This is a genomic window from Pseudoflavonifractor capillosus (assembly GCF_016902575.1).
Classification (GTDB): Bacteria; Bacillota; Clostridia; order Oscillospirales; family Oscillospiraceae; genus Enterenecus; species Enterenecus capillosus_A.
Genome location: NZ_JACSNZ010000001.1, coordinates 1 through 56,179, shown reverse-complemented (window position 1 = coordinate 56,179; position 56,179 = coordinate 1). Strand labels below are relative to the sequence as shown.

The 56,179-nt window shown below is 58.0% G+C and carries 58 protein-coding genes and 1 other annotated feature (1 of these 59 cut by a window edge); of the genes, 10 read left to right on the top strand and 48 right to left on the bottom strand.

Annotated elements, in window-relative coordinates; all coding sequences use genetic code 11:
• The 5 genes from H9X86_RS00290 to H9X86_RS00270 form a co-directional block, all read right to left on the bottom strand.
• On the bottom strand, window positions 1-1,630 hold the 5' portion of the coding sequence (locus H9X86_RS00290) for a YodL domain-containing protein (RefSeq protein WP_204899619.1). The gene continues 149 nt to the left of window position 1, outside the view; 1,630 of the gene's 1,779 nt are visible here — the first part of the coding sequence; it begins with the start codon at window positions 1,628-1,630; its stop codon lies beyond the left edge, outside the window.
• Window positions 1,631-1,668: 38 nt separating this feature from the next.
• The gene (locus H9X86_RS00285; protein ID WP_204899618.1) at window positions 1,669-2,757 is read right to left on the bottom strand and encodes a hypothetical protein; all 1,089 of its coding nucleotides are present in this window, start codon (window positions 2,755-2,757) and stop codon (window positions 1,669-1,671) included.
• Between the two features lie 68 nt (window positions 2,758-2,825).
• A complete protein-coding gene (gene recD2, locus H9X86_RS00280; RefSeq protein ID WP_204899617.1) occupies window positions 2,826-5,099 on the bottom strand; it encodes an SF1B family DNA helicase RecD2 in 2,274 nt (757 codons plus the stop codon).
• 16 nt (window positions 5,100-5,115) lie between these two features.
• Window positions 5,116-6,180, bottom strand: coding sequence for a YqaJ viral recombinase family nuclease (locus H9X86_RS00275; RefSeq protein ID WP_204899616.1), 1,065 nt, complete (start codon window positions 6,178-6,180; stop codon window positions 5,116-5,118).
• A 775-nt stretch (window positions 6,181-6,955) separates the two neighbouring features.
• Window positions 6,956-7,570 carry a methyltransferase family protein gene (locus H9X86_RS00270; protein ID WP_204899615.1) on the bottom strand — a complete coding sequence of 205 codons (615 nt, stop codon included), beginning with the start codon at window positions 7,568-7,570 and terminating at the stop codon, window positions 6,956-6,958.
• Between the two features lie 896 nt (window positions 7,571-8,466).
• On the opposite strand from H9X86_RS00270, the gene H9X86_RS00265 reads away from it, so the two are divergent.
• Window positions 8,467-8,667, top strand: coding sequence for a hypothetical protein (locus tag H9X86_RS00265; RefSeq protein WP_204899614.1), 201 nt, complete (start codon window positions 8,467-8,469; stop codon window positions 8,665-8,667).
• A gap of 57 nt (window positions 8,668-8,724) precedes the next feature.
• Window positions 8,725-9,954 carry a site-specific integrase gene (locus H9X86_RS00260; RefSeq protein ID WP_204899613.1) on the top strand — a complete coding sequence of 410 codons (1,230 nt, stop codon included), beginning with the start codon at window positions 8,725-8,727 and terminating at the stop codon, window positions 9,952-9,954.
• 170 nt (window positions 9,955-10,124) lie between these two features.
• Here the strand turns inward: H9X86_RS00260 and lysS are convergent, their stop codons facing one another.
• The 6 genes from lysS to queA form a co-directional block, all read right to left on the bottom strand.
• Complete coding sequence (gene lysS / locus H9X86_RS00255) at window positions 10,125-11,636, bottom strand: lysine--tRNA ligase (protein ID WP_204899612.1); 1,512 nt, start codon at window positions 11,634-11,636, stop codon at window positions 10,125-10,127.
• Between the two features lie 32 nt (window positions 11,637-11,668).
• Window positions 11,669-12,142 (bottom strand): transcription elongation factor GreA, encoded by a 474-nt coding sequence (gene greA, locus H9X86_RS00250; protein ID WP_204899611.1) that lies wholly within the window; start codon window positions 12,140-12,142, stop codon window positions 11,669-11,671.
• Window positions 12,143-12,306: 164 nt separating this feature from the next.
• Window positions 12,307-12,738 carry a TIGR04086 family membrane protein gene (locus tag H9X86_RS00245; protein ID WP_204899610.1) on the bottom strand — a complete coding sequence of 144 codons (432 nt, stop codon included), beginning with the start codon at window positions 12,736-12,738 and terminating at the stop codon, window positions 12,307-12,309.
• Window positions 12,739-12,801: 63 nt separating this feature from the next.
• On the bottom strand, window positions 12,802-13,110 hold the full coding sequence (gene yajC, locus H9X86_RS00240; RefSeq protein WP_204899609.1) for a preprotein translocase subunit YajC: 309 nt from the start codon (window positions 13,108-13,110) through the stop codon (window positions 12,802-12,804).
• A gap of 102 nt (window positions 13,111-13,212) precedes the next feature.
• Window positions 13,213-14,346 (bottom strand): tRNA guanosine(34) transglycosylase Tgt, encoded by a 1,134-nt coding sequence (tgt, locus tag H9X86_RS00235; protein WP_204899608.1) that lies wholly within the window; start codon window positions 14,344-14,346, stop codon window positions 13,213-13,215.
• Between the two features lie 23 nt (window positions 14,347-14,369).
• Entirely contained in the window at window positions 14,370-15,392 is a 1,023-nt protein-coding gene (gene queA, locus H9X86_RS00230) for a tRNA preQ1(34) S-adenosylmethionine ribosyltransferase-isomerase QueA (RefSeq protein ID WP_204899607.1), read from the bottom strand.
• Window positions 15,393-15,700: 308 nt separating this feature from the next.
• Here queA and asd point away from each other — a divergent pair, with 308 nt between their 5' ends.
• The 4 genes from asd to aroD are packed head-to-tail and all read left to right on the top strand — an operon-like array spanning window position 15,701 to window position 19,273.
• Window positions 15,701-16,789 (top strand): aspartate-semialdehyde dehydrogenase, encoded by a 1,089-nt coding sequence (asd, locus tag H9X86_RS00225; protein WP_204899606.1) that lies wholly within the window; start codon window positions 15,701-15,703, stop codon window positions 16,787-16,789.
• Between the two features lie 32 nt (window positions 16,790-16,821).
• Window positions 16,822-17,709 carry a 4-hydroxy-tetrahydrodipicolinate synthase gene (gene dapA, locus H9X86_RS00220; RefSeq protein ID WP_204899605.1) on the top strand — a complete coding sequence of 296 codons (888 nt, stop codon included), beginning with the start codon at window positions 16,822-16,824 and terminating at the stop codon, window positions 17,707-17,709.
• A gap of 10 nt (window positions 17,710-17,719) precedes the next feature.
• Window positions 17,720-18,472, top strand: coding sequence for a 4-hydroxy-tetrahydrodipicolinate reductase (dapB, locus tag H9X86_RS00215; protein ID WP_204899604.1), 753 nt, complete (start codon window positions 17,720-17,722; stop codon window positions 18,470-18,472).
• 39 nt (window positions 18,473-18,511) lie between these two features.
• Entirely contained in the window at window positions 18,512-19,273 is a 762-nt protein-coding gene (gene aroD / locus H9X86_RS00210; RefSeq protein ID WP_204899603.1) for a type I 3-dehydroquinate dehydratase, read from the top strand.
• 51 nt (window positions 19,274-19,324) lie between these two features.
• Here aroD and tyrS read toward each other — a convergent pair whose 3' ends face one another.
• The 27 genes from tyrS to glnA form a co-directional block, all read right to left on the bottom strand.
• On the bottom strand, window positions 19,325-20,554 hold the full coding sequence (tyrS, locus tag H9X86_RS00205) for a tyrosine--tRNA ligase (RefSeq protein WP_204899602.1): 1,230 nt from the start codon (window positions 20,552-20,554) through the stop codon (window positions 19,325-19,327).
• 16 nt (window positions 20,555-20,570) lie between these two features.
• A complete protein-coding gene (locus H9X86_RS00200) occupies window positions 20,571-21,440 on the bottom strand; it encodes a DMT family transporter (protein WP_204899601.1) in 870 nt (289 codons plus the stop codon).
• A 23-nt stretch (window positions 21,441-21,463) separates the two neighbouring features.
• Window positions 21,464-21,716: a binding site (T-box leader), on the bottom strand.
• Window positions 21,717-21,744: 28 nt separating this feature from the next.
• Complete coding sequence (locus tag H9X86_RS00195; RefSeq protein ID WP_204899600.1) at window positions 21,745-22,542, bottom strand: Cof-type HAD-IIB family hydrolase; 798 nt, start codon at window positions 22,540-22,542, stop codon at window positions 21,745-21,747.
• 23 nt (window positions 22,543-22,565) lie between these two features.
• Window positions 22,566-24,257: a DNA repair protein RecN gene (recN, locus tag H9X86_RS00190; protein WP_204899599.1), complete on the bottom strand. Its 1,692-nt coding sequence runs from the start codon at window positions 24,255-24,257 to the stop codon at window positions 22,566-22,568.
• Window positions 24,258-24,288: 31 nt separating this feature from the next.
• Window positions 24,289-24,744 (bottom strand): arginine repressor, encoded by a 456-nt coding sequence (locus tag H9X86_RS00185; RefSeq protein ID WP_204899598.1) that lies wholly within the window; start codon window positions 24,742-24,744, stop codon window positions 24,289-24,291.
• Between the two features lie 4 nt (window positions 24,745-24,748).
• Window positions 24,749-25,618: an NAD(+)/NADH kinase gene (locus H9X86_RS00180; protein WP_204899597.1), complete on the bottom strand. Its 870-nt coding sequence runs from the start codon at window positions 25,616-25,618 to the stop codon at window positions 24,749-24,751.
• Entirely contained in the window at window positions 25,615-26,424 is an 810-nt protein-coding gene (locus H9X86_RS00175) for a TlyA family rRNA (cytidine-2'-O)-methyltransferase (protein WP_204899596.1), read from the bottom strand. Before H9X86_RS00175 ends, H9X86_RS00180 begins: the two co-directional genes overlap by 4 nt.
• Entirely contained in the window at window positions 26,417-28,252 is a 1,836-nt protein-coding gene (gene dxs / locus H9X86_RS00170; protein ID WP_346011396.1) for a 1-deoxy-D-xylulose-5-phosphate synthase, read from the bottom strand. The genes H9X86_RS00175 and dxs overlap by 8 nt, the downstream gene beginning before the upstream one ends.
• A gap of 29 nt (window positions 28,253-28,281) precedes the next feature.
• Window positions 28,282-28,719: a divergent PAP2 family protein gene (locus H9X86_RS00165; protein ID WP_204899595.1), complete on the bottom strand. Its 438-nt coding sequence runs from the start codon at window positions 28,717-28,719 to the stop codon at window positions 28,282-28,284.
• 12 nt (window positions 28,720-28,731) lie between these two features.
• Window positions 28,732-29,616 carry a polyprenyl synthetase family protein gene (locus H9X86_RS00160; protein WP_204899594.1) on the bottom strand — a complete coding sequence of 295 codons (885 nt, stop codon included), beginning with the start codon at window positions 29,614-29,616 and terminating at the stop codon, window positions 28,732-28,734.
• Window positions 29,606-29,848 carry an exodeoxyribonuclease VII small subunit gene (gene xseB, locus H9X86_RS00155; protein WP_204899593.1) on the bottom strand — a complete coding sequence of 81 codons (243 nt, stop codon included), beginning with the start codon at window positions 29,846-29,848 and terminating at the stop codon, window positions 29,606-29,608. The genes H9X86_RS00160 and xseB overlap by 11 nt, the downstream gene beginning before the upstream one ends.
• Complete coding sequence (gene xseA, locus H9X86_RS00150; protein WP_346011395.1) at window positions 29,839-31,059, bottom strand: exodeoxyribonuclease VII large subunit; 1,221 nt, start codon at window positions 31,057-31,059, stop codon at window positions 29,839-29,841. The genes xseB and xseA overlap by 10 nt, the downstream gene beginning before the upstream one ends.
• Complete coding sequence (locus H9X86_RS00145) at window positions 31,056-31,997, bottom strand: Kae1-like domain-containing protein (RefSeq protein ID WP_204899592.1); 942 nt, start codon at window positions 31,995-31,997, stop codon at window positions 31,056-31,058. Before H9X86_RS00145 ends, xseA begins: the two co-directional genes overlap by 4 nt.
• Window positions 31,998-32,023: 26 nt before the next feature.
• On the bottom strand, window positions 32,024-32,482 hold the full coding sequence (nusB, locus tag H9X86_RS00140; RefSeq protein ID WP_204899591.1) for a transcription antitermination factor NusB: 459 nt from the start codon (window positions 32,480-32,482) through the stop codon (window positions 32,024-32,026).
• A 243-nt stretch (window positions 32,483-32,725) separates the two neighbouring features.
• Complete coding sequence (locus tag H9X86_RS00135; RefSeq protein WP_204899590.1) at window positions 32,726-33,094, bottom strand: Asp23/Gls24 family envelope stress response protein; 369 nt, start codon at window positions 33,092-33,094, stop codon at window positions 32,726-32,728.
• 107 nt (window positions 33,095-33,201) lie between these two features.
• Entirely contained in the window at window positions 33,202-33,777 is a 576-nt protein-coding gene (locus H9X86_RS00130) for a SpoIIIAH-like family protein (RefSeq protein WP_204899589.1), read from the bottom strand.
• Between the two features lie 26 nt (window positions 33,778-33,803).
• Window positions 33,804-34,334, bottom strand: a complete 531-nt coding sequence (locus tag H9X86_RS00125; RefSeq protein WP_204899588.1) for a SpoIIIAG-related protein — start codon at window positions 34,332-34,334, stop codon at window positions 33,804-33,806.
• Window positions 34,331-34,819, bottom strand: a complete 489-nt coding sequence (locus H9X86_RS00120; RefSeq protein WP_204899587.1) for a hypothetical protein — start codon at window positions 34,817-34,819, stop codon at window positions 34,331-34,333. The genes H9X86_RS00125 and H9X86_RS00120 overlap by 4 nt, the downstream gene beginning before the upstream one ends.
• Complete coding sequence (locus H9X86_RS00115; RefSeq protein WP_204899586.1) at window positions 34,816-35,910, bottom strand: stage III sporulation protein AE; 1,095 nt, start codon at window positions 35,908-35,910, stop codon at window positions 34,816-34,818. Before H9X86_RS00115 ends, H9X86_RS00120 begins: the two co-directional genes overlap by 4 nt.
• 12 nt (window positions 35,911-35,922) lie before the next feature.
• Window positions 35,923-36,312: a SpoIIIAC/SpoIIIAD family protein gene (locus H9X86_RS00110; RefSeq protein WP_204899585.1), complete on the bottom strand. Its 390-nt coding sequence runs from the start codon at window positions 36,310-36,312 to the stop codon at window positions 35,923-35,925.
• A complete protein-coding gene (gene spoIIIAC, locus H9X86_RS00105; protein WP_087252895.1) occupies window positions 36,309-36,503 on the bottom strand; it encodes a stage III sporulation protein AC in 195 nt (64 codons plus the stop codon). Before spoIIIAC ends, H9X86_RS00110 begins: the two co-directional genes overlap by 4 nt.
• Before the next feature lie 13 nt (window positions 36,504-36,516).
• Window positions 36,517-37,029, bottom strand: a complete 513-nt coding sequence (gene spoIIIAB / locus H9X86_RS00100; RefSeq protein ID WP_204899584.1) for a stage III sporulation protein AB — start codon at window positions 37,027-37,029, stop codon at window positions 36,517-36,519.
• Window positions 37,026-37,925, bottom strand: coding sequence for an AAA ATPase domain-containing protein (locus H9X86_RS00095; RefSeq protein WP_204899583.1), 900 nt, complete (start codon window positions 37,923-37,925; stop codon window positions 37,026-37,028). Before H9X86_RS00095 ends, spoIIIAB begins: the two co-directional genes overlap by 4 nt.
• Window positions 37,926-38,049: 124 nt before the next feature.
• Complete coding sequence (locus H9X86_RS00090; protein WP_204899582.1) at window positions 38,050-39,270, bottom strand: LL-diaminopimelate aminotransferase; 1,221 nt, start codon at window positions 39,268-39,270, stop codon at window positions 38,050-38,052.
• Between the two features lie 75 nt (window positions 39,271-39,345).
• Complete coding sequence (gene dapF / locus H9X86_RS00085; RefSeq protein ID WP_204899581.1) at window positions 39,346-40,137, bottom strand: diaminopimelate epimerase; 792 nt, start codon at window positions 40,135-40,137, stop codon at window positions 39,346-39,348.
• Window positions 40,138-40,207: 70 nt separating this feature from the next.
• Window positions 40,208-40,756 (bottom strand): ANTAR domain-containing response regulator, encoded by a 549-nt coding sequence (locus tag H9X86_RS00080; RefSeq protein ID WP_346011394.1) that lies wholly within the window; start codon window positions 40,754-40,756, stop codon window positions 40,208-40,210.
• A gap of 40 nt (window positions 40,757-40,796) precedes the next feature.
• Window positions 40,797-42,128 carry a type I glutamate--ammonia ligase gene (glnA, locus tag H9X86_RS00075; protein WP_204899580.1) on the bottom strand — a complete coding sequence of 444 codons (1,332 nt, stop codon included), beginning with the start codon at window positions 42,126-42,128 and terminating at the stop codon, window positions 40,797-40,799.
• 364 nt (window positions 42,129-42,492) lie between these two features.
• Here glnA and ppdK point away from each other — a divergent pair, with 364 nt between their 5' ends.
• Complete coding sequence (ppdK, locus tag H9X86_RS00070) at window positions 42,493-45,123, top strand: pyruvate, phosphate dikinase (protein WP_204899579.1); 2,631 nt, start codon at window positions 42,493-42,495, stop codon at window positions 45,121-45,123.
• Window positions 45,124-45,201: 78 nt separating this feature from the next.
• Here the strand turns inward: ppdK and H9X86_RS00065 are convergent, their stop codons facing one another.
• The 5 genes from H9X86_RS00065 to H9X86_RS00045 all read right to left on the bottom strand — a co-directional run bounded on the left by H9X86_RS00065 (window position 45,202) and on the right by H9X86_RS00045 (window position 47,693).
• The gene (locus tag H9X86_RS00065; protein WP_204899578.1) at window positions 45,202-45,471 is read right to left on the bottom strand and encodes a hypothetical protein; all 270 of its coding nucleotides are present in this window, start codon (window positions 45,469-45,471) and stop codon (window positions 45,202-45,204) included.
• A 12-nt stretch (window positions 45,472-45,483) separates the two neighbouring features.
• Window positions 45,484-45,660, bottom strand: coding sequence for a hypothetical protein (locus tag H9X86_RS00060; protein WP_204899577.1), 177 nt, complete (start codon window positions 45,658-45,660; stop codon window positions 45,484-45,486).
• Window positions 45,661-45,694: 34 nt separating this feature from the next.
• Window positions 45,695-46,972 carry an L-cysteine desulfidase family protein gene (locus H9X86_RS00055; RefSeq protein ID WP_346011393.1) on the bottom strand — a complete coding sequence of 426 codons (1,278 nt, stop codon included), beginning with the start codon at window positions 46,970-46,972 and terminating at the stop codon, window positions 45,695-45,697.
• Between the two features lie 161 nt (window positions 46,973-47,133).
• A complete protein-coding gene (locus tag H9X86_RS00050; protein WP_430736074.1) occupies window positions 47,134-47,382 on the bottom strand; it encodes a helix-turn-helix domain-containing protein in 249 nt (82 codons plus the stop codon).
• Window positions 47,383-47,450: 68 nt separating this feature from the next.
• Window positions 47,451-47,693 carry a helix-turn-helix domain-containing protein gene (locus H9X86_RS00045; protein ID WP_204899576.1) on the bottom strand — a complete coding sequence of 81 codons (243 nt, stop codon included), beginning with the start codon at window positions 47,691-47,693 and terminating at the stop codon, window positions 47,451-47,453.
• Window positions 47,694-47,909: 216 nt separating this feature from the next.
• Between H9X86_RS00045 and H9X86_RS00040 the strand changes: the two genes are divergently transcribed.
• On the top strand, window positions 47,910-48,326 hold the full coding sequence (locus tag H9X86_RS00040) for an SLOG family protein (RefSeq protein WP_204899575.1): 417 nt from the start codon (window positions 47,910-47,912) through the stop codon (window positions 48,324-48,326).
• A 52-nt stretch (window positions 48,327-48,378) separates the two neighbouring features.
• On the opposite strand, the gene H9X86_RS00035 is transcribed toward H9X86_RS00040, so the two are convergent.
• The 5 genes from H9X86_RS00035 to H9X86_RS00015 form a co-directional block, all read right to left on the bottom strand.
• Complete coding sequence (locus tag H9X86_RS00035; protein ID WP_204899574.1) at window positions 48,379-50,247, bottom strand: ABC transporter ATP-binding protein; 1,869 nt, start codon at window positions 50,245-50,247, stop codon at window positions 48,379-48,381.
• Window positions 50,247-52,061: an ABC transporter ATP-binding protein gene (locus tag H9X86_RS00030; protein WP_204899573.1), complete on the bottom strand. Its 1,815-nt coding sequence runs from the start codon at window positions 52,059-52,061 to the stop codon at window positions 50,247-50,249. Before H9X86_RS00030 ends, H9X86_RS00035 begins: the two co-directional genes overlap by 1 nt.
• 88 nt (window positions 52,062-52,149) lie before the next feature.
• Entirely contained in the window at window positions 52,150-52,812 is a 663-nt protein-coding gene (locus tag H9X86_RS00025; protein WP_204899572.1) for a sensor histidine kinase, read from the bottom strand.
• A 10-nt stretch (window positions 52,813-52,822) separates the two neighbouring features.
• Window positions 52,823-53,521 (bottom strand): LytR/AlgR family response regulator transcription factor, encoded by a 699-nt coding sequence (locus tag H9X86_RS00020; RefSeq protein WP_204899571.1) that lies wholly within the window; start codon window positions 53,519-53,521, stop codon window positions 52,823-52,825.
• Window positions 53,522-53,590: 69 nt separating this feature from the next.
• Window positions 53,591-54,763, bottom strand: a complete 1,173-nt coding sequence (locus H9X86_RS00015; RefSeq protein ID WP_204899570.1) for an oxygen-binding di-iron domain-containing protein — start codon at window positions 54,761-54,763, stop codon at window positions 53,591-53,593.
• 201 nt (window positions 54,764-54,964) lie between these two features.
• Here H9X86_RS00015 and H9X86_RS00010 point away from each other — a divergent pair, with 201 nt between their 5' ends.
• Both H9X86_RS00010 and H9X86_RS00005 read left to right on the top strand, forming a co-directional pair.
• A complete protein-coding gene (locus H9X86_RS00010) occupies window positions 54,965-55,801 on the top strand; it encodes a DegV family protein (protein ID WP_204899569.1) in 837 nt (278 codons plus the stop codon).
• A gap of 27 nt (window positions 55,802-55,828) precedes the next feature.
• Window positions 55,829-55,966, top strand: a complete 138-nt coding sequence (locus H9X86_RS00005; RefSeq protein WP_204899568.1) for a hypothetical protein — start codon at window positions 55,829-55,831, stop codon at window positions 55,964-55,966.
• Window positions 55,967-56,179: the final 213 nt, after the last annotated feature.

Below are 56,179 nucleotides of genomic sequence, written 5' to 3'. Positions count from 1 at the left end.
AGCCTTCCGGCAGTTCCTCCCGGCAGTCAGCAAACAGGCGCTTCAAAATCTCTGCGTCGCTCTGTTCCACCGGGCAGTAGACTTCGCCAGCCCCGACCATGCGGTACATGGCGGCGGGCGGCTGTTCATAGCCGGCCTTTTGTAACGCCGCAAGTTCCTTGAAAGCAAATGGGATGGCTTTCTGCTCGTCCAGTTCCAGCTGATAAAGCACAAACCTCTGTTTCCGCCGCTGGGGTTCCAGCAAGGCGCCGAGGGCATCCCTGCCTTGCCGCAGGAAGGTTTCATGTTCCTCTCTGGTCAAGCCAAGATACTCCGTCAGGCAGGTCTTGTTTTCAGCCAGGTGCTGCCATAGTTCGATGCAGTCCTCAATATGCGCCAGCTCACACAAGCCGCGGAGGTACTGCGCCTTAAAACTAAGTCTATCGATCTCCTTTCTCCGTTGATTTTCCCGGCGAAGTGCCAGCTGCCAATCGTCAAATCCCTTATAGTTGGGATTCCAGGTCAGCCTCCGGCAGTTCATGCCATACTTCCGGGCCGTCAGGTAAATTTTCGACGCCCCGGCCATCGTCATTTGATTGTTGTACTTGTCCATATCGTGGGCTTCAATGATTTCCTCCGTGCCGTTCTGCGCCAAAAGGGCAAACAACGGGTCCAGCGGGCTGGTGTTGTTGGCCCCGGCAATCGCGGCAAAGGTGCGCCCGGTCAGACAATGGGAAATATCTGCTTTCAGCAGCCCCTCGATCACATAGACCACCCGGGCGGATGGGTCACCGATCAGATGTACCGGGCTGCCGGAGCCTGTCCCGTCCGTCTTTGAGGAAGAGGAAAACCAGATGTACTTGGCCCCCGGTTTTTCCGGCGGGTCATCTTTGTGTTTCAGCGGTACATCCAGCATGATCTGAAATCCCTGAAGCCGGCCGTCAAAGCCGATGGCGGGGATCAGGATGCCGGAGGTTTTCTTATAAAATGCCATTGTCCAGTGGCCGCTGTCGTCCCGGTAAAATCCGGGTACGCCCTGCACCCTGCAGCCCTGCCTGATCAGCCGGTCCGTGATAGAGCGGCATAAGAAGGGCGGCGGGGTACTCTTAAAGCCCAGCGCCTCGATTTGTTCATCAGACAGCCCACGCTTTGGTGAACGCAGATGTTCCCGATGTGCCGGCCGTAGCGTAAGCTGGGCCAGCAGGAGGGATAGCGTCTGATGGATCTCGGCCGGGCTGGCTTTGTCCGACTGCGGCACAGTTTTTCGCTCGGAAGAAGAATAACCTGCAGCGGCCGCCCGGGCCCCTGAAGATGGGGACCCGGTGCTGACCGGCTGCTGTTGGGCTTCATTCCCGGAGCGTGCGTGTTCCTCGTGGGTATTGTCACACAGAGCTTCTGCAATTTCCCAATAAGCGTCAGAGGTCGTCGTGTGATTCAATTTTGCATATAGCGCCAGCATTCCGCCATGTTCGTCGCAGTGATTGCACCGCCAGACATTTTTGACGAAATTGACATTCATCCGCCCGCGGCGGTCACCGCAGAACGGGCAGTCCACATAGACGCTGTTTGCCTGCTGGCGCCTGACCCGCAGGTGCAGCAGTTCCACAACTTCCATGATACCGAAGGGAAATTCATCCGGGTACGAGCCCATCTGTCATTCCTCCCTTCATGCCCTCGCCGGGGGCCATATCAGCCGGCTTTTTGAAGCGAATTCAAAACCAGCTGGGCGGCAGCGCGGACCATGTTGTTTTTGCTTTTGCCCGGGATCAAGTAATACCGCAGGTTGACAGGCCGCTTCTCGGCCACCTGGGCAATCGTCATGCCCTTGCAGATGCCATCGTCTACGATGACCTGCTGGGCCTGTTCCAGCGTCATGACCTGCAGAATATCCTCCATAGGCGTGTCCTTCGTGTAAGAGGGGGTATCCACCGCAGTATCCGCCGCCCCGGCAGCGTCATCTTCGGGCTGCATAGGCTCGGCGGCAGGTTCAGGCTTCTCCATGCGCTGGACCGGCAGTTCCGTCACATTGCCGTGGACAGGCAATTCATCCGCCTGTTCATCCTCCGCCGCCGGCTGTTCCGCTTTTGGCGAAACCTCAACCGGAAGCCTATCAAATTTTTTCTCGGGCTCCACCGGCAGGTGCTGCTCCACCGTTTCCGAAACAGCGTTTTCCTCCGGCGGGGCAGTTGTCACGGTTGTCGTTCTTGCGGCCTCAAACGCCCCTTGCGGCGTTTCAATCGGTCTGGCAGGGGATTTCCCCTCGGCAGGCGTATCGCCCTTCTGAGGGGCGCTGTGGGGCTCCTGCGGCGGTGCCGTGCGTGCCGCCGGCCCGGCAGGCGGTTCTGCGGCCTTCTTGACCGGCGTTTCAATGCTTTTCTCCATCAGGTCGGCCTGGGCGCCGGCGCTGATCATCTGGATGCCAAAACCTGCGTCCGTAAGGGCCTGGCTCAGCGCCTCATTCTGGGCGGCTTTCACGAAGTCGCGGCTGTCCTGGGTAGTCTGCTGGGCCGTGCTCATACTGAACGGCTCCGCGTCACTGCGGTCCAGGAATACCTTGGCCTCAAAAATCGCCATCTGCTCCGTGATCCGCAGCGCCGTCAGACGCATACGGCCGTTGGGATGGGCCATGCGGAACCAGAGTTTCTGGTAGGGCAGGTCCAGTTTCAGGGTGTCCTTGGTGCGGCGGAGGAACTTGAGCGGGTCAAAGCCCGGCACCTTGTTCAGTTCAGCGGCCGCAGGCACAGTTTCGTACATCGTTTTCGCATTGCTGTCGTTCATGTCATATACTCCTTCCTGTGTAATAAATAGGAGACGCGGGGCAATTTTCTGCACCTTGCGCCTCTTTTTTAACCAGCGTATTTCAGTTCTTCTTCCAGAGCTGCCGGGACCGGGATTCCGGCCCGCTTGGCATAGGCCTTATAGTACATACCGATGCGCGTGCCCAGAAGCGTATTCCGCTTGACGATTTCATTCCGGTGGATCGCCATAAACAGCACCTGCTTTTGGCCGATCAGCACCACGCGCTTTTTGGCTCGGGTGATGCCGGTATAGAGCAGGTTGCGGTAGAGCATGACGGTGTGCGCTTTCAAAAGCGGCATGATGACCGTTTCATACTCAGAGCCCATTGCCTTGTGGATGGTGGTGGCGTAGGCAAGGTCCAGATTGACCATATCCTCTACGCTGTATTCCAGTTCTCGGCCCACACCGAAGTCCAGACCGATACGCTTGCCATCTTCATCGTCTTTGATATAGCGGATAAATCCCAGGTCGCCGTTGGACACCTTGGCGGTGTTTTTGGTCTGCATGATCCGGTCGTTTACCCGGAACACTTTGACGCCGATTTTGATTTCTTCCTCGGCAGAGCGGAACGGGTTGACCACCTCGCGGATGGCCTCGTTGAGTTGTTCCGCCGACGCGGCGCCTTCCGAACGGAAGGGGGACAAAATCTGCACCCGGTCAATGCCGCTTTCCGCGATTTCCCGGCAGTAACGGGCGATGATCCGCTCCGCGGCCTCTGCCTGGTTATCGCTTGCCATAAATACAAAGTCCGGCCCAAAATATAGCTTGGTGTTGCCCTCGTTGATGAATTTGGCGTTATAAGCGATCAGGCTGTCCTTGGACTGGCGGAAGATCTGGTCCAGCACCGTGACGGGAATCAGGCCGCAGTCGATCAGTTCGCGGAACACAGTCCCGGCGCCCACACTGGGGAGCTGGTCGGGGTCGCCCACGAGAACGATACGGGCCCCATCCTTGATGCGGGAGAAAAACTTGTCTGCCAGCCACATATCCACCATAGAAAACTCGTCCACGATGATCAGGTCCGCCGACAACGGCTCCTGCTGTCTGCTGCGGTTGGCGTCATCTTCTTCACTGCCGAGGCCCAGGGCGCTGTGGAGCGTCCGCGCCTTGTCAAAGCCAGTGCTTTCCGCCATACGCCGACTGGCACGGCCGGTCGGCGCCATCAGAACGATTTCGCCTTTCGGATGCAGGCGGCGGTAGACTTCCAAAATGGTCTTGAGCACCGTTGTCTTGCCGGTGCCGGGAGAACCTGTGATAATGGACAGGCTGTGGCGGTAAGCCGCGTAGACCGCTGCCTCCTGTTTGGAAGACAGCGCCAGCCCCATTTCACGCTTGACCTGCTCCAGCACCTGATCGATACGCTCCGGGGCAGACGGTTTTACAAGCCGCATGGCAATACGCCGGGCCGTTTCATCTTCCTGCGCAAATGTGCGGGGCAGGTAGATGTTATCTTTGACGGATACCACCTCGCCATGAAGAATCATGTCCTGAAGCACATCCGCGACCTCCTGTTCATGAAGCCGGAGAGACGGGACGGGGATCTTTGCGTTGAGAAGCCGAAGAGCCTCCTTCCGCAAAGTTTCACCAGGCAGGAACAAATGTCCTTTGCCGCCCTTGCTGTCCTCCAGCGCCCAGAACAGTGCGCCCTTGACCCGCGTGGGGTCATGCAGGTCGCCGCCGTTTTTCTGAACGATGGCATCTACCCGGAGAAATCCAAAACCGGATACCTGGCACAACTCAAAGGGACTCTTTTTCAAAATATCCACACTGGCGGGCCCAAAGTGCTGGTAAATCTTTAGGGCCGTTTTCGGCGTGATCTTGAATGGGGAGAGCAGCGTCATCAGGTCTTGGAGCATCCGGCTCTCTGCATACGAGGTCTTGATGTCCTCCAGTCTGCTTTCCGTGATGCCTTTGATCTCCAAAAGCCGTTCCGGATGATTTTGCAGGATGTCCAGCGTATCCACGCCGAAACGGTCAACGATCTGGGCGGCAGTTGCCGGGCCGATGCCTTTGATAAGGCCGGAAGCCAAATAGCCTTCCACGCCGCTCTTAGTCCTCGGCACGATTTCATGCCACTGTTCCACCTGAAGCTGCATACCATACTTGCCCTTCTTCCATTCACCGTCCAGTTCCAATTCCACCGCATCGGTGCGGGGCAATTCATAACCTGTTGCCACGAATCGAATCAGATGGTCTTTGTACCGGCGGGTAGACCGGGCCTCCGGAGGCACATCCTTATCAGCGGTTTTCACACTAATGATGCAGAACTTGTTTGCAGGGTTATGATAGATCGTCCCATCATAAGTTCCTCTATGGATCACTTCTTTTTTCCCTCCTTTATGCCGCCGCGGCTTCACTCTTTACTGCGAAGCGGCGATGCTCGGAAACAGTCACATACTGCTCGTAGATGTCCGGGTGTTCCAGCTTCAACCGTTTCAGATTATCCTTGTCGATGCTCGGAATCCGAACCGGGTTGTAGGTGACAGTATAATTCACCCCATCCTGCTGGCAGATGGCTTTGCAGCTTTTACCCATTTTTGCGATGATGGCAGCTTTCAATCGCTTCATGTCTTCCTCCATTTCCTTGTTGCCGGCGTCTGCGTATTTCTTTTGCTCTTGGAGCTGGAGAAAACGCATCAGCTTGGCTGTCAGAGGAAGGTCAAGGGTCACAGCAGGGGCATCCTTGTCAGCAGGACCGGTGTACCGGCGTACACTCTCGATCACCAGGTCGCCATCTTCGGTGTAAGGCGGCGGTGTCTTGGTGAGGACATGGTTTTCCCAGAAATTCTGCTCCAGAAAAATCATCTCATCCTCGTAAGCCATATTTCTCTGCATATCACGGATAATGCTTTCGTTCTCATTGTTGCCATACAGGCAGCAGAAGAAGCAGCGATCCACATCCATGACGGCCATGTAATGCCGCCCCTGGGACTCATAGTAGGCCGGAATGGTTTCCTCACCATCCAGCCACCAGTTATCTTTGGCGTTGTAGTTTGTGGTCTTGATTTCCAGAATAGCGGTGGTGCCGTCCGGCAGTTCTACAAAGTAGTCCACATCCGCCAGCATCCAGGGATACTTCGGGTGCTGGAACATCTTTTTGATCTGATAGACCTTGTAGCCGGTCCGGTGCTGGAAGATCTTCGCCACCAGCGGTTCCAACAGGTGTCCCATTTCCAGGGCCACCCAGTTGTCCTCGTGATCTTCGACTACTGCGATGTTCAGTTTGTCATAAAACAGATCTCGGGCTGTCCGCCATGGTGAAATGCCCAGCAGAGCCGCCACATCGCTGCCGCCAATACCTTTCCGGCGGTAGGCAAGCCATTCTTCTTCGGACAAGCCTGCCGTATCCACCAGCACCAGAGGCTGATGCCTCTCTTTCACAGCCGCACTGCCTGCCGGCATACTCAACACCCCCTCCGCGTTCTACGGGGAATGACGGGTGCCCGAATCACCGGGCAGCGTTTCCGCGCGGTCTGATTCAGTTTCTGATACTGTCGCCAGTTCTCAGCCGGCTTTTTCTTAGTTGTCAGGCGCTCCTGACTTTTCTGTTTCACATTCATGTGTGCATACCTGCCTTTCTGTAATTTAGATATATCCTCAAAGCCGCGTTCCGGCATTTGGGCAGAAAAAAAGCGAGGGTGACAAAGGGCGTAACGCCTGATGTCCATAGTTACCTATGAACCAAAGTCATCCTCGCTGGCGGAACTGAAGTCCCGAAAAAACAAAAAAAGCCAGTAATATACCGGCCCAAAGGGGCGCAGTAATACTACTGGCACAAGTACAATCTTAACTGCGTGTGCAATGCGGGCTTTTGGCCTGCGGTACAGAAACTCAGTCTGTATCCCACATGGGGAACGCACAAAAATCAATTACAGAAAAAGTGTAGCACAATATCTTGTGTTAGTCAAGTGATTATATCTGTATATAGTATTTCGTTTTGCTTCTAATCATATCTGGAGAACAACCGTTCCCCGCTCTGGTAGGCGGCGGAAGCAACGGCTGACTGGCGCTTGCTGCGCTGGACGATTCTTAAATCAAAGTGCGGGCATGGTGGCATGATGGGGTGTGACCTCCTTTCTCCCGGCGTCCGGGCATAAAAAGAGCAGGGAACCATTTGTCTGATTTCCTGCTCGGTGGTGCCGCCGGTGGACGGCTGGTATTTAGTTTTCTGTGCAATTTAATAAATTCCAGGAATGAGTCTATATTTTGTTTCTTTACAATAGCGTTCAAATTCATCGTGAAATTGATTTTTAAGCGCCGTTTCTTCAATACTAATTCTAATACTGTAACAAATCAGGCAAACGATCATTACTGAGATAGCCCCCGGAATAGACCGATAAGCTAATGCAACACCTAACAAACTTACCATACTACCAGTATAAGCCGGATTGCGTACGAAATGATATAAGCCTGTTTTAACTAAGTGCTGATCGCTTGTTGTTTGGACATGGAGAGTGAATGCCTTTTTTAAAGTAAGAACAGCAGTACAACGAATAACAACGCCTAATATAATAAACACCACTCCGATATAATAGCAAAAATGCGGCAATAACCAGCTACGTATAAAATCCGGTACACTTTGGCTACGGAAAAACGCTCCTGCTATTACTCCCCAACACCAGCCAATTATAATAAGCCATACGGTTCCGCTATCTGCGGATTTTCGTTTTTCTTTTCCTCTACCTCTTGATGAAAATAACCATATTGCCAGTTCAGACAAAACTAATATGGCAATGGCATAAAACGCAATATAATATTCTATGATACTTGAAAATTTACTTGGGTCACCCATCTAAGTATACTTCCTTTCGCTGCGATTTTATTTCATTATACTCCTTGTACCTTATAAATAAAAGACAAAATCGTAAACTTGCTGGACGACTTGCTGGACGAGAACAGCTTGCAGCGCAAGGTGTTTCCGGGCGGCAAGTCCACAAAGGGGTAGCTGGCGGCAGCCAGCGCAGGGGAAGTGTAGCTTCCCCTGTGATGATTGGAACAGATTGAAAAGCTGTGGAAATCATCTGCTCCCTGCAAGGGGCTTCCGGCAGGACGCAACGCACCGGCTTGACCGGTGTATAGTTGCGCCCTCTTCCAGAGGGGCAGCCCACGGGCGGCGGCACTGGAAGCGATTATGACCGTTCCCGGTCTGGCTGTTTCCTTTTGGGATGTGGCTTTTCCGTTCTCGCCTGTGCCTTGGCTTCTGCAAGCCTGCGCCGGATGGAATTATCCCGCTTTCGGATGAGTTGTCATTATATGGTAATAATTTCAAGGATAATTCGGCCTATTCATCTGCGGCTTGGAACAACAATACTCAAGAAACTTATCAAAAGTCACAGGATTTGCAGAAATTTGGTCGCCATCTCCTATTTATAGGGCGTACAGACATGGCATGGGACTCCGTAGCCAGTCTGCACGCTCTTTTTGTACCTTGACAAGTCCCATAACCTTTTCCATTGGAGTTATACAGGGATCGCGGACAGTGTGCGATGACCACAAGGAGCCCGCCCACGATTGAAATACCGCACAGCGGGCCCTGACAATACGCGGCGGAAGCCCCGGCGCAGGAAATGGCCTTTGGAGAAGACCTTACACTTCCCGATGAATTTGAATGACTTCATTGTTTTTGTTGAAAACCTTCATTTACAAACCGTAAAGGATTTATGTAATTGCAAATAAAGGAGGGCAATTATGGAAAAAAGAAAACCCAACGACCTTTCACCGGAACAGTGCTTGGCGGTGGATACAGAATCGCTTTGCAAACTGCTCGACTGCGGGCGGCACACGGCTGTCCAGATTGGCGATCTTGCTCACGCCCGCATTACCATGAACTCTCGTGTCCTTTGGAGCGTTCAGCGTATTAAGGAATATCTGTACGAGATTTCATGCTGACGAAACCTTGCCCATTCCGGGCGCAGCAACACACAAAACATCGGGAGGTATCAACCTATGCCAAAAGTCAGAAAAGATAACAAAGGCCGCAACCTGCGGCCAGGAGAGACGCAACGCTCAGACGGTAGCTATATGTTTGTTTATAAGCTGGGCAAAAAGAAAAAGTACATCTATGATTTTGACCTTGCCAGCCTGCGGGCCAAAGAAAAAGTACTCAACCGTGACAGCGAAGACGGTATCCGAACCCAAGAGGCCATGAAAATCACACTAAATGACATGTTCAAAGTCCTCATGGATACGAAGATCCAGTTAAAGGCTTCTACACGGGCAAATTACGAATATCTTTGGAGTAATTACGTGAAGGATGAACCGTTTGCCAACATACCTCTGCCCAATATCCGAAAGAGCGACATCCTGACATTTTACACGAAGCTTTTGAAAAAAGGCTTTGCAATCAATTCTCTGGAAAATATCAATAACCTGATCCACCCTACGCTCGAATTGGCAGTCGATGATGACTACATCCGTAAAAATCCCAGCAAGGGCGTCTACCGTTCTCTCAAAACAGAGGGAGCCGGGGCGCCCCCGAAGAAAAGAATCGCGCTGACCATGACACAGCAGAAGAACTTCCTTCGGTTCATTTCCAAGTCACCGATGTATAGCCACTGGCTGCCTGTCATGGTCGTACTGCTCGGTACGGGAATGCGTGTTGCGGAATGTACCGGCTTAACTAAAAATGATGTGGACCTGGAGAACAACACCATCTCTGTCAATCACAACTTGATCTATCGCGTGATTGATGGGAAAGCAGGTTTTCATATCACCACCCCTAAAACAGCCAGCGGTACCCGTACCATCCCCATCTTGTATCCGCAGGTTGCTGAACAACTCCGCGCATTGATCGAAGTCATTGACACTCTCTATCCGGAAGACCTTGTGATGAATGGGTATCACGGTTTCCTTTTTAGAAATCGGGAAGGCTACTTTCTCAGTGCCCACAACATCAATCGGGCCATTGAGCGTATCTCCATCGCCTACAACGCCGAAGAAATGGATCAGGCTGAACTGGAAGACCGTGAGCCGGAGCTGCTGCCGCATTTTAGCGTACATAACATGAGACACACATTTTGTACGCGGCTTTGTGAAAGCACCAACGACATCAAGTTTATCCAGCAAGTGATGGGCCACGCTGATTTTTCCACAACTATGGATATTTACACGCATATTACGCAAGAAAACATGAGGGAAAAAGCAGAGGCAATCAAGGGTAATTTGGTGCTAATGTGAAAATTGCAAAAAAGGGCAAATCCGCATAAAAAACACGGATTTGCCCTTCATTTTGGCCCGTCTGATGCCGTCTGATTTCAAGCAAAAGTTGTAGAAAAGTTGTAGTTGTAAGCCCTTTTTGCTACATCTTGTGCCGTCCGGTTTCGTCAGACACTATATATTGTGGAATTTTAGTCCAAGGGCTTCATCGTGGGGAAGAGCAGCACCTCACGGATGGAGTCGTTGTTGGTGAGCATCATGACACACCGGTCAATCCCGATGCCCAGGCCGCCCGTGGGGGGCAGGCCATACTCCAGGGCGGTGATGTAGTCCTCGTCCATCATGCCGGCCTCCTCGTCGCCGTGCTCCCGCAGTTCCACCTGACGCTGGAAACGCTGCTTCTGGTCGATGGGGTCGTTGAGCTCGGAGAAGGCGTTGCCCATCTCACTGCGGCAGATGAACAGCTCGAACCGCTCGGTGAGGCGGGGATCGGCGGGAGAACGCTTGGCCAGGGGGGACACATCCACGGGGTGCATGGTAATGAAGGTGGGCTGAATGAGCTTCTCCTCCACCTTTTGGTCGAACACCTCGTACAGGGCGTTGCCCCAGGTGGCGGGAGCGGTCTCAGGCAGCTCCACGCCGATGGAGGCGGCCAGAGCCACAGCCTCAGCATCGTCGGTGACAGCCATAAAGTCCAGGCCGGTGTACTGCTTGACCGCCTCGGCCATGGTCAGGCGGGGCCAGCCGGGGGTCAGGTCAATGTCCTGGCCCTGCCACTGGATTTGATAGGTACCCAGGATCTTTTGGGCCGCAGAGCTGAGCAGATCTTCAAACAGATCCATCATGTCGTGGAAATCGGCATAGGCCTGGTACAGCTCCACGGAGGTAAACTCGGGGTTGTGCTTGGTGTCCATACCCTCGTTGCGGAAGATACGGCCAATCTCATACACCCGCTCCAGGCCGCCCACCACCAAGCGCTTCAGGTGCAGCTCGGTGGCGATGCGCATATACATGTCGATGTCCAGGGTATTGTGGTGGGTGATGAAGGGCCGGGCGGTGGCACCACCAGAGATGGTGTTGAGGACAGGGGTCTCCACTTCCATATAACCACGGTTGTCCAGGAAGCTGCGCACATGGCGGATGAAGGCGGAGCGGATCTCAAAGGTGCGGCGCACCTCGGGGTTGACGATGAGATCCACATAGCGCTGGCGGCAGCGGGTCTCCACATCGGTGAGACCGTGGAACTTCTCGGGCAGGGGGAGCAGAGACTTGGACAGCAGGGTGATGGTGTGAGCCTTCAAGGAAATCTCGCCCCGCTTGGTGCGGAACACGTCGCCCTCCACACCCACGATGTCGCCGATGTCGTACTTTTTGAAGGCGTTGAGGGTCTCCTCCCCCACGTCGTCAATGCGTACATACAGCTGGATGCGCCCGCCGCCGTCCTGTAGGTCGGCAAAAATGGCCTTGCCCATGCCACGCTTGCTCATCAGGCGGCCAGCCAGACGCACGATCTGGCCCTCCATGGACTCGAAGTTCTCCTTGATCTCATTGCTGTGGTGGGTCACATCGTACTTGGTGACGGCAAAGGGGTCCTTGCCCGCAGCCTGGAGATCCGAGAGCTTGTCCCGGCGAATTTGCAGCAGCTCAGACAGGGAGGGCTCGTCCTGCACGTTCTGCTGGTTCTGCTTATTGTGTTCCGACATAATCGTCTCTCCTTCTCGTGTCCGTCTTCCGCTTATCGCTGGATGCTGACGACCTTGTATTCAATGTTTCCGGCAGGGGCATCCACAATCACAGTGTCTCCCACCCGCTTGCCCAGCAGAGCCTTGCCAAAGGGAGACTCCTCGGAGATACGGCCATTCATGGGGTCAGCCTCCTGAGAGCCAACCACCTGGTAGGACTCCTCCTCATCCAGCATGGTGTCCATGACGGTGATCTTGCTGCCCAGACGCACGGTGTCAGGATCGCTGTCCGTCTCCTCGATCACAGAGCAGTTGGCCAGAATGTTCTCGATCTCGGCAATGCGGGAGTAGAGCTTGCCCTGCTCGTTCTTAGCCTCATCGTACTCGCTGTTCTCGGACAGGTCGCCAAAGGAGCGGGCCTCCTTGATCTGGTCGGCCACTTCCTTCTCGCGGACCGTCTTGAGGTAGTTGAGTTCCTGCTTGAGTTCTTCCAAACGCTCAGCACTGAGCTTGTATTCCTTGGCCATGACATTCATCCTTTCAACGATAAAAAATAGAAGCCGCAACAGATGGCAGCTCACAACATGTCCATTATATATTTATAGATGCTCCTTCGAATTATAGAGATTTTCTCCCCGCTTGTCAAGGGCTTTGGCAGAGGGAATTGGCTCCCTCTGCCAGTAAACCCCGGTCACTTTCTGGCTCTCCGCACCCCAGCAGGCTTCTTTTTCCGCCCTTTCAGGCACATCAAACCCGCCAGAGCCCCGCCGCAGACACAGCAGACCAGAACCACCAGACTGCGCACCTCCAGAATCTGGCCTCCGCCCCGGGCCAAACTCACCAGCCACAAAATCACATCGTTCATGCCACCCACAGCCAGACCGCCCAGCAGCTTCCGGGCCGGCCAACGGCAGGCGCACACCAGCCCGCCCGTCAAGCTCCCCAATACACAGGCCAACGCCACCAGCTGTAATTGGGCGCTCTCCTGCACCATACCGCCGGAAATTGCCGCCGCACCCAAAAGCAATACCAGCAGCTGCACTGCTACCGCCACGGCGCTTCCCACAGCCACGCCCAAGAGCATCTGGGCCGCATTTTCCTGTTTCACCTCATGATTGCGCAAAAAAAGCACCCCTTTCCACATGGTTACTTCACCATATGCAAAGGGGCTGCTTCTCATGCTGCTTTACTTGCTCTTCTTCTCCTGGGCAGCACCGTCCTGGCTGGCCTGGGTGCCCTTGCTGGAGATGGCCCACTTGGTGAACTCGATGCGCACACGGTCAGCGCCGGTCTCCATGACAATGGTCTCCTCCTTGATGGCACAGATGGTGCCCACAACACCGCCAATGGTGGTGATCTGGTCGCCCACCTTCAGGCTGGCACGCATGGCGGCAGCTTCCTTTTTCTTCTTGCTCTCGGGACGGATGAGCAGGAAGTAGAAGATGGCGATCATGACCAGGATCATAACAAAGCTGGATAAGGTCTCGGGGGTCATAGCTACGTCTCCTTCGTATGTTTATTTCATCGTAGAGTACAACACAGGACATTATACCCGTATTTTACCTGGAACACAAGTCCCTTTTTCCGATTTTCGGGATCAGGGCATCCGTTGGGCCAATTTTTCGGAATATTCCGCCCGGAACTGCTGGAAGGTGCCCTCATCCAGGGCCTGTCGGATGCGTTCCACCAGTTTGTTGTAGAAATACAGGTTGTGCATCACCGCCAGACGCATGCCCAGCATCTCCCCGGCGGTAAACAGGTGGCGCACATAGGCACGGGAGAAGTTCCGGCACACGGGGCAGTCACACTGGGGATCAATAGGCCGCTCGTCGGTCTTATACCGCTCGTTTTTCATATTCATCCACCCGCTCCAAGTAAACAGCTTGCCGTGGCGGGCGTTGCGGGCGGGCATCACACAGTCAAAGAAGTCCACGCCCCGGGCCACCGCCTCGATGATGTTGGAGGGAGTGCCCACCCCCATGAGATATCGAGGCTTGTCCTTGGGCATGTAGGGCTCCACAGCGTCAATGATGTCATACATCACCTGGGTAGGCTCTCCCACTGCCAGGCCACCGATGGCGTAGCCGTCGCACTCCACCTTGGCCGTCTCCTGCATGTGCCAAATGCGCAGGTCCGGGAAGGTGGCTCCCTGGTTGATCCCAAAGAGCATCTGGCCGGGATTGACGCAGTCGGGCTGGGCGTTGAGCTTGTCGTGCTCGGCCTTGCACCGCTTCAGCCACCGCAGGGTACGCTCGCAGGATGCCTTGGCGTATTCATAGGTGGCGGGGTTCTCCACACACTCGTCAAAGGCCATGGCGATGTCACTGCCCAGATTGGACTGGATGCGCATGGACTCCTCAGGGCCCATGAAGATCTTGCGTCCATCCAGGTGGGAGGCAAAGGTGACCCCTTCCTCGGTGATTTTCCGCAGGCCGGACAGGGAAAAGACCTGGAAGCCCCCGGAATCGGTGAGCATAGGCCCATCCCAGCGCATAAATTTGTGCAGCCCGCCCATCTGGCGCACCACGTCGTCGCCGGGGCGCAGGTGGAGATGGTAGGTGTTGGACAGCTCCACCTGGCAGCCGATGTCCTTCAAATCAAAAGCGGACAGGCCGCCCTTAATGGCACCCTGGGTGCCCACGTTCATAAACACTGGGGTCTGTACTGTGCCGTGGGGGGTGGTAAACTGTCCCCGCCGGGCCCGGCCCTCAGTTTTCAACAGTTCAAACATGGTTTTCTCCTTTTCGTCGTGGGTCAGGAGATGAACATGGCATCTCCAAAGCTGAAGAAGCGGTACCGATTCTCCACTGCCTCCTTGTAGGCCGCCAGTACATGCTCCCGGCCTGCCAGAGCGGACACCAGCATGATGAGGGTGGATTCCGGCAGATGGAAGTTGGTAATCAGCCCGTCCAGCACCTTGAACCGGTAGCCGGGATAGATGAAGATGTTGGTCCACCCCGCCTTGGCCTCCATGGTGCCGTCCTCGTTGGCCCAGCTCTCAATGGTGCGGCAGGAGGTGGTGCCCACACAGATGACTCGCCCTCCCGCAGCCTTGGTCTGGTTGATGACATCCGCCGTCTCCTGGGAGATGACGCAATACTCTGAGTGCATTTCGTGGTCGGTGACCTCTTCCGCCTTCACAGGCCGGAAGGTACCCAGGCCCACATGGAGGGTGACATAGCACACCTTAACCCCCATCTCCTGCACCTGTTGGAGCAGCTCTGGGGTGAAGTGCAGCCCAGCGGTGGGGGCGGCAGCAGAGCCAACCACCCGGGAGTACACGGTCTGGTACCGCTCAGCATCCTCCAGCTCCTCCTTGATATAAGGAGGCAGCGGCATCTTGCCCAGCTTCTCCAGGGTCTCCAGGAAAATCCCCTGGTAGTCGAAGCGGACCAGGCGGTTTCCGCCCTCCACTTCTCCCACCACCTCGGCGGTGAGTTCTCCCTCGCCGAAGCTGATTTTTGCCCCAGTACGCAGCTTCTTGCCCGGGCGCACCAGGCACTCCCATACCTTCTCGCCCCGGTCAATGAGCAGCAGCACCTCACAGGCTCCGCCGCCGCTGCGCCGACCCAGCAGCCGGGCAGGCAGCACCCGGCTGTCATTGAGCACCAGGCAGTCCCCTGCCCGCAGCAGCTTGGGCAGATCGTAGAAGTGCATGTGCTGGGTCTCCCCTGTCACCTTGTCCAAGGTCAGCAGCCGGGAGGCGTCCCGCCGCTCCAGAGGGGTCTGGGCAATCAGCTCCTCCGGCAAATCAAAATAAAAATCAGATGTCTTCACAATTTTCCCACCGTTCTTGCCATCATTCCACCGGCATACTCCCGCAGCCCGACGCATACAATGCCCTGTCTCCATGCCCTGCGGCCCAGACAGGCAACTACCGTGCGCTGCAAGAAATTTTTCCGCCGGATGTAAAATGATAAATTGACACTTTAATGCGATAATGTTATGATGTATAGCAAGTATTTCGTCGGTTCCTGTTGACGGTCACATGTTCTCCGTCACGACGCATACGTCCCTCTATTATAATACAATATCCGCCCACGTTTCAACCACTTCTTTCCCGTGGGCAGGAGGAGGTCATTTTCGTGCGTACATACAAAGTAGGTATCATTGGCGCCACTGGCATGGTGGGCCAGCGCTTCATCACCCTTTTGGCCAACCACCCCTGGTTCCGACTCACTCTTCTGGCCGCCAGCCCCCGCTCCGCCGGGAAGCGGTATGAGGACGCCGTGGCGGGCCGCTGGGCCATGGATGTCCCCATTCCTCAGGACGTGAAGGACATGGTGCTGCTCAGCGCCCAGGACGATGTGGAGACCATCTCCTCCCAGGTGGACTTTGTCTTCTCCGCCGTAGACATGACCAAGTCGGAGATTCAGGCTCTGGAGGAGAACTACGCCAAGCATGAGTGCCCGGTGGTGTCCAACAACTCCGCCCACCGCTGGACTCCCGATGTGCCCATGGTGATCCCTGAGGTCAACCCCCAGCACCTGGCGGTCATCCCCGCCCAAAAGCAGCGTCTGGGTACCCAGCGGGGCTTTATTGCCGTGAAATCCAACTGCTCCATCCAGAGCTACGTCCCTGCCCTCACCCCCCTGCGCAGCTTCGGCATCGAGAAGGTCCTGGCGTGTACCTACCAGGCCATTTCTGGGGCGGGTAAGACCTTTGAGACCTGGCCGGAAATGGTGGATAACCTGATCCCCTACATTGGCGGCGAGGAGGAAAAGAGTGAGCAGGAGCCGCTGAAGGTGTGGGGCGAGGTGAAAGACGGGGTCATTGTCAACGCTGACACCCCCAACATCACCGCTCAGTGCCTGCGGGTACCTGTGTCCAACGGCCACACCGCAGCCGTCTTTGTCACCTTCGCCAACAAGCCCACCGTGGAGCAGATCAAAGAGGCCTGGCGCACCTACCAGGGCCGGGCCCAGGAGCTGAAGCTGCCCACCGCTCCCCAGCAGTTCCTCCACTATTTTGAGGAGAATGACCGTCCCCAGGCCAAGTTGGATCGCAACCTGGAGGGCGGCATGGCGGTTTCCGTAGGCCGTCTGCGGGAGGACACCCAGTACGACTACAAGTTTGTCTCCCTCTCCCACAACACCCTGCGTGGTGCAGCCGGCGGAGCTGTGCTGCTGGCAGAGCTTTTGTGTGCTGAGGGGTATATTGAGCCCGTCCGCTAACCCACGATCTCTAAAAGAAAGGAAGTTGCCCTATGCGCACCCCCGTTTTCACCGGCTCTTGCCCGGCACTGGTCACCCCCTTTGACCAAAACGGCGCCATCAATTACGACGCCTTTGGCAAGCTCATTGACGCCCAGATCGAGGCCGGCGTAGACGCCGTGTGCGTCTGCGGCACCACCGGCGAGTCCGCCACCATGTCCATCCGGGAGCATATCGCCGCTGTGGAGTTCTGCGTCAAGCGGGTCAACCACCGGGTGAAGGTGATTGCCGGTGTAGGCAGCAATGACACCTCTGCCGCTGTCTACCTCTCCCAGCATGCCCAGGACTCCGGAGCTGATGCGCTGCTCCATGTCACCCCTTACTACAACAAGGCCAGCCAAACCGGTCTCATCCGCCACTACGAGTACATCGCCGACCGGGTGGATCTGCCCATCATCCTCTACAACGTCCCCAGCCGCACGGGGGTGTCCTTCACTGCTGAGACCTACCGGGTGCTGTCCCAGAACCCCAAAATCAATGGTGTCAAAGAGGCATCGGGCAACTTCTCCCTGCTGGCCCACACCCGCTTTTTGTGCGGGGACGACTTCTACATCTGGTCGGGCAACGACGACCAGGTGGTGCCCATGATGGCCCTGGGGGCCAAGGGTGTCATCTCGGTGGCCTGCAACCTCATCCCCCAGGTGATGGTGAAGATGAGCCGCCTGTGCCTGGACAACGACTTTGAGGCCGCTTCCAAGCTTCAGATCCAGTACATGGATCTCATTGACGCTCTATTTTTGGAGGTCAATCCCATTCCCATCAAGGCAGCCTTGAACCTGGTGGGTATGGACATGGGCGGATTGCGTCTGCCCCTGTGCGATATGTCTGAGCAGAATCTGGAGACCCTGCGCCGTTCCATGGCCCGCATGGGTCTGCTGTGAGGAGTGCCCCATGCAAAAGATAATCATTTCCGGCTGCAACGGACACATGGGCCGGGTGGTGGCCGATATCTGCCAGGCCGACCCCCAGGTGGAAGTGGTGGCGGGCATCGACATTCTGGGGCAGAAGAGCCCGGATTTCCCCGTGTTCTCCTCCCCTGCTGCCTGTGACATCGCCGCTGATGCGGTCATTGACTTCTCCCATCCCTCCGCCCTGGCCCCTCTTTTGGAGATGTGTCAGGCTCGTGCTCTGCCTGTGGTGCTGGCCACCACAGGCTATGACCAGGAGCAGCTGGCCGCCATCGACGATGCCGCCCGGCACATCCCTGTATTCCGCTCGGCCAATATGTCCCTGGGGGTCAACGTGCTGCTGGATCTGGTGCGGAAGGCCGCTGCCGTGCTGGGTGAGGACTACGACGTGGAGATTGTGGAGCGCCACCACCACCGCAAGGTGGATGCCCCCAGCGGCACCGCCCTGATGATTGCCGATGCCGCCGCCGCTGCCCTGCCCTATGAGCCCCAATACGTCTACGACCGCCACAGCGTGCGTCAGCCCCGCCAGCCCCATGAGATTGGCATTTCCGCCGTACGGGGTGGCACCATCGTTGGGGACCACACGGTGATCTTCGCCGGGCGGGACGAGGTCATTGAGCTCAGCCACCACGCCGCCAGTCGAGAGGTCTTTGCCAGCGGAGCCGTACGGGCCGCCAAATTTTTGGCCCAAGTCCAGGCCCCAGGCCTCTATGATATGTCCCACCTCCTTTGATGGGCGGGCATTCTGCATACAGAAAGGTTGAACCCAGATATGAACACTCTGCGTGTGAGAAACATGGAGCTGGGCACAGGCATCCCAAAAATCTGTGTCCCCATTGTGGGGGTGAGCAAAGAGGATATTCTATCCCAGGCCAAAGCCCTTCTCTCCACCCCCGTGGACATGGTGGAGTGGCGGGCGGACTGGTTTGACGGCGTTGCGGACCCTGCCCAGGTGACGGACGTGCTGGCACAGCTTCGCATCGTTCTGGGTAATCTCCCCCTGTTGTTCACCTTCCGCTCTAACAAGGAGGGCGGCCAGCGTGCCATGGAACCCCAGGCCTACGCTCAGCTGAACATCCAGGCCGCCCAGTCCGGCTATGTGGACTTGGTGGACGTGGAGGCCTTCTCCGGGGAGGAGATCGTCCGCTCTATCATCCAAAGTGCCCACGCCGCCGGGGTGAAGGTGATCGTGTCCAACCACGACTTCTGCCAGACCCCCAGCAAGGACGAGATTGTAAGCCGTCTGCGCAGGATGCAGGACTTTGGGGCGGACATTCCCAAAATTGCTGTGATGCCCCAGAGCAAGGAGGACGTGCTCACCCTGCTCTCCGCCACCCAGGAGATGGTGCGGCTATATGCCCACGGCCCCATCATCACCATGTCCATGGGGGGCACCGGTGTCATCAGCCGTCTGTGCGGAGAGGTGTTCGGCTCCGCTGTCACCTTCGGTGCCGCCCAAAAGGCATCTGCCCCGGGGCAAATGGGGGTGGAGCAGCTGCACACGGTGCTCACCTTGCTCCACAACGCACAATAACTTCCCAGCACAAAAAAGGACGAGGCCGTAGCCTCGTCCTTTTTATATGCGTTAGCCTTCCACCTTGACGCAGTGGAACACTTTCTTGCCCTTTTTGATGATGGCGCCGTCGGTGCCGCAGTCCTGGCAGCAGAACTGGGCGTTGACGTCGGTGACCTTCTCCTCATTGACGGACACGCCGCCCTGCTGCACCAGGCGACGAGCTTCACCCTTGGAGGGGCACAGGCCGCACTTGACCAGCAGGTCCAGAATACCGATCTTACCCTCGCAGAAGTCGCCCTGGCACAGGGTGGTGGTGGGCATGCTGGAGCGGTCTCCGCCGCCGGAAAACAGAGCCTTGGCCGCTGCCTGGGCCTTCTCCGCCTCCTCCTTGCCGTGGACCAGGGCGGTGAGCTCGTAGGCCAGAATTTCCTTGGCCTTATTCAACTGGCTGCCCTCCCACTTGTCCATCTCGTCGATCTGCTCCAGGGGCAGGAAGGTGAGCATCCGAATGCACTTGAGCACGTCGGAGTCCTCCACATTGCGCCAGTACTGGTAGAAGTCGTAGGGGCTGGTCTTATTGGGATCCAGCCACACAGCACCGGCGGCGGTCTTGCCCATCTTCTTGCCCTCGCTGTTGAGCAGCAGGGTGATGGTCATGGCGTGGGCGTCCTGGCCCAGCTTGCGGCGGATCAGCTCGGTGCCGCCCAGCATGTTGGACCACTGGTCGTTGCCGCCAAACTGCATGTTGCAGTTGTAGTGCTGGAACAGGTAGTAGAAGTCGTAGGACTGCATAATCATGTAGTTGAACTCCAGGAAGCTCAGGCCCTTCTCCATGCGCTGCTTGTAGCACTCAGCCCGGAGCATGTTGTTCACCGAGAAGCAGGCGCCCACTTCCCGCAGCAGCTCCACGTAGTTCAGGTTCATCAGCCAGTCGGCGTTGTTCACCATCTGAGCCTTGCCCTCGCCAAACTCAATGAACCGCTCCATCTGCTTTTTGAAGCACTCGCAGTTGTGTTGGATGGTCTCGGGGGTCATCATGGTACGCATATCGCTGCGGCCGGAGGGGTCGCCCACCATGCCGGTGCCGCCGCCGATGAGGGCAATGGGGCGGTTGCCCGCCATTTGCAGTCGCTTCATCAGGCACAGAGCCATGAAGTGGCCCACATGGAGGGAGTCAGCGGTGGGGTCAAAGCCGATGTAGAAAGTGGCCTTGCCGTTGTCGATCATCTCTCGGATCTCTTCCTCATTGGTGACCTGGGCGATGAGGCCACGGGCTACCAGTTCGTCGTACAGTTTCATTGATCTTGCTCCTTTTTCATGAATTGCCTGTCACGGCCTGGGCCGTGTCGGCTTTTGTTTTCCATAGATTGTACCCAACCACGCCGCCAATGACGATGACAGCCCCCAACAGGGACACCGGGCCAATGGTTTCGTGGTACAAAAGCGCCACCAAAATGGGGTTCAAAATGGGCTCGATGCCGGACACCAGGCTGGCGGTCACCGCCGAGGTACGGGCCAGACCCAGGGTCAGCAGAATGTAAGCCAGTCCCACCTGGAACACACCCAGCACCACCAGGCTCACCAGGGTCACAGGGGCAAAGCTCTGCTCTCCCATCAGCCAGGGCAGGCCAATGAGGGCACTGCACACATTGCCCCAGAACACCGAGGAGATGGGGTCGGAGTCGGGCATGTCCTGGAGGAGAAACACCCCCGCATAGCTGAATCCGGACAGCAGAGCCACCACATTGCCTGCCATGCCGCCTGCCTGGAGGCTGTCCACAAAGAAACACAGCACTCCCAGTATTACCACGCCGCAGGCCACCAGCTCCCCCTTCCGGGGCAGCTTGTGCCACACCAGGGCGGTAAGCAGCAGCACGAAAATGGGGGCGGTAAATTGCAGCACAATGGCGTTGGCCGCCGTGGTCATCTTGTTGGCCAGGGTGAACAGGGTGTTGGTGCCGCAGATGGCACAGGCTCCCAGAGCGATCCAGGGGTTGAATCGGGGCCGGTGCCCCACCCGCCACAGATACGCCCCAATGACCACCAGTGCAATGAGGTTGCGGCCACTGTTGATGGACATACCGTTCCATGGGATAACCTTGATGCACACACCGCCCAGGCTGTACAGCACAGCTGCCAGGAATACCAGCAGCGTTCCACTGTGTCCTCCCTCTTTGGTTGACAAAAAAACACCCCCTGTCCCGTAGGACAGAGGGCGTAATGATACGCGGTACCACCTCTGTTTGCCGCTTTCTCACAAATGACGGCCTCAGGGAGTTTTGTGAAAACTCCGCTCGCTATATCGGGCGCACCCGTCCGCCCCTACTTTCCCCGCATCAGGGGGCCGGTTCAGGGGGCTGCTCCAAGGGGTATTCACCCACCACACCTGCACTTCCTTGCACCCACCGGAAGCTCTCTGAGCAGCTGTGTGACGGCTACTTGTCCTTTTCTTCGCATTGTGTTGATGATAGCACAGCCAATCGTGCTTGTCAAACGCTTTCTTTGGGGAGAAGGCCAAAATGCCGCAGAGCCTGGGAGATCCCCTCCTCTTCCACGGTGTCGGTGACGTAATCCGCCAATTCCTTCACCCGCTGGTCTGCCCCGCCCATGGCCACGCTGGTGCCCACCAGGGCCATCATGGTCAGGTCGTTCTCCCCATCGCCGAAAGCCATGGTCTCCTCAGGGCTCAGGCCATAGTGGGCCATGGTGGCCCGGATGCCGTCGGCCTTACCCTCGCCTTTGGCCGTCACGTCAATGCCCAGAGGGTGCCAGCGGGTATAACTGCATCCGGGCATGACGGAGACGAACAGGTGCTCCTCCTCCTGGTTGACCAGGGGAACGAGCTGGTAGACCTTGTGCTCCATCATCCGCTGGAGGGACATGACCGGGTACTTCTGGGTGTGCAGGAATTCAAACACTTCGTCCACCCGCTGGTTGTGGCAGGTGAGATAGGTCACTCCGTTCTCTTCCACCAGTGCGGCCAGCTCTGGGTTGGCCTCCAGCACGTCCTTGGCGCTCTTCAGGTCCTCCAGAGGCAAGGGGTTATCTCGATACACCCCCTGGGCATTGAAGCAGCACTGACCGTTCAAGGTGATATAACCGTCAAACACCACATCCCGCAGCATTCCGGTGCTCTTCAGGTCCTGGGGTGCCCGGCCAGAGCAGACGAAAATGAGAATCCCCGCCCGCTGGAGGGCAAACAGGTCATCCCGGAGCTGCTGAGACATAAACTTATTTTTATACGAGACCATGGTGCCGTCAATGTCAAAAAAGATTGCGCGTATCATGTGCAGGGTTCCTCCGTGTATCGTTATTCTTGTGTCTGTTTCCAGGCTTCCGCCTTTTGCAGTTGCTCCTCTGCCCCCTCCAGGAGAATGGCCGTGGAGGCTCCGCCGCTGAGGCGAGCCAGCTCTTCCCGGCGCTGGGCACGGCTGAGCTGCTCCACCTGGGTGTAGGTGCGCCCGTCCCGCTCCCCCTTCTCCACCGAGAAGTGAACGTCTCCCATGGCGGCGATCTGGGGCAGGTGGGTCACGCACAGCACCTGGCGGCCCCGGGCCACCTGGTAGAGCTTCTGGGCCACTTTAGTGGCCGCTCTGCCCGACACTCCAGTGTCCACCTCGTCAAAGACCATGGTGGTGACGCAGTCGGTCTCTGCCAGCACGTTTTTCAGTGCCAGCATGATGCGGCTGAGCTCGCCGCCGGAGGCGATGCGGTGGATGGGCTTGAGGTCCTCGCCCAGGTTGGCGGACATCAAAAACCGTACCCGGTCCATGCCGGTCTCGCCCAGACCGTCCTCACCCTCCACCAGGGCAAACTCCACGTCGAACTGCACCCGGGGCATATCCAGGGCAGTCAGTTCCCCCTGGATCCGCTTGGCCAGCTCCTTGGCTGCCTTTTGACGGGCCTGGGACAGCTTTTCCGCCTTGCCTCGGGCCACAGCCAGTGCCTGCTCCAACTCCTTTTCCAGCTTCTCTCTGCGCTGGTCGGAAAACTGGATGTTGTCCAGTTCGTCCCGGCACCGCTCCAGATAGTCCAGCATGGCCTGCTCGTCCGCCCCGTACTTGCGCTTGAGGCGGTGGATCTGATCCAGCCGCTCCTCCACATCGTCCAGCTGACCAGGGTAAAACTCCAGGCCGCTGCGGGCGTCCCGCACCAGCTCCGCTGCGTCGTCGGCGGCGTAGCGCAGCTGGGCCACGGTTTGGGCCAGCTGGGCCAGTTCGCTGCTGTATCGCCCGCCCCGGGTCAAGGCGTCCTCCGCCCGGGCCAGCAAGGACGCTGCACCGTCGGAAACATCGCCGCCGTTGAGGGCCTGCCAGGCATCGTCCACCGCCTGGGTGATGCGCTCGGCATTGCGCAGAATCTCCCGCTGGGCGCTCAGCTCTTCCTCCTCGCCCACCCGCAGCTGGGCTCGCTCCAATTCTCCGATCTGGTGCTGGAGGGTGTCCATGCGTCGGGCCTTTTCTCCCTCGTCCATCTCCACAGCGTGGAGCTGCCGGCGCAGCTGGCGCACCTGGTCATAGGCCTGCTGATAGTCCTCCCGCTGGGGGGGCAGGTGACCAAAGTTGTCCAGACTGTCCAGGTGGGTCTCCTCGTCCAACAGCTGCTGCCCATCGTGCTGGCCGTGGATGTTCAAAAGCTGGCTGCCCAGCTCTCTGAGCTGGGTGACCAGCACGGGGTGGCCGTTGACCCGGCAGGTGTTCTTCCCGTCCGGCTGGATCACCCGCTCCACCAGCAGTTCCCCGTTTTCATCCGGGGCAATGCCGTACTGTTCAAACCAGGCCAGTGCCGGCAAATGGTTAAACACCGCCGTCACCCGGGCACACTTGGCACCCGTGCGGATGAGATCCCGGCTGGTGCGTCCCCCGATGATGGCTCCAATGGCGTCCACCACAATGGACTTACCTGCCCCCGTCTCACCGGTGAGCACGTTGAACCCCGCCCCAAAAGAGATCTCCCCCCGGGAGATCACTGCGATGTCCTCAATGTGAAGTAAGGAAAGCATTTGTTCTCTCACCTTCCGGGCATCCCGCTGGTCAGTCCAGCATGGATGCCATTTCTCGGCAAAATTCCTCTGCCATATGGTTGTTTCTCATAATCATGATGACGGTGTCATCCCCGGCCAGCGAGCCCACCAAGCCGTCAATATCCATCCCGTCCAGGGCCACACCTGCGGCAGAGGCCAGGCCGGGCATGGTTTTGACCACCACGATATTCTGAGCCACGTCAAAGGAGGTGACTCCCTCTTTGAAGATGGTGCGCAGGCGGCCTGCAAAGTTGTGATGGGGCTGCTTGGCCGATGCCACCACATACTTGTATGTCCCATTCCCCGTGGGCTGCTTGACCAGGTTCAGCTCTTTGATGTCCCGGGAAATCGTGGCCTGGGTGGCCAAAATTCCGCATCCTCGCAGGCTCTCCAGCATCTGCTCCTGGGTCTCAATGTCCTGTGCGGCAATGATGCGCAAAATTTCTGACTGTCGCTTCGACTTCATCCTCTCACGCCTTTCCCAATTTCTGATTGATGACCTCATAGAAGCTGCGGCCTGTGAGTTTCACCAGCCGGGTCACCTGGCGGGACTTCCGGCACTCCACCCAGTCTCCAGGCAAAACCTTGAACGCTCGCCCACCGTCCACCGACAAGCTGGCATTCTTCCGGCTGCCCGGGGCCAGACGCACCCCCACCGTCCGCTGACTGCCCAGCACAAAGGGCTTGGCATGGAGGGAGTGGGCGCAGATGGGGGTAATAATCATATTCTCCGCCGTGGGCTCCACAATGGGCCCACCAGCCGCCAACGAGTACGCCGTGGAGCCGGTGGGCGTGGCGATGACCACGCCGTCCCCGGAAAACCCGGAGATCACCGTACGATCCCCCGTCACCTGCAAATCCAGTACTCGGGCCACCGAGGTGCCCTTGGTGACCACCGCATCGTTGAGGGCCGTCTCAGAAAACACCCTGCGCCCATCCCGGCGCACCGTGATGTCCAGCATCATCCGCTTTTCAATGGAATACTTCCCGGCGGTGAGCCTACTGAGCATGGACAGCTCGTGCTGCTCCAGCTCCGCCATGAAACCCACACTGCCCAGGTTCACCCCCAGCACCGGGATCTGGCGGGGGTTGGCATCCCGGGCAGCATGGAGAATGGTGCCGTCCCCGCCAAAGCACACCAGAACATCGGTGTCCTCCAGCTGGGCAGCCATCTGCCCAAAGGGCTCATGGGGCGGCAGATGGGCCCGCCCGGACTCCTCCAACTCAAAGGGCAGGCAAATCACCACCTGGGCCCCGTTGTTCTCCAAAATATGCTTGGCGGTCATAGCCGCCTTCAGGCCCCGGTCCCGATAGGGGTTTGGGCTGAGTACCACCTTCATCCGTGTTCTCCCTCCAGTTGTGCGTGGGAGCGGCGCACCAGCTCCTCCAGGTCTCCCCACTCCGGCTCGCCCGGCTGAGCCTGCAAATATCCCAGGTATTCGATGTTGCCTTCTGGGCCCCGAATGGGAGAGAAGTCAATGCCCTTGACGGTAAACCCCGCCTCTGCGGCGTGTTGGGTGAAGTGCTCCAGCACTTCCAGATGCACAGCGGGATCACGCACCACGCCCTTTTTCCCCACCTTCTCCCGGCCTGCCTCAAATTGGGGCTTGATGAGAGCCACCACCTCGCCCTCGTCACTCATCAGTTGACGCAGAGCGGGGAGAATCAGTTTCAGGGAGATAAAGGACACGTCGATGGAGGCAAACTCCAGCATCTCAGGGATCTCCTTGTGGGACAGGTAGCGGGCATTGGTGCGCTCCAGCACCACCACCCGGTCGTCGCTGCGCAGGGACCAGGCCAGCTGGCCATAGCCCACGTCCACAGCGTACACCTTGGCCGCCCCGTTTTGCAGCATACAGTCGGTAAATCCGCCGGTGGAGGTGCCGATGTCCGCCGCCGTCTTGCCCAGCAGGTCGATGGGAAAGTGGCGCATGGCCTTCTCCAGCTTCAACCCGCCCCGGCTGACATAGCGCAGGGTCTGGCCCCGCACCTCCAGCTGGGTGTCCTCATCCAGGGTCATACCCGCCTTATCCAGCCGCTTTTCCCCGCTATATACCTGTCCGGCCATGATGATGGCCTGGGCCTTTTGCCGGCTCTCGGCCAGTCCCTTTTCCACCATCAGTACATCCAATCGCTTTTTAGCCACCGGTTATCATCTCCATTGCTTTCCTGCAGATTCCCTCTGCATCAATTCCTTTCATCTCTCGCAGTTGAGCCACAGAACCTTGGGGTACAAATCCATCCCCCAAGTTCACCAGTGCCATCTGCACCGCCTTGCCCCGCAAGGCCAACTCAGAGGCAATGGTACGTCCCACGCTGCCCGTGTCATTGCACTCCTCCACCACCAGCACACGTCCTGTGCGCTGGCTCCACGTCTGGATGGAAGCCAGATCCAGAGGGCGAATGCTGTTGAGCTTGATGACTGCCGCTGAGTATCCACGTTCCTCCAGCAGCCCAGCTGCCTGGAGCACCTGATTGATGGTTGTGCCATAGGTCACCAGCGTCACATCGGTGCCCTCTTGCACCACACTGGCGCCCTCCACCCCAGCCATATCCGTCCATTCTCCTTCCCCACCTCTGGGGTAACGAATGGCCACCGGGCCGGTCATCTCCATCACCGCATGGCGGAGCATCCCCCGCAGCTCGGCAAAGCTGGCAGGGCACAAAATCTGCATGCCCGGTACCGTACTCAAAAAGGCCACGTCGAAGACCCCGTGATGGGTCTCCCCGTCCTCGCCCACCAGTCCAGCCCGATCCACGGCAATGATCCCGTGGAGTTTGAGCAAAGCCAGATCATGAATGAGCATGTCGTAGCCTCGCTGCAAAAAGGAGGAGTACACCGCAAACACCGGCAGCGCCCCCTGCTTGGCCAGGCCGCCGCTCATGGCCACAGCATGGCCCTCGGCAATACCCACATCAAAAAACCGTTCCGGGTAGGCCTTGGCAAACCCACTCAGACCAGTTCCCGACTGCATGGCCGCCGTAATGGCCACCAGCTCCGGCTTCTCCTGAGCTAGTTCGCACATGGTCTGACCGAACACAGCGGAGAAATTCTCCCCCCCGGATTTGCTGGACGCATTTCCCGTCTCCACGTCAAAAGGCCCCACCCCATGGAACCGGTCTGGTTCTCGCTCAGCAGGTGTATAGCCTTTTCCCTTTACAGTTTTTACATGGAGCAGCACCGGGCAATTCAGCTCCTTGGCATAGCGCAGCATCCGGGTGAGATAGCCCACGTCGTGACCATCCACCGGACCCAGGTAGGTAAAGCCCATGTCCTCAAACATGGAATAGCCCAAAAGGGCGTCCTTCACCATTTTCTTGGCCCGGTGGGTCACCCGGTAGACAGCCTGTCCCACTGCGTTTTTTCCGGTCATGCTGCGGTATAGCTTTTTCAGATGCAGATACTGGGGCTTGAGCCGCTGCCGGGCCAGATGGGATGCCACACCACCCACATTTTTGGTGATGGACATGCCATTGTCATTGAGAATCACAATCAGGGGTTCCCCGCTGTTTCCCGCATCCGCCAGGCCCTCATAGGCCAGACCACCGGTGAGGGCACCGTCTCCAATGAAGGCCAGCACGCTGTAATCCTCCCCATTGACGGTACGGGCCCGGGCCATACCCAGGGCCACCGACACAGAGTTGGAGGCGTGACCGGAGATAAAGGCATCTGCCCGGCTCTCATAGGGCTTTGGAAACCCGGACAGTCCCCCGAATTTCCGCAGGGTGTGCATGGCAGAGCCACGTCCGGTGATGATCTTGTGGGCATAGCACTGATGGCCCACGTCAAAGACCAGGCGGTCCACATCCAGGTCAAAGACCCGGTGCACCGCCACCAGAATTTCCACCACGCCCAGGCTGGAGGCCAGGTGTCCCCCCGTCTTGGCCACGGATTGGATCATCTGTACCCGCAGCTGCTGACAGAGCTGTCTGGCCTGTTGATCTGTCATCTCATTCAAGTGTTCAGGCAGCACGCCGTACCTCTCCTTCCCAAACAGTGGGATCACAGGAAGAGCAGTGCTCCTGCTACCCCCACCAGTACACCCAGCACTGCGCCGGCAGCCACCTGCAAAGGTGTGTGGCCTATGAGTTCTTTGAGCTCCTCAGCGAACAGTTCGGGTCTATGTTCATTCCAGTTTTTCATGATGTAATTGAGGATCTTCGCCTGCTCCCCCGTCTCCTTGCGGACATTGGCAGCGTCATACATCACAATAAAAGCCACCACCACCGCCAGGGCAAACACAGGCTGGTCAAATCCCGCCGTCATGCCAATCCCGGCGGCACAGGCACACACCAGCGCAGAATGGGAACTTGGCATCCCACCGGAAGTGAATAAATATCCCCAGTCCACCTTCCGGTAGACCACCATGGAGATCAGCATCTTCAAAATCTGGGCAATGGCCCAGGCTGCAACGGCCAGAAACAAAATGGGTGTAATCATAAACTCACTCCCTCAGTGATCCCGCTGGGCCAGTGCATCGGCCAGATCGCACAGAAATTGGCTGTTTTCAAACGCCTCCTGCACCGCCACCTTGGCCCGGTGGGTATACCGATGCACCAGCTCCTGGCATGCCTCCAGACCATACAGGGTGACATAGGTCACCTTCCCATTCTCCCGGTCAGAGCCCACAGGCTTGCCCAGCTGCTGGGTGGTGGATTCCTCGTCCAGCATATCGTCCCGGATCTGGAAGGCCATGCCCAACCCCTGGGCATAGTCCGCCGCAGCCTTCCACTGCTTCAGAGTAGGCTCCACAGGAGAGGCTGTGAGCCCCAACAGACACGCCGCCTTCAAAAGAGCCGCCGTCTTCCAGCTATGCACCAGGTTCAGCCGCTCCTCATCCCGGGCCTCTCCATTCATGTCCAGGTACTGACCTGCACAGATGCCCTGAATGGCACCGGCTGCCTGGGCCAGCACCGCACAGGCCTCACCATTGGACACAGGTCGCTTGGTGCGCCGAGAGGTGGCCAGACGGGCAAAAGCCTCCGCCTGCAACGCATCCCCAGCCAGCACTGCGGTACACTCTCCGTAGACCTTGTGACAGGTGGGCTTGCCCCGGCGCAAATCGTCGTTGTCCATACAGGGCAAGTCGTCATGTATGAGAGAGTAGGTGTGGAGCATCTCCACCCCCACGGCATAGTCCAGCGCTGGCTCCATAGAGCCGCACATGGCCTCACAGAACTTCAGCACCAGCACCGGGCGAATCCGCTTCCCCCCGGCCAGCAAGCTGTACCGCATGGCTTGCAGCAGCTCCTGGTGGGGCCCCATGTCCAAAAGACTTTCCTCCAGGGCCTGCTCCGCCATCTGGCGGGCCTGGTCATATTGGGCCTTAAACTCCATCTGCTTGCGCTCCTTCCTGGAAGGGAACTTCCTCCTGACTGTCGCCGCCCAGCAGCAGATGCACCTTCTGCTCTGCCTCATCCAACATCTGGGTACAGCCCACAGCCAGTTTCGTCCCCTCCTCAAACAGTTTCAGCGACTGATCCAGTCCCGCCTCGCCCCGCTCCAACTGGGCCACGATCTCCTCCAGCCGCTGCATGGACTCCTCAAAACTCTTCTTTTTTACTGCCACTGCTGCTCCTCCTTTTCTTCCACACGGCAGTGTAGCACACCGTCAGACACCATCACATCCACGCCGTCCCCAGGCTCCACCTGAGCCACGGAGGTCACAGCCTGGTCTTGATGCTTGGCAATGGCGTAGCCCCGCCCCAGCACCTTCAGCGGGCTCATGGCGTCAATGCGCCCAGCCAATTCCGCCAGCTCCACCCGTCCCCGGCGCAGGCTGCGTTCCAGGGCCAAAGCCAGGCGGTGCTGCACTCCGTCCAGGCGCATCCGCTGGTCGTCCACCACCGCTGTGGGGCGGCGCAGCACCCGGCTTTGCCGCAGCTGCTCCAGTTCCTTACGGCTCTTGTCCAGGCGCACCTGGGTGGCCTGTCTGAGCCGGACGGTCAGCCCCTCCAGCCTCTGCCGCTCCTGCCGCTGGTCCGGCACCGCCACCTCGGCGGCGTTGGAGGGGGTGGAGGCCCGCACATCCGCCACATAGTCGGAGATGGTCACATCCGGCTCGTGACCCACCGCCGAAATGACAGGGATGTTGGACAGAGAAATGGCCCAGGCCACCGGCTCCTCGTTGAAGGCCCACAGGTCTTCCCGGGAGCCGCCGCCCCGGCCGGTGATGATGAGGTCAATGTCACTTCGGTTGTTCACCTGGTGGATGGCGGCGGCAATCTCCTCTGCCGCCCCCTCTCCCTGCACCCGCACAGGCACCACCAGCACACCCGTCATAGGCCAGCGCTGGCGGAGAATGCGGATCATGTCCCGCACCGCAGCGCCTGCCGGAGAGGTCACCAGGGCAATGCGCCGGGGATAGGCGGGCAGCGGCTTCTTCCGAGCCGGGTCAAAGAGGCCCTGGGCCTCCAGCTTCTTTTTCAGCTCCTCGAAGGCCCGATCCAAGGCCCCCCGCCCGTCCTCCATCAGTTGGGTGCAATATAGCTGGTACTGTCCATCCCGGGGATAGACAGACACCCGGCCATAGGCGATCACGGACAGGCCGTTGACAGGGCGAAAGCGCAGCCGGGCAGCGTCCCCCCGGAACATGACACAGCGGATGCTCCCCTGCTCGTCCTTTAAGGAGAAGTAATGGTGCCCAGAGGGGTAGCACTTATAGTTGGACACCTCGCCCCGCACCAAAAGACCCCGCAGCAGAGGGTCGCCGTCCACCAGCTCCTTGAGATACCCGTTGACCTGGGAGACGGAATACACGGGCAGCTGTGCGCCGCTCACCCCTGTGCCCCCCGTTCCAAGGCCCGGTGGGTCAAGATGGCCACGCCCAGGGCGTTGTCGGTGGAGTACTGAGGGGGTGCAAAGATGGCCCCCAGAGGCTCTAAACGACTGCGCAGCAGGGTGTTGGATGCCACACCGCCGGAGCACAGCACCGGCAGATTCCCGTACTGCTTCTGGGCCCACGCCGTGGTGCGGGCCAGCACCGAGGCCAGCGTCTCAAAGGTAAACCGGGCCACATCAGCAGGTGCAGCACCTGCCTCCGCCATGCCTCGGATCTTATTTTCCATGCCGGAGAGCGAGAACGTCCCCTCCTTGGTCTTCACCGCAAAGTGCTTCTCCTCTTGGGAGTCCCGGCTGAGCACGTCCATGGCCTTCCCCGCCGGGAAGTCCAAACCCAGCAGAACTCCGATGCGATCCACCAGCTGTCCCGCTGAAATGTCCGAAGTGCCGCCGATGACCTGGGCGGTCACCGTATGCCCCTGGGGATGCACCACCAACAGCTCCGTGGTGCCTCCGGACAGGTGCCAGGCCAGGTGGGGCTGGTCCAGCAGATCCTCCCGTCCCGCTGACCAGGCTGCCGCTGCAATGTGGCCCTGCTGGTGGGAGCAGGGATAGAAAGGCACACCCAAAGCCGCTGCAATGGAGCGGCCCTGGCCCTCTCCCACCAGGAAGCAGGGCATATACGAGCCCTCCACCTCCCGGGGCTGGGTAGAGGCGCCCACCGCCCGGATCTGGCCTATGATGCCATCTGCCCGCAGGGCCTCGGTCATCAGGTGCAGACGCTTGACATGCTGGAACACTGCCTCGCTCTGGCGCAGACCCAGAGAGCCCTCCTGCACCGTGAGCAGCCGCCCCTGATTTTGTCCCACACTGCCGTCAAACACTGCTGCCGACGTGGTATAGTTGCTGGTGTCAAAGCCCAGACACATTCCTGACATCTGTATTCCCTCCCTGCGTCCAGCTGTTAGTTCTCTTCCTGTGGAAATTCCTCCCGCACGAATGCACCCAGAATGCCGTTGACAAACCGGACCACATCCTCGTCCAGGTACTTCTTGGCGATCTCCACCGCCTCGTTGATGGCCACCTTGTTGGGCACATCGGGCATATACAAAATCTCATACATGGTCAGGCGCATGATGGCTGCCGCCACCCGGTCGATACGGGAGAACCGCCAGCCCTTGGCATGGCGCTCAATGTAGCCGTCCAGCTCGGCGCCGTGGTCGGCCACCCCTCGCACCAGGGTGACGATATACTCACGGATCCCCTGGCCGGGGAATTGGGCATACAACTCATCCTCCTGGCTTCGGGCTGCAAATGCCTCCTCGGTGAGCTCCCGCTCCAGCAGCTGATCCGCCTTCAGGTTGGAAAATGCCAATTCAAAGGTGAGATGCATGGCGATCTCCCGGGCTGTTTTTCTGGTCATGGAACCTTCATCCTTTCGCGGCTGTTCCGCCGCCTAATCTATTGTCTTCCGGAAAAGTGGTATACCACCCCAATTTGTATATACATAGTATTATACACGCAGGCACTGCAAAAGAAAACCCCTTTCCCGCCCGGTGTGATGAATTTGGACAAATGGGCAACCCCGGGCCTTGTGTGGTAAATTCCCTGTGCAAAACGTAAAAGAGCCGCTGCGGATGATCCGCAGCGGCTCAGGGCTATCTCTTTACTTTTGGAAGGTCACACCGGACACGGTGACGTTGACACCGGATACATCCAGCCCGCTGGTATTCATCACCGCGTTCTGGATGGCATCCTGCACATTCTTTGCCACCTCGGGCACCACATAGCCATACTTGACCAGGATGGTGACATCCACTGTCACAGCCTCGCCTTCCACCTCCAGGCGCACACCCTTGGACACGCTCTTGCGGGTCACCAGAGAGGCCACCTCATTGGTCAGGGTAGTACCCAGAGCACTGACCCCATCCACTTCCATGGCTGCTGCCCCGGCGATGACGGCCAGAACCTCCTCAGAGATGTTCACACTGCCCAGCTCCTCCTGACGGGAGATATATTCCTTGCCTTCGGCCATACTGCCTCACGCTCCTTTTTCATTCTAAGGCGTCCCAAAAGACCGCCCAATCCGGATAACTAGAGTCATTATACCACCGTCAGAGGCAAAATACAATCCTGTTTTTCTCAGGGCTGCGCTTCGATAATTTTGATTTTATCTGCGCTTAATCCCGTTTCTTCCCGGACAATCTCCACGATTTTTGCAATATCCGTCTCGCCGAGCCCCTGGGATGTGGCGGACACTACCAGGTTCACACCGTCCTCCCCGATGAAGCACACACAGTCTCCATATCCCTTGGCGGTGACCAGGTTTTCTACCTGAGCCTCGGACAGGGTGTCGGCAGCCATGGTCTGGATGGAAGCATTGGCCTCATCTACCACCGTCTGCTCTGCCTTTTCATCTGCCGCAGCCTCCTGCAACAGCTCCAGGGCGCTGTCCCGGGCCTGCTGACGGTTGAGACGGGCGCTGGCAAAATAGCCGCTGCCATCGTCGCCATCCTCCACCTCTGCGCTTGCATTTTCCCCTTCTGCGTCGTCCTCCACACCGTTGACCAGGGTGGTCTGACCCAGCACCTTTCCGTCACTGCTGTCTGGACTGCTCTCACCGGTGAGCTGGTTGTTGTACGACCAGTTGAGATACACCGCCACCCCTACAAACAACACGATGGCCAACACCACTGCATTTCGCTTCCACACACTCATTGCTTCAACCTCCTATGACTTTTACCTTACTCCCCTGCACATACCGTGATTCGGTCCGATCCCAGCCCGGTCAGCGCCGACACCGCCTGGGTCACCGCCAGCCGCACCTGGGGATCGTCTCCCCCGGTGCACACCACCAAAGCACCCCGAAAACTGGGATAGTATTGGGTCACCAGTACCACTTCCTCTCCGTCCTCCCCAGAGTAGACCACTGTGGTCTGCTCCCGAGAACTCTCATCTCCATCTCGCTGCTCCACACTGTCTGAGGCCAGCACCCGCTCCACGCCTTGATCCAAGGACAGCAGAACGGTACTGGTTCCGGCACCTTCAATGCGGGATATAGCCTGGGAGAGCCGCTGTTCCAGCTCCTCCACGGAGAAGGACTCCTCTCCTGTCACCGTCGATGCTGACTCTTGCGCGGTCTTCTCCTCCCCTCTATCCCCGGTAGGCCAGGCCAGCAGGAGCACTCCTGCCATGGCCAGCACCAGCACCAGCTTGTATTTACTCAACCAGCTCTGCCACTGTGCCCGGGTGGGCAGCTTCCCATTCCATTTCATTCCTGCATCACCTCAAAGCTCTGGCGCTGGCGTGGGATGCCCAACTCCGCCTCCAGCACACCAGCCAAGGCCTCTTGCTGGGCCTGGTTCCATGTACCCGTGACACAGGCTGACCAGGGCTGCGGGATCTCATCCTCCCATTGAACCACCACCTCCACTTGGCACGTCATGCCCAGCGAGTCCGCCTTGTCCAGAATATATGCCTCTGTCTCCTCCTCTATGATGGATTCATAGAGGAAATTATTTTGCTCTTCCAAGCCCTGCTCCGCCTCCTCCATGACCTGGGTGTCCAGCCGCAGCATGTTCTCCCAATCCTCCTCATCAATGCGCAAAATGGGCCCCACAGTCACCAGCAACAAAAGCAGGCTCCCTGCCAGCTTGCACACCCGCTGTCCACTGCTGCCCTTCACCAGTGCCCCGGACACCACCAGCACCAGAGAGGCGCACGCCACCCCCATCAGCCACTGCTCCATCCATCCGTTCATCCGCTCACCGCCGATACTGACGAGACCAGAGACACCAGCAGCAGTAACGCACAGGCCCCGGTCATGCCCATAATGAGCCCGAAGGCCCCGCCAATCTGCTCCACCAGCCCGCACACCCGGCTCTGGCCCATGGAAGCTGCCAGAGCTGCCACCAGCTTGTACAGCAGATAGTGCACCAGCAGCTGGAGTACCGGGATGAGGCAGATTCCTAAAATGGTCACCATCCCGAACACCCCCACCGTACTGCGCAGGATTCCCGCCGAGGCCAGAATGGTCTCCGAGGCATCGGACAAAATGCCCCCTACCACCGGGATGGCTCCGGAAATGGCAAACTTGGTCACCTTCATGGACATGGCGTCCACCGATCCGGACACCACACCACTCATGGATAAATATCCAACAAACACCATCATCACCACCACCAAAATGGTGGTGGCCACCCATTTCAGCCATCCGGCCATCTGGCGCAGTCCCGGGTTGCCCACTGCTGCCCAGGCCACACTGGCCGCCACATATCCATATACCAAGGGGATAAGTACCCGCTGCATCAAATTCATCAGCAGAGCGGAAAACCCCGCCGCCGCCACCTGGCGAGCTGCCGCTCCCGCAATGGCTCCGGTGGCCGCTGTGGCCCCTGCCACCACAGGGAGAAGCACCGTAGAAAAGGCGGTCATGCGCTCCACTGCGGTGCTGCCCAGCCCCAGCAGCGCATTCATATCCGACACCGCCGCCACTGTCACCGCCAACGCCCCTGCCAGAGACACCGCCGGGATTTCATCCCCGCCGCTGCTGTCGTACACCGTCTGGGCCACCCCACACAGCAGGAGAATGAGAAAGAGAATCACTGCCGAGCGCACCCCAGTGCGCACAATGCCAAACATTTCTCCCTTTCCCGTCTCCAGCAGGCCCTCCAGTCCCTCATCCAGGCTCTGGCCATAGACAGCACTGCCTCCCTGCTTTTCCGCCTCCCGCTCCATCTCTTCAATCCCCAGGGCATCCTCCTGTCCCTCCAATACCTCATCGGCAGAAATGGCCCGGGCAGGACAGGCGCACAGCACCACCACCACACACAGCATGGCCAGCCACCGCATCTGCCACCCCTCCTAGCTCATCAAGTTTTCCAACAGCTCCAGTACTGCGCTCATCAGCGGCATCACCGCCACCAGCCCCAGCACTGTCCCCGCCAGCTCAACAGCACTGGCCAGCCCACTCTCCTTGGCATCTTTGCAAAATTCAGACACAAACTTGGTCAGCATGGCAATGCCCGTGGCCTTTATCACCGGTGCAATCAGCTCCTGGGAAATACCAGCCATCTGGCTCAGGTGCTCCACATAGGCCACCACCTCCCCCAGCTGCTGAGAGACGGACACCAGCACCGCCACGGCAGCGCACATGGTGAGCACCAGAGCGATCTCCGGGGCGTGCTTGCGCACCACCACACCGCACACCACCGCCACCAGCACACCACCCGCCACCATGGTCATTTGGCTCATAGGTCAAACAGGGTCTTGACCATGTCAAAAAGGGTGCTGATCTCCTGCACCACCATCATCAGCACCACAACCAGGGCCACCAGGGTGGTCATGGTGGCCATTTCATCCCGACCCGAGCGGGTAAGTACCTGGTTGAGCACTGAAACCAGAATGCCAATGGCGGCGATCTTAAAAATCAAGTCCACATTCATCTTGTTCTTCTCCTTATACAAACAGGATCATCAGCACGGCCCCCGCTGTTACACCCAAGGCCCCGTACACCCGTCCCAGTCTTCTGCGCTGCTCCACCGCCTCGGCCAGCTGCACCTCCAGCTCCTGCCGGGTATGCTCCAGGGCCAGGCGCTGACTATCCCCGTCATACTGGCCCAGTACTGTGCCCAGCCCTTCCAGCAGCTGTGCATCCACCGATTCCAGCCGAAGCTGACTGGCCTCAGCAGCCTGCTGCCACACCTGAAAAAACGTGCGGCCCCGCAGGTGCTGGGCCCCTTGGGCACACAGGGCGAAAAAATCCCCTGGGACACCCCCACACTGCCTGGCAGCTTGGTTCAGAGCGTCGGGAAGGGGCGCCAGCTTCCAGGTCAGCTCCCGCTGTACGCATTCCAGCCCCGCCAGAAGCCCCCGCAAGTCCCTCACTCGCCCCTCCAGATGGGCTATGGCGCCCAATCCCAGGGCAATGGCACCGCAAGCCAGGCAGGCTGCTCCCACCAGCTGTGTCATGCCACCACCTCCACTTGCGCACTGCGATTTCCTCCCCGGCCCCGGAGCAGTACCACCCGGCGGAACACCCCCGTCCCGCACAGGCCCCGGTACACCGGGCGGCGGTTCAGATCCTCCATACTCTCCCCGTGAGCGGTAGCCAGCAGGGACACTCCACACCCCACCGCCTGCACCATGGCCTCCACATCCCCCTTCTGGGTGATCTCATCCATGGCAATCACCTGAGGATTCATGCCACGCAGCAAGATAGACACCGCCGTGGCCTTGTCGCATCCGTCCAGTACATCGGTGTGCCGGCCCACATACAGCTGAGGCATCCCCTGCCACATGGCGGCAATCTCCCCCCGCTCATCCGCCACAGCCAAACGCAGTGGTGGCATCACCGCACCGTCTGAGAGTCCCCGCACCAGATCCCGGAGCAAGGTGGTCTTTCCCGCCCCCGGCGGGGCAAAAATCAAAGTATTTTGCAGCCGTTTTCCCTCCACCAGCTGGGGCAGCAGGGTCTCAGCCTGTCCCACCACTGCCCGGGCGATGCGCAGGGACAGCGAGGAAATCTCCCGCAGTGTGGCCACCTGTCCGTCCCGCATCACTGCTGTGCCGCAGATCCCCATGCGGTGCCCACCCCGCAGGGTCAGGAAGCCCCGCTGCACCTGATCCAGCACCGTGTGGGCCGAGGCCTGGCTGGCCTGCTCCAGCACCTGCCGCAGCAGCTGGCCCGTCACCAACTTGTCCCCCACGTCCTGCTCTCCCTCTCCATACAACACCGTGGGCAAAAACCCCTGCCGAAGCCGGATCTCCTCCACCTGCTCCCTCACCTGCGGGGGCAACTTTTCCAGGGCACTCCTGAGATTTTGAGGCATCATGGATACCACCTGCCCAAATGGGCTGTCCACCATGGAAACTCCCTCCCTTTCGTATGGTACACCCCATTGTATGAGGGCCTGTCCCCGGGTATGACAGTCTCAAAAAAAGAACTGTCCCGCCGGATGGCGAGACAGTTCTCGGATATTTCTATGAAATTCAGCCCAACACAGACACGATGCGTGCCACAGCTTCTTGGGTGGCCTGGGCATCACCGAAAGCGGTGACTCGGATGTAGCCCTCTCCGCTGGGGCCAAAGCCTGCACCAGGGGTGGTCACCACGTTGGCCTGTTCCAACAGCAGGTCGAAGAACTCCCAGGAGCCCATTCCCTCCGGGGTCTTGACCCAGATATAGGGGGCGTTGACTCCGCCGGACACGGTGAGGCCCGCCTGGGTCAGCCCCTCCCGGATGACCTGGGCGTTGCGCTGGTAATAGGCGATGGTCTCCTTCACCTGGGCCTGCCCCTCCGGGGAGTACACCGCCTCAGCCCCCCGCTGCACCACATAGGGCACGCCGTTGAACTTGGTGCACTGGCGTCGGTTCCACAAACTGTTCAGGGCCACACCACCCCGCACCAGCTCCTTGGGCACCACGGTGTAGGCGCAGCGGGTCCCGGTGAAGCCAGCAGTTTTGGAGAAGGAGCGGAACTCAATGGCGCAGGTCTTGGCCCCCTCAATTTCAAAAATGGTGTGGGGAATATCCGGCTGGGTGATGAACGCCTCGTAGGCGGAGTCGTAGAGGATCACCGCATCGTTTTCGTTGGCATAGGCCACCCATGACTCCAGCTGTTCCCGGCTGGCCACCGCTCCGGTGGGATTGTTGGGAAAGCAGAGGTAGATGAGATCCACCTTCTCCTCCGGAATGGCCGGAGAGAACCCATTTTCGGCGGTGCAGGGCATATACACCAGCTTGGACCAGTGCTGGCTCTCACTGTCGTAGTCTCCGGCACGGCCCGCCATGGCGTTGGTGTCCACATACACCGGGTACACCGGGTCGCACACCGCCACCACATTGTCCACCCCGAAGATATCCCCGATGTTGCCGCAGTCGCTCTTGGCCCCGTCGGAGACAAAGATCTCATCAGGCTGAATATTCACACCCCGGGCGGCATAGTCGGTTTGGGCAATGGCGCAGCGCAAAAAATCGTAGCCCTGCTCCGGGCCGTAACCGTGGAAACCCGCCCCCGTGGCCATCTCGTCCACCGCCTTGTGCATGGCCTGGGTCACCGCCGGGGCCAGGGGCCGGGTCACGTCGCCGATGCCCAGCTTAATGAGCTTCTTGTCCGGGTTTGCCTGGGCATAGGCGGACACCCGACGGGCAATCTCAGAAAACAGGTAGCTGCCCGGTAATTTCAAATAGTTTTCGTTGATGGTGGCCATGTGTGTTCCTCCTGTATTCAGCTATTTACAGCATTAAATTCTCCTCAGATATTGTACAACATCTTCCCCGCTGGGTCAATGGGCAAGTTCCCCGTCAAACACCGTCACGGCGGGGCCAGTCATCAGGACGTGCCCATCCTCCTGCCAGCGAATGGATAGTGCTCCTCCTGGCAGCTCCACCACAGCCTGCCGCTGTACCAGGCCACGCTGGGCCAGAGCCGCCACGGCCGCACTGGCCCCGGTGCCGCAGGCCATGGTCTCCCCACTGCCCCGCTCCCACACCCGCATGGCGATCCGTCCCTCCCCTTTGGGGGCCACAAACTCCACATTGACCCGCTGGGACAGCTTGGGATGGGTTTCCAGCTGCGGCCCCAGCCGTTCCACTTCCACATCTTCCACATCTTCCACCAGGCACACCAGATGGGGATTTCCCATCCACACCCCGGTTCCCGTCACAGTTTTCCCCGCCACCTCCAGTTCCACTTCCCGCCCCACCTGGGGCACACCCATATCCACCGTGGCCCCCGTGGCCACGCCTCCTTCCACCAGAAGGTGTAGGGTGCGGATGCCTCCACCCGTCTCCACGGTCAGCTGCTCTTTGTGTGTGTAGCCCCGGTCATAGACATACTTGCCCAGGCAGCGGATGCCGTTGCCGCACATGCTCCCCCTGGAGCCATCGGCATTGAACATGGCCATGCGGAAGTCCGCCACCTGAGAGGGGCAGATGCAGATCAGGCCATCACCCCCCACTCCCATATGTCGGTCTGACATCCGCCGAGCCAACTCCTCCACCCCCTCCGGCTCCCCTTGGGGACAGTAGAGAAAGATATAGTCGTTGCCCAGCCCGTGCATTTTGGTGAATTTCATACCACCACTCCCTTCTGGAGTAGCCTATGAAAAAAGGACGGCAAAATTGCCGTCCTTTTTTGTCGTTCAGTTAGGAAGTTCCCAGCACAATCCGGGCCGTCTCTGCAAGCTTGGCTCCGTGATCCATGCTCTCCTTTTGCAAGAAGCGGTGGGCTTGCTCCTCGGTCATGCCGTGGCGGTCCATGAGCACCGCCTTGGCCTGCTCCACCAGCTGCTTTTCCTCTTCGCTTCTGTGAATGTGCACCGGGTATCGGGACACTCGGCGGCGGGCAAATTGCAGCAGCATCCGCACCGAGGCCAGCAAGTCACCCCGGCTCACCGGAGAGGGCAGCTGGAAAATCTCCTCTGTTTCGCACAGCTCCAGGCGATTTTGCGGCGCCACCATCAGCATCACGCACCGCTCCGGCAGGTCGTAGAACAGATCCTCCCCCGCTCCATCGGGGAACTTGAAACCGCATACCACCACACCCAGACCCTGCTTGTTCACCAGGCGGCGCACCTCAGCAGCACTGTGACACACCACACAGTCGGCCACTCCGCCGCTCTCCAGTACCTCAGAAATGCTCGCTGCGGTGGCACGGTTTTCAAAGGCTACAATGACTTTTTGCACCAGACTCACACTCCTCCCATCCTCAGTTGCCCTAGGGCAGCGGGAGCGATCAATAGTTGATCATGTACTTGTCCAGCTCCCAGCTGGACACACGAGTGCGATACTCCTCCCACTCTCTCTCCTTGCCGGCGATGAACTGGCTGGCCACATGCTCACCCAGGGTGGACATGATGAGCTTATCCTTCTTCATCAGCACCAGGGCCTCGTCCAGAGAGCCAGGCAGGGCCTCGATGCCACGGCGCTTGCGGGTGGCAGGAGTCATGTCAAAGATGTTCTCGGTGATCTCGGCGGGCAGAGACAGATTCCGCTCAATGCCGTCCAGACCGGCAGCCAGGCACACAGCCAGAGCCAGGTAGGGGTTACAGGCGGGGTCGGGGTTGCGCAGCTCCACACGGGTGGACTGGCCACGGGCGGCGGGAATGCGGATCAGAGCGGAACGGTTGGAGGCAGACCAGGCCATGTAGCAGGGGGCCTCGTAGCCGGGCACCAGACGCTTATAGGAGTTGACCAGGGGGTTGGTGATGGCGGTGATGCCCTTCATGTGGTGGAGAATACCGGCCATGAAGGCGTAAGCCTCACGGGACAGCTTCTTATCCCCGTTTTCGTCAAAGAACACGTTCTTACCATGGCGGAACAGAGACATATTCACGTGCATACCGGAACCGGCAATGCCGAAAATGGGCTTGGGCATAAAGGTGGCGTGAAGGCCGTTTTTCTGTGCGATGGTCTTCACCGCCAGCTTAAAGGTCATGATCTTGTCAGCACACTGCAAAGCATCGGAGTACTTGAAGTCGATCTCGTGCTGACCGGGAGCCACCTCGTGGTGGGACGCCTCGATCTCATACCCCATCTTCTCCAGCGCCAGGCAGATCTCACGACGGGTGGACTCGCCGTGATCCAGAGGGCCCAGGTCAAAGTAGCCGGCCTCGTCATTGGTCTTGGTGGTGGGACGGCCCTCCTCGTCGGTCTTGAAGAGGAAAAACTCAGGCTCGGGGCCCACATTGAAGGCCTCATAGCCCATGTCGTTGGCTTTCTTCAGCACACGCTTGAGTACGCCACGGGGATCGCCCACAAAGGGAGTGCCGTCGGGATTGTACACGTCGCAGATCAGGCGAGCTACACGGCCGTGCTGAGGCCGCCAGGGGAAGATTGCAAAGCTGTCCAGATCAGGGTACAGATACTGGTCGGACTCATTGATGCGCACAAAACCCTCGATGGAGGAGCCGTCCAGGGTGATCTGATTGTTCAGGGCCTTCTCGATCTGGGAGGCAGTGATAGCCACATTCTTCAGCTGACCGAAGATGTCGGTAAACTGCATACGGATGAAGTTGATGTCCTCTTCCTTGACGATGCGGATGATGTCTTCTTTGGTGTAACCCATAATCCATACCCCTTTCCCTTGCATCGTAATCCAAAGCATCCGGACGCTGCACACATCCGAAGCGGAAAAATGCAAAAGTTATATTTTCTGTTTTTCTGTCTTCAGTATAGCATGAACCGACATTATGTCAATCAAATTTTGCATCCATGCAAAATTTCAGCGCAAAAATCAAGTTCACACCCCTCCAAATCCGGTTTTTTGCATTTTTGCACAGAACGCACGTTTTCTAATTTTTACCGAAATTCCATGGCAACTTTGCACAAAGGGAACAAAATTATTCTTGACTTTTTGGTCATATCTATCTAGAATGACATCATAACCTTTCCCCTGGTAAAGGGCACCACACAAAAACGGAGGGATATGTATGTCTCACAAATATGTCTATTTGTTTTCCGAAGGCAACGGCAGCATGAAAGAATTGCTGGGCGGCAAAGGTGCAAACCTGGCTGAGATGACCAATCTTGGTATGCCTGTTCCTCAGGGATTTACCATTACCACCGAAGCCTGCACCCGCTATTACGAGGACGGTCAGGTGATCGCCCCCGAAATCCAGGCCCAGATTTTAGAATATATTGAAAAGATGGAAGAGATTACCGGCAAGAAGTTCGGCGATCACGAGAATCCCCTGCTGGTGTCTGTGCGCTCCGGCGCACGTGCCTCCATGCCCGGCATGATGGACACCATTTTGAACCTGGGCCTCAATGAAGAGGTGGTTCAGGTCATGGCTGAGAAGTCGGGCAATCCCCGCTGGGCCTATGACTGCTATCGCCGTTTCATCCAGATGTATTCGGATGTGGTGATGGAAGTGGGCAAGAAGTACTTCGAAGAGCTGATCGACCAGATGAAGCACGCCCGGGGTGTCACCCTGGATGTGGAACTCACCGCTGAGGATTTGAAGGAGCTGGCCGAGCAGTTCAAGGCAGAATACAAGGAAAAAGTGGGCACAGACTTCCCCACCGATCCCAAAGAGCAGCTGATCGGGGCCGTCACCGCCGTGTTCCGCTCCTGGAACAACCCCCGGGCCATCGTCTACCGCCGCATGAACGACATCCCCAGCTCCTGGGGCACCGCCGTCAACGTGCAGGCCATGGTCTTCGGCAACATGGGTGACAACTGCGGCACCGGCGTGGCCTTCTCCCGCAACCCCGCCACGGGCGAGAAAAAGATCATGGGCGAGTTCCTGGTCAATGCCCAGGGTGAGGACGTGGTGGCTGGCGTACGCACCCCCATGCCCATCAGCCAGATGGCGGAGAAGTTCCCCGAGGCATACATCCGTTTTGAGGCCGCTGCCAAGGCTCTGGAAGACCACTATCACGACATGCAGGACATGGAGTTCACCGTGGAAAACGGAAAGCTGTATATGCTCCAGACCCGTAACGGCAAGCGTACTGCCACCGCCGCTTTGAAAATCGCCTGCGACCTGGTGGACGAGGGCCAGATCACCGAGCAGGAAGCGGTGCTGATGATCGACGCCCGCAACCTGGATTCTCTGCTCCATCCCCAGTTTGATCCCCAGGCTCTGAAGAACGCCTCCCCCGTGGGCAGCGCCCTTCCCGCCTCCCCCGGCGCCGCCTGCGGCCGCATCGTCTTCACCGCTGAAGACGCCAAGGAGTGGGCCAGCCGTGGCGAGCCGGTGGTTCTGGTTCGTCTGGAGACCAGCCCTGAGGATATCGAGGGCATGGCTGCCTCCCAGGGCATCCTCACCGTCCGTGGTGGTATGACCTCCCATGCCGCCGTGGTGGCTCGTGGCATGGGCACCTGCTGTGTCTCCGGCTGCGGCGCCATTAAGATGGACGAGGCCAACCGCCAGTTTGAGTTGGGCGGCAAGGTCTACCGCCAGGGTGACTGGCTGAGCCTGGACGGCTCCACCGGCAACATCTACGGCCAGCCTCTGCCCACCGTAGACGCCTCCATCGGCGGCGAGTTCGGGCGCATCATGGCCTGGGCCGACAAGTACCGCCGTCTCCAGGTGCGCACCAACGCCGACAACCCCAGAGATGCCCGTCAGGCCATGAAGTTCGGCGCTCAGGGCATCGGTCTGTGCCGCACCGAGCATATGTTCTTTGAAGGAGAGCGCATCCTGGCCATCCGGGAGATGATCTGCTCTGACACCACCGAGCAGCGGGAGAAGGCCCTGGCCAAGCTGGAGCCCATGCAGCAGGGTGACTTCGAGGCCATGTACGAGGCCATGGAGGGCAACCCCATCACCATCCGTTTCCTGGATCCCCCCCTCCACGAGTTCGTACCCACCGACGAGCCGGACATCCAGCAGCTGGCCAACGCCATGTTCAAGAGCGTGTCCGACATCAAGGCCATCATCGCCAGCCTCCACGAGTTCAACCCCATGATGGGCCACCGTGGCTGCCGCCTGGATGTCACCTATCCGGAAATCGCCCGGATGCAGACCCGTGCTGTCATCAAGGCCGCCCTCAACGTCCAGGCCAAGCACCCCGAGTGGAACATCGTCCCTGAGATCATGATTCCCCTGGTGGGCGAGGTCAAGGAGCTGGCCTACGTCAAGAGCGTGGTGGTGGAGACTGCCGACCAGCTGATCCAGGAGTCCGGCACCGACCTGAAGTACAAGGTGGGCACCATGATCGAGATCCCCAGAGCCGCCCTCACCGCCGACGAGATCGCCAAGGAGGCCGACTTCTTCTCCTTCGGCACCAACGACCTGACGCAGATGACCTTCGGCTTCTCCCGTGACGATGCCGGCAAGTTCCTGGAGTCCTACTACGACAAGAAGATCTACGAGTTTGATCCCTTCCAGCGCCTGGATCAGGTTGGCGTGGGCCGTCTGGTGGAAATGGCCGCCACTCTGGGCCGCAAGACCAAGCCGGGTCTGAAGCTGGGCGTGTGCGGCGAGCACGGCGGCGAGGCCTCCTCGGTGCAGTTCTTCCACAACGTGGGGTTGGACTACGTCTCCTGCTCCCCCTTCCGGGTCCCCATCGCCCGGCTGGCTGCGGCACAAGCTGCCATCCGCAACCCCAACTAACCCAAACAACAAGCCAACAGGCGCACCGCTTTTGCGGTGCGCCTGTTCTGCATTTGTGGACATTTCAATTTCAGGCTATCATTTCTTGGTAAAGTACAGCTGTCGAATCTTGGCAACAGCCCCCACCACCAGAAAAATCCCCACCAGAAACAAGATGGCGGAGGCCAGTGGCTCCTCCCGGTACATGTAAACGCCAATGAAAAACACCAGGCCGATGACAGCCGCAAAGAACAGGATGGTCAAAATCATCAGCGGATAGCGAATCCAGCGGCTGAGTTTTCGGTTGCCGCTGGCCTCCATGCCGCCCTCCACCACCAGCTCCAAGAGAAATTCTAAAATAAAGTCCATACCAACTCTCCCTCACAGAGCATCCAGCAAAGAACGCACAAATTTTCTCAGTTCCCTGCTGGAGACGGCGCAGACGATCACCAACAGCAATCCCAGCAGAAACACCCAAAGATCCGCACCGGCATACAGTCCGCCGCCCATGAGTACCACCCCCACCATGGCAACCCCTTTTAAGATATGCTTACGCATCGTTCTCTTCCCCCTTCACCCGGGCTTTTTTTCGTTACTCGTTGTCGATCATAAACTGGATGATCTCACTGTCTGTGGAGCGCATCCCCTCCCGGGCAATGGTGCTCACTGCACGGATGGTGTCCTCCACGTTCTTGGCCACCAGGCCGTCACCACAGTAGAATTGACTGTCGTGCATATACATCTGCATACCCAGAAGCCCCGCCTCCACCGCCGAGGCGATTTTTGCCGCACAGCTGGCTTTCGCCCCATCGCATAGCATTCCGGAATTGATGGCCAGGGCATTGACCACGGTGTGGGCGATCTCATCGTAGTCGCCGCCGTACAGGTAGCACACCCCCGCCCCGGCCCCCGCTCCGGCACTGGTAGCTCCGCAGTAGGCGGACAGGCTGCCGATCCCTGTTTTCAGGTGAATGGTCACCAGATTGGACACCAGCAGAGCCCGGTAGAGCTGCTCTTGGGAGACGTTGCACTCCCTTGCGTACACAATCACCGGAATGGAGGCGGTCATGCCCTGGTTTCCGCTGCCGGAGTTGATGACCACCGGCAGCTCACAGCCGTTCATGCGGGCGTCTGACCCCGCTGCGGCGTAGGCTTTGGCACGATTTTGGACACTGTTTCCGTAGGAGCGAATCAAGATACGCCCAATGCTGGCCCCGTAACCGCCCTTCATGCCCTCTTCTGCAATGGCCATGTTGTAGCGAATCTGCCGATCCAGAACATCTTGCACCAGCTCCAGGGGCACTTGGTTGGCAAAGGCCACAATGTCCCGGATGGTGAGCAGCTTGCGGTTCTCTTCTGCCTGTACCACTCCATCGATGTAAGGCTTATTCACCAGCACCTCCTCATCCCGGCGGACGCTGACCACATTGGTGTGGTGTCCGATGATACGCACATAGGCGCTGTGCCCACCCCCCTGCACTGTCACTTGGATGTCAAAGGGACAGGTGGAGTCCGACTCTCGAATGTTGATGGCAGCCGTGCCCAAAAACCGCTCCATGTCCGCCAGCTGCTCCTCCGTGACCTGGGAAATGACCTCCAGCTCCTGGTCAGCATCCCCACAGGAGATGCCCACGGCAATGGCAGTCTTCAGCCCCTTTTTTCCACCTGTATGGGGGACAATGACGCTCTTCACATTTTTGATGATGTTGCCACTGACCTGGAGCTCCACCGTGTGGGGCACCGTCCCCAGGGTTTTCCGGGCCAGAGCCCCGGCATAGGCCACGGCAATGGGCTCGGTACATCCCATTGCGGGAATCAGCTCATCCCGAAGAATGGACACATAGGCTTGCTGTATCTCTTTGCTTATCACATGGACACCTCTCTCAACCAACAGGCATTCTATTTTGAATTTATTATGCCATGAATCCGCATACAGTGCAAGTTCCCGTTGAACCGCAGATATTTCCTCCGTTAACCCCGAATCAATAGCGCACAGGCCGGGCAGCGTTCCGCTGCCCGGCCTGTTGTGTTTTATTTGATCTCTTGCTCCAAAGCATCAAATTCCGGTGTGGAGAAAAACTCCGCCAAGGTAATCTCCAACCCATCGCAAATCATCTTAATGGTCACGATTTTGGGATTCTGGCTTTTCCCATACAAAATATTTTTGATACTGGATGGAGGTAGCGCAGACAAGTTTGCCAACTTGTTGATGCTGATTTCTCTCTGCCCACACAACTCCAAAATCCGATTGCGAACAGCGGTCACCGTGTCCATCTTCATCCACGCTCCCATTTTCCCATCACAACGGTATAAGCTGTACCCGTTACCTATGCGCAAATCCGTCTTCCTTATTTGATCTCTTGCTCCAAGGCATCAAATTCCGGTGTAGAGAAAAACTCACCCAATGTAATTTCCAAGCCATCGCACAGCTTTTTGATGGTAACTGTCCCCGGATTTTTGCTCTCCCCATTCAAGATACTCTTTACCGTTGCCTGAGAGACACCCGCCAAATTGCTCAGTCCATTTGGCGTAATTTCTCGCTCCTGGCACAGCTGGCGAATCCGAAAAATGATAGCTTCCCGTGTATCCATATAACTCTCCTCAGTGACATATCGTCTACCATATGATATGTCATTCGAAGAATTATCATTAGTGACACTTCACTAACTTTAGAATTTGTGTTATATTAGTGATATATCATCCTTTGCAATTCGAAGAGAGGTATCACACATGATGAAATTCACATGCTGTTTCACCGGTCACCGTCCCCAGGCCTTTCCATGGGGCTACAACGAAGAGGATCCCCGATGTATCAATCTGAAACACCGATTAAAAGGGGAAATCTATGCGCCATTCACGACCATGACATCCGCTATTTCCTCTCCGGGATGGCACAAGGGGTGGACACCTGGGCGGCTGAGATGGTGTTGGAGCTCCAGCGGGACTATTCCATTTTTCTGGAGTGCGTCCTGCCCTGCCGTGACCAGGCCATCCGCTGGCCCTACGAGAGCCGACGCCGGTATCACTCCATCCTCCAGCGCTGTCACCAGGTCACCGTGCTCCAGGCCCAGTACAGCAGCGATTGTTTCCAGCGCCGCAACCGCTATATGGTTGACCGCAGCGGGCTGGTGATTGCCGTTTGGGACGGCACACCCAGCGGAACCGGCAGCACGGTGCAATACGCCAAGGCCAGCGGCAGACTTGTGTATACCATCACACCATAGCTTTGGCCCACACGGGAACAAAGCCCACGGACATGGCGTCCGTGGGCTTTGTTTATTCCTCGTTCTTCTGATAGTACTGCGCCTGAGCCTGCCACAGCTGGGCATACACACCCTCCGCCTCCACCAACTGTTGGTGGTTGCCCTGCTGGACAATGTGGCCGTGGTCAAAGACCACAATGTCGTCACAGAACTTGCAGGAGGAGAGCCGATGGCTGATATACACCGCCGTCTTATCCCCGGCGATCTGGTCAAACTTGGAGTACACCTCCGCCTCCGCAATGGGATCCAGGGCGGCGGTGGGTTCGTCCAGGATGATGAAGGGGGCATCCTTGTAAAGCGCCCGGGCAATGGCGATTTTCTGGGCCTCGCCCCCGGAGACCTCCACCCCCTTCTTCTCCAGGTCCTTATAGAGATAGGTGTCCAGGCCCTGGTCCATCCTCTCCACCCGGTCCATGACCCCCGCCTGGGTCAGACACCGGGTGACCCGCTCCCGGTCATACTGGGTGCGCCCGGCCACGTTCTGGCCCAAGGGCAAGGCCAACAGGTGGAAGTCCTGGAACACCACAGAGAACAGTGCGATATAGTCCGGGTACTGATATTTTCGGATGTCGATGCCGTTGAGCAAAATCTCCCCCTCGGTGGGGTCGTAGAGCCGGCACAGGAGCTTGATGAAGGTGGACTTGCCGCTGCCGTTCTCTCCCACCACCGCCAGACGGCTGCCCACCTGGAATTTCAGGTTCACATGGCGCAGAGCCCAGGCCTCGCTGTCCGGGTAGCGGAAGGACACGTCCCGGAACTCTACCTGATAGTTGCGGTCGGAGCGTTTTTCTGTGGTGAGAGAGCCCTGGTACATCTGATTGGGTATATCCAGGAACTCAAAACAAAGTGCCGTGTAACGGGCATTGACCCGCATATTTCCAACAACCTCCAGCAGTCCGGACACCCCCACAAACAAGGTGGTCACGGCACCTACATATTGGGTGATCCCACCCACACCGAAGGCTCCTGTCCACGCTTTCAGGCAAACATATACATACACTACGCCAGTGAGAATGGCGGCAATGCCATCCGCTGCCGCCTGCCAAAGCCCCATAGGCCCCTTGGCATAGCGGGCAAAGTTGGATTTGGTATCAAACAGATGAACACTGTCCCGGTAGACCTGGCACACATTGGGCTGCTGGTCATAGATGCGCATATCCAAAGCCCGTTTGGCATTGTTGCTCTCAAAGCCAAAGTAGGTCGACAAGCGATTTCCCAACCGTACCTCTTCGTCGTTGGTGTTCCAATACGCCATACTCCGATTTCCGAAAACAGGAGACAACAGAGCCACACATAGCATCACGGCAAACACAACAATCACCCACATGGGATGATTGAGAAACTCCCATCCGCTCCCCTCCGGCACCTTTTGCACCAGCAGGCCAAGGGAGAGGATCAGTCCTGTCACAATTTGAAACACATTGGTAAATACAAGTCCGTAGTTGTTCAGCATTTGCAGCAAACCCCAGCCCGCCCAGTTTTCATTTTGTCGAATCTGGGAATAGAGATCGCAGACCTGCTGATTTTGCATGATGGAATAGTCCAAATCCATCATTTTATCCATATAGAACTTCTCATTTTCCACCCGGGTCTGTTCCTTCTCCCAAGTTGCCCACCGGGAAAAGGCTCCATTGAGCAGGATTAGTCCAGCTGTGACCCCCAGCAGCATCCCGATCCACTGGGCCAGCACCCGAGGATCTCGCCCCTGAGACAGTTCCCCAATGATGCGGGCGGAGAAATAGATGGATGTGTACGGGGTCACCGCCTTGACCAGAGCAGACAAGGCCAAGGACACCAGAATCGTGGGGCGCAACTTCCACCAGATGCGCCACCCCCGCAGGGTCAGGCGCAAACTTTCTCCCCAAGACATGGTTTTCTCCATTACAGCTCCCCTCCTTCCTGGTAATACCGGCTCTGGACCTCAAATAGTTTGGCGTACCCGCCCCCAAAATCCAGCAGGGACTGGTGGGTGCCCTCCTCCGCGATGTGTCCATACTCCATGTAGATAATTCGGTCGCAGAACCGGGTGGAGGCCAGGCGATGGGAGATGAATAGGGAGCTTTTCCCTTGAGTCATGGAATTGTATTTCATGTAGATGTCGTGCTCGGCCAGAGGATCCAGTGCCGCTGTTGGCTCATCCAACACCACCACCGGGGCGTCCCGGTACAGGGCCCGGGCCAGCATCAGCCGCTGCATCTGTCCTCCGGACAGCTCCACCCCATCCTCAAAGACATTTCGGGTCACCGGGGTGTCCATGCCACGGGGCAGAGCCTCTACCGCCTGGGTCAGCCCTGCCTTTTCCAGGCACTCCGCCACCCTGGCCCGGTCGATTCCATCCACCCGCTGGGCCACATTCACCGCCACATTGGTGTCCAACACGGAAAATTCCTGGAACACCGCAGAAAACAGATGATAGTATTCCCTGCGGTTATAGGCACGGATGTCCACTCCATTGAGGCGGACACACCCCTGGGTGGGGTCCAAAAAGCCACACAACAGCTTGACCAGGGTGGTCTTGCCCGCTCCGTTGAGGCCCACAATGGCCACCTTTTCCCCCGGATGGAGGGTGAAGGTAAGATTGGAGATGGTGTCCTTCTCGGCTCCAGGATAGCGGTAGGACACATGATCCAACATGATTTCACAGTCCTTCAAGCCCTGAGGCAACGGCTCTCCTCCCTCAAAGGTAAAAGGCTCGGGCCACTCCAAAAACTCCCGCAGGGTGGACAGCTCCAGGCTCTGGCGGTGGAGGGTGGAGAACTGCTCCATGATGCCCTTCACCCACTGGGTAAAACCGCTGATGGCAGAAAAATACAGCAGAAACTGTGATGCGGACAGTCCCTGGGTTAAGGTCAGCCAGATGAGATAGGCATAGGCTCCCCCGTTGCGCAGCAAAGTGAGCAGAGCATCCACCACATAGACGAGAAAATACACCCGCTCCCGCCGGGTCAAAAAAGCCCGATACGCTCCCATGGCACTGCTCCACACCTCCTCTAGCCAGGGTCGCAAGCCAAAAATCCGAAAATCCTGGGCATACTCCCGCTTGGTAGACACCCGTCTGGCATAGCCAATGGTGTTCATACAGGCCGCCCGTTCCTCCCGGTGCCGAGAACCCCAACCTTCCAGGTGTTCACTGACCATAAAGCCCACCGCTGTGGTGAGGATGACAAGGGCCACCATCCAGCCGCTCAAGCCTGTCAGCAGAAGTAGATACACCGCAAATCCCAACACATTGGTCAAAATGTCTGTCCAGGTGGTCCAGATGGCCTCGGAAGCATCCTGATTGGAGTTACACGTTCGCAGTGCCTGTTCCTTCCATTTCAAAAAGGTGGTGTCCAGCAAATTGGGAAAGGAGGTACTGGTTGATTTGCGGGAAATTTCCCCCGATATATACATACGCACTTGAATCCGTCCAAACAGGGCATTGGTATTCAAGTAACTCTTCCCGCCCCACAGCAGCAGCAGCGCCAGGGTAAACACCCCGATGGTGGCCAGAAGCTGAGAAAGGGGCACGTGCCCCTCCACCTGGCCCAGCACCACGGGGACAAAGAGCATTTCCACCACCGTGGCCCCGGCGGTGACCACCGCCAACAGCAGGCAGATGAGCAGCACCGAGGGGCAGTTGCCCCACGCCGCTTTGACAAAGTAAGCGGTATTCTGCCACATATTATATGTGGGCTTTTTCTTCTTCTCCTTCATGTTCTCACCTCACCAGTAGCCTATCACAAAAATTCGCCCCCGGAGTGATCCGGGGACGAATTGCAAAACTGGGGTGCTGAATTGCACCTCACACCTGTGGAATTAGAATCTCGGTGGTAAAAGCCCCCGCCTCGCTGTTGCGGCTGAGGTAGCCGTCCAGTCGCTCCACAATGTCGTCCATGCGCACCAGCCCGAAGCCGTGGCCCTCCCCTTTGGTGGTACGAAAGCCCTTTCCCACCTTACTGAGCTTGCCAGTGGCGGTGAAGTTGGTGAAGGAGATGTACAGCTGGGTGCCCTTCATGTCCATATACACCCGGATGAGCCGCTCCTGGGGCGGCAGGGCCAGGCTGGCCTCCATGGCGTTGTCAAAGAGATTCCCCAGGATGACACACAGGTCCAGCTCGGACATGGTGAGCTTCACCGGGATATGGGCATCCACCTGCACTGGGATGTCCCGGGCCTTGGCCAGAGAGATCTTACTGTTCAAAATGGCATCTGCCATGGCATTTCCCGTTTTCACCACCGTGTCCACGGTATTCAAATCCGTGTCCAGCAAGTCCAGATAGGCCCGGATGGCCTCCAAATCCCCCTGGGCGGCGTACACCTTCATGGTTTGGATGTGGTTGCGGTAGTCGTGCCGCCAGCCCCGCATCTGCCGGTACATGTTCTCCACCTCTTGATAGTGGGTGTCCAGCAGCTCCCGCTGGTAGTTCTCCAGCTTGTCATTCACCAGTTTGGATAGAAGTCCCATGGCGTCCTCCTCAAGAATGGGCGATGATGGCCCGGTTCAGCCCTTCATAAGCCCCCCGGGGCAGGGGCAGTACCGTGGCATCTGAGAGCACCACCTGGCTCTTGGTCACCCGGCGCACACACTCCAAATTCACCACCATGGAACGGCCCAGGCGGTGAAACCGCTCGTCCAGCCCCTCTTCCAATCGGCTGAGGGTGGATTTGGTGGTGTAATCCTCTTTTCCGTGCACCGTCACATAGTTGCGGCACACCTCCAGGTAGCGGATCTCCCCTAAGGGAATGCGCACCATCTCGCCCCCCTGTTCCAAAGTCAGCACCCGCTCCCCCTGGCGCACCTTGTCCACCGCCCGGTCGAGAACCGAGCGCAGCTTGTCCCCGTTCACCGGCTTGAGCAGATAGTGAAGGGCCGCCACCTCATACCCCTCGGCGATGTAATCGGAATACCCGGTGATAAAGACGATCTGCACCTGCTGATTGCCCTGGCGTATCTCCTTGGCCAGGCTCACCCCATCCAGCTGCCCCATCTCGATGTCCAACAGCAGGAGGTCGAACCGCTTTTCCTCGGCATATCGAAATAAAAAGCTCTCAGCCGACGGGAACTGCTCCACATGGAGGGCAATCCCACGCTCCTGGGCCCAGCGGGACAGGAGACTGTCCACATAGGCCCCATCGGTGTGGCTGTCGTCACAGATACCCACCCGTAGTTCCATCTTTTCTTCCCCTCCTTGCAGAGCAAAAAGGGGCAAGCCGCAGCTTACCCCTTTTCATGCGTTTGTAGTTTAGGCCAGCGTGGCTTTCACAGCCTGGGCCAGCTCACCCAGGGCGGCACGGCTGGTATCATCCAAAGCAGAGCGGATGGTGACCACCTGATCCAGAATGGTGATGTTCTTCAGCTGCTCCAAAGCCCCACGCATCTCCTTGGCGGCCAGAGGCGCCCAAGTGCCGTTCTCCACCAGAGCCACAGTGCGGTTCTGGAACGCCTTGGTCTTGAGCCGATAGAGGAAGGTGGCCATGGGGGTGAAGACGAAGTTATCATAGGTGGAGGCGGCCAACACCAGGTTGGTGTACTGGAAAGACTTGGCCACAGCCTTGGCCCAGTCCTCACGGGTCAGGTCGATGGCTTCCACCTTCACGCCCTCAGCCTTCAACATATCCACCAGCTCCAGGGCAGCCTTGGCGGTGTTGCCATGGATGGAGGCATAGGCCACCAGCACGCCCTTCTCCTCCGGCTGATAGCTGCTCCACAGATTGTACTTCTCCAGAGCCAGGCCAATAGCATCCCCGGTGAGCACAGGGCCGTGGAGAGGAGCCACCACAGCGATGTCCAGGCCAGCGGCCTTCTTCAACAGGGCCTGCACCTGGGGGCCGTACTTACCCACGATGTTCAGATAATAGCGGCGGGCTTCCTCCACCCACTCGGTCTCAGGGTTGCCGTCGCCGAATCGGCCAAAGCCGTCAGCGGAGAACAGCACCTTCTCCTTGGCCTCGTAGGACACCATGGCCTCAGGCCAGTGCACCATGGGAGCCATAACGAAGGTGAGGCTGTGCTCGCCCAGCTCCACCACGTCACCTTCTTTGACCACAACGGCCCGGTCCGTGTAGTCCACACCGGTGAATTGCTTGAGCATGGGGAAAGTCTTGGCGTTGCCAATGAGCTGCATCTGGGGATAGCGCTGGGCCAGCTGGGCAATACTACCAGCATGGTCAGGCTCCATATGATGCACCACCAGGTAATCGGGCTGACGATCACCCAGCACCTCGTCCAGGTTGGCCAGCCACTCCCCCGTCTTGCGGGGATCCACGGTGTCCAGAATGGCCACCTTCTCGTCCACGATCACATAGGAGTTGTAGGTGACACCCTGAGGCACCACATACTGGCTTTCAAACAAATCAATATCGGTGTCATAGCAGCCCACTCGATAAATAGCGGTTGAATTCAACAGTTGATTCACGGTAACCACACCTCTTCTTTTTATATCCCCACTATTTTACTATGAGATCAAACCACCGTCAAGGAACTTTTTCTACAATTTCGCCCCTCGCAATTATTTCCAATTTGTAAATCCTCTCTCCTCCCTCCCCTTCCCTCCTTGACTTTACATAGTTGGTCTGCTAGAATTTAATTGTTATTATGATATTAGGGGTTTTCATTTATGAGTTTCAAAATCATCGTTGATAGCTGCTGTGACCTCAGCCCTGAGCTGCTCAAGTCCGGCATTTTCCACAGTGTTCCCCTTTCTATATACGTAGGAAACACCGAATTTCGGGATGACGAGACCCTGTCTCCCCAGTCCCTGGTGGACGCCATGGCCATGTGCCAAGAGGCATCCCACACCGCCTGCCCCTCTCCGGCAGACTATTTGGATGCATTCGAAGCGGTGAAAGGAGACATCTATGTGGTGACTCTGTCCGCCTTGCTCTCCGGCTCCCACAACAGCGCTTGGCAGGCCGCCCAGATGTTTGTGGAGGATCATCCTGAGCGGAACATCCGGGTGTTCAACTCCTGCTCTGCCTCTGCCGGAGAAACCCTCATCGCACTGAAAATTTCAGAGCTGGCCGCCTCCGGCCTGCCCTTTGCCCAGGTGGTGTCCCAGGTGGAGAAGTATATCACCAGCATGAACACCCTGTTCGTGCTGGAAAATCTGGATATGCTGCGCAAGGCCGGACGTCTGACCCGGGTGCAGTCCCTGGTCACCGGCGCCCTGCGGGTCAAGCTGGTGATGGGCTCTACCCCCCAGGGTGAGATCATCAAGCACACCCAGGCCCTGTCCATGAAGCAGGCCCTGAACAAGCTGGTGGACATCGTGGCTGCCGACCCCAACCACAAGGGCAAGCTGCTGTGTATCGCCCACTGTCTGTGCCGGGAGCGGGCGGAATACCTGCGTATGCTGATCCTCAAGTCCTGTGAAGTGGCCGACGTGCTCATCACAGAAACCCGGGGTATCAGTTCCTTCTACGCCAACAACGGCGGGGTCGTAGTGGCTTACTGAGTTTCAAACAGAGAGGAGAGTGCCCCCATGGATCAACCGTCCAAGCGTGACCAGCAGCGGGCCCTGTTTTTCCGCCGCTGGCTGTACTGGGTGCTCATTACCATTCTGGTGCTGTGCGTGATTGGCTTTGGCGTCAACCTGGCGGAGTGGCTGGGCCTCCTGTGATTCTCTACTTCCGTGTATAGAAAAATCCCTGTGACGCTGTGTCACAGGGATTTTTTGTAGGGCAAAAACGTAAAACTCCCGAACGCAACAGCGTTCGGGAGTCTTGGCGCGGAAGGAGGGATTTGAAGCCTCATCTTTTGTTGCGGCTCTAGGGATTCCGGCCTTTCTGTGTCGCAACTGTGTCGTTGAAAATCAGGGGCAGTACACTAGGTA

Coding starts and splice junctions, on each gene's coding strand:
- H9X86_RS00260 (WP_204899613.1), top strand. CDS start 8,725: ATGCCAAAAGTCAGAAAAGATAACAAAGGCCGCAACCTGCGGCCAGGA.
- H9X86_RS00135 (WP_204899590.1), bottom strand. CDS start 33,094: ATGGCCGAAGGCAAGGAATATATCTCCCGTCAGGAGGAGCTGGGCAGT.
- H9X86_RS00120 (WP_204899587.1), bottom strand. CDS start 34,819: ATGAACGGATGGATGGAGCAGTGGCTGATGGGGGTGGCGTGCGCCTCT.
- H9X86_RS00030 (WP_204899573.1), bottom strand. CDS start 52,061: ATGAAGGAGAAGAAGAAAAAGCCCACATATAATATGTGGCAGAATACC.
- H9X86_RS00145 (WP_204899592.1), bottom strand. CDS start 31,997: ATGTCAGGAATGTGTCTGGGCTTTGACACCAGCAACTATACCACGTCG.
- H9X86_RS00285 (WP_204899618.1), bottom strand. CDS start 2,757: ATGAACGACAGCAATGCGAAAACGATGTACGAAACTGTGCCTGCGGCC.
- H9X86_RS00165 (WP_204899595.1), bottom strand. CDS start 28,719: ATGATTACACCCATTTTGTTTCTGGCCGTTGCAGCCTGGGCCATTGCC.
- aroD (WP_204899603.1), top strand. CDS start 18,512: ATGAACACTCTGCGTGTGAGAAACATGGAGCTGGGCACAGGCATCCCA.
- H9X86_RS00115 (WP_204899586.1), bottom strand. CDS start 35,910: ATGCGGTGGCTGGCCATGCTGTGTGTGGTGGTGGTGCTGTGCGCCTGT.
- H9X86_RS00275 (WP_204899616.1), bottom strand. CDS start 6,180: ATGCCGGCAGGCAGTGCGGCTGTGAAAGAGAGGCATCAGCCTCTGGTG.
- dapF (WP_204899581.1), bottom strand. CDS start 40,137: ATGAAATTCACCAAAATGCACGGGCTGGGCAACGACTATATCTTTCTC.
- H9X86_RS00005 (WP_204899568.1), top strand. CDS start 55,829: ATGGATCAACCGTCCAAGCGTGACCAGCAGCGGGCCCTGTTTTTCCGC.
- spoIIIAB (WP_204899584.1), bottom strand. CDS start 37,029: ATGACACAGCTGGTGGGAGCAGCCTGCCTGGCTTGCGGTGCCATTGCC.
- ppdK (WP_204899579.1), top strand. CDS start 42,493: ATGTCTCACAAATATGTCTATTTGTTTTCCGAAGGCAACGGCAGCATG.
- H9X86_RS00185 (WP_204899598.1), bottom strand. CDS start 24,744: ATGAAGTCGAAGCGACAGTCAGAAATTTTGCGCATCATTGCCGCACAG.
- H9X86_RS00020 (WP_204899571.1), bottom strand. CDS start 53,521: ATGGAACTACGGGTGGGTATCTGTGACGACAGCCACACCGATGGGGCC.
- spoIIIAC (WP_087252895.1), bottom strand. CDS start 36,503: ATGAATGTGGACTTGATTTTTAAGATCGCCGCCATTGGCATTCTGGTT.
- H9X86_RS00180 (WP_204899597.1), bottom strand. CDS start 25,618: ATGAAGGTGGTACTCAGCCCAAACCCCTATCGGGACCGGGGCCTGAAG.
- H9X86_RS00095 (WP_204899583.1), bottom strand. CDS start 37,925: ATGGTGGACAGCCCATTTGGGCAGGTGGTATCCATGATGCCTCAAAAT.
- H9X86_RS00110 (WP_204899585.1), bottom strand. CDS start 36,312: ATGAGCCAAATGACCATGGTGGCGGGTGGTGTGCTGGTGGCGGTGGTG.
- yajC (WP_204899609.1), bottom strand. CDS start 13,110: ATGACCCCCGAGACCTTATCCAGCTTTGTTATGATCCTGGTCATGATC.
- H9X86_RS00010 (WP_204899569.1), top strand. CDS start 54,965: ATGAGTTTCAAAATCATCGTTGATAGCTGCTGTGACCTCAGCCCTGAG.
- glnA (WP_204899580.1), bottom strand. CDS start 42,128: ATGGGTTACACCAAAGAAGACATCATCCGCATCGTCAAGGAAGAGGAC.
- tgt (WP_204899608.1), bottom strand. CDS start 14,346: ATGTTTGAACTGTTGAAAACTGAGGGCCGGGCCCGGCGGGGACAGTTT.
- H9X86_RS00160 (WP_204899594.1), bottom strand. CDS start 29,616: ATGGAGTTTAAGGCCCAATATGACCAGGCCCGCCAGATGGCGGAGCAG.
- recN (WP_204899599.1), bottom strand. CDS start 24,257: ATGCTTTCCTTACTTCACATTGAGGACATCGCAGTGATCTCCCGGGGG.
- H9X86_RS00045 (WP_204899576.1), bottom strand. CDS start 47,693: ATGGATACACGGGAAGCTATCATTTTTCGGATTCGCCAGCTGTGCCAG.
- H9X86_RS00025 (WP_204899572.1), bottom strand. CDS start 52,812: ATGGGACTTCTATCCAAACTGGTGAATGACAAGCTGGAGAACTACCAG.
- H9X86_RS00035 (WP_204899574.1), bottom strand. CDS start 50,247: ATGGAGAAAACCATGTCTTGGGGAGAAAGTTTGCGCCTGACCCTGCGG.
- H9X86_RS00125 (WP_204899588.1), bottom strand. CDS start 34,334: ATGAAATGGAATGGGAAGCTGCCCACCCGGGCACAGTGGCAGAGCTGG.
- greA (WP_204899611.1), bottom strand. CDS start 12,142: ATGGCCAAGGAATACAAGCTCAGTGCTGAGCGTTTGGAAGAACTCAAG.
- nusB (WP_204899591.1), bottom strand. CDS start 32,482: ATGACCAGAAAAACAGCCCGGGAGATCGCCATGCATCTCACCTTTGAA.
- H9X86_RS00195 (WP_204899600.1), bottom strand. CDS start 22,542: ATGATACGCGCAATCTTTTTTGACATTGACGGCACCATGGTCTCGTAT.
- H9X86_RS00270 (WP_204899615.1), bottom strand. CDS start 7,570: ATGGGTGACCCAAGTAAATTTTCAAGTATCATAGAATATTATATTGCG.
- dapA (WP_204899605.1), top strand. CDS start 16,822: ATGCGCACCCCCGTTTTCACCGGCTCTTGCCCGGCACTGGTCACCCCC.
- H9X86_RS00090 (WP_204899582.1), bottom strand. CDS start 39,270: ATGGCCACCATCAACGAAAACTATTTGAAATTACCGGGCAGCTACCTG.
- H9X86_RS00060 (WP_204899577.1), bottom strand. CDS start 45,660: ATGCGTAAGCATATCTTAAAAGGGGTTGCCATGGTGGGGGTGGTACTC.
- H9X86_RS00130 (WP_204899589.1), bottom strand. CDS start 33,777: ATGAGTGTGTGGAAGCGAAATGCAGTGGTGTTGGCCATCGTGTTGTTT.
- dapB (WP_204899604.1), top strand. CDS start 17,720: ATGCAAAAGATAATCATTTCCGGCTGCAACGGACACATGGGCCGGGTG.
- H9X86_RS00050 (WP_430736074.1), bottom strand. CDS start 47,382: ATGAAGATGGACACGGTGACCGCTGTTCGCAATCGGATTTTGGAGTTG.
- H9X86_RS00265 (WP_204899614.1), top strand. CDS start 8,467: ATGGAAAAAAGAAAACCCAACGACCTTTCACCGGAACAGTGCTTGGCG.
- H9X86_RS00065 (WP_204899578.1), bottom strand. CDS start 45,471: ATGGACTTTATTTTAGAATTTCTCTTGGAGCTGGTGGTGGAGGGCGGC.
- tyrS (WP_204899602.1), bottom strand. CDS start 20,554: ATGAAACTGTACGACGAACTGGTAGCCCGTGGCCTCATCGCCCAGGTC.
- H9X86_RS00040 (WP_204899575.1), top strand. CDS start 47,910: ATGTATCAATCTGAAACACCGATTAAAAGGGGAAATCTATGCGCCATT.
- lysS (WP_204899612.1), bottom strand. CDS start 11,636: ATGTCGGAACACAATAAGCAGAACCAGCAGAACGTGCAGGACGAGCCC.